This is a genomic window from Streptomyces sp. NPDC051243 (genome assembly GCF_044455405.1).
In the GTDB taxonomy this organism is placed as follows: domain Bacteria; phylum Actinomycetota; class Actinomycetes; order Streptomycetales; family Streptomycetaceae; genus Streptomyces.
On record NZ_JBITES010000002.1, the window covers coordinates 499,798 to 555,300 of the forward strand.

Sequence of the window (55,503 nt, forward strand, 5' to 3'; positions counted from 1 at the left end):
CACGGCGCGCTGACCGTAGCGGTCGGCGAGACGGCCGCTGTAGGGGGCGAACAGGGCCATGGAGACACCGGTGACGGCCGCGGCGGCTCCCGCCGCGCCGTAGGAGCCGGTGGTGTGCTGCACCAGCAGCACGATGGAGATGGTCAGCATCGCGAACGGCTGGCGTGCCGCGAAGCCGGGCAGCAGGAACGTCCAGGCGCCGCGGGTGCGCAGCAGCTGTCCGTATCCCGGGCGGGAGGAGGCCGGCGAGTCCTTCGACGGCTCGGTGGTGACCGTGGATGCCACGGCCCGTGCCTTTCTGCCGCCTGGTAGCGCGGCCCCTTCGGGTGGGAGGCGGCGCCGAGAGCTGTCCTCGTGCGCGGAACTGCGGTAGATACCGGCGTCACTGCAAGGACGTCCCGGCCGCCATACGGTCGCGCCAGCTCTGCGTCAGGCAGAGTTGGTTTGATCTGGGTGACGCCTGCATAGTACAGGGGTCGACGGGTGCCTCGCCTGTGAAAATGAGCACCGTGACGGGCTCCACCTGCGATTAGTTCGCCCCGTTCGTCCCCAGCCAACCGGCCAGCTTGCCCCCGGCCGCCACGGCGCGCAGCCGGTTCTCGGCGGCGTCCCGTACCGGATCCGTGGCGACCACGAGAAGTTCGTCCCCGCGCCGCAGCACCGTCGTCGGCAGCGGCACGAACGATTTTCCGTCGCGGACGACGAGGGTGACGGCGGCTCCCGCGGGCAGCCGCAGTTCGTTGATCTCGACGCCGTGCATCTTCGATTCCTCGGGGATCCCGAAGGACAGCAGATGCCCGCGCAGCCGCTCCAGGGGCGCCGACTCGATGCCGAGGTCGGCGGCCTCCTGGCCGCCGCCGATGTTCAGCTTGCGGGCGAGCCAGGGCAGCGTCGGGCCCTGGAGCAGGGTGTAGACGACGACCAGGACGAAGACGATGTTGAAGATGGTGCGGCTGTCCCGGACGCCGCTCACCATGGGGATCGTCGCCAGGATGATGGGCACGGCGCCGCGCAGCCCCGCCCAGGACATCAGCGCCTGCTCGCGCCAGGGGACGCGGAACGGCACCAGGCACGCGAGGACGCCCAGCGGGCGCGCCACCATGGTCAGCACCAGTCCGATGACGAGTGCGGGCAGGATGTCGTCGCCCAGTTCGCTCGGGGTGACCAGGAGACCGAGCAGGACGAACATGCCGATCTGGGCGATCCAGCCGACCCCGTCGGCGAACCCGCGCGTGGCGGGCCAGTGCGGCAGCTTGGCGTTGCCCATCACCATCGCGGCGAGGTACACGGCCAGGAAGCCGCTGCCGTGCGCCATCGCGCCCGCCGCGTACGCGGTGACGGCGATGGCCATCACGGCGATCGGGTAGAGGCCGGAGGCGGGCAGCGCCACGTGCCGAAGGCCCCAGGAGCCGAGGAAGCCCACCGCGATGCCGATGGCCGCGCCGATGGCCAGCTCCAGGGCTATCTCGCCCACCAGCACATACCAGTGCTCCATCGGGCCGGAGTGGGAGAAGGCGACCACCAGGATGACCACGGGGGCGTCGTTGAAGCCGGACTCGGCCTCCAAGGTGCCCGTCACGCGCGCGGGGAGAGGGATCTTGCGCAGCACGGAGAAGACGGCGGCGGCGTCGGTGGAGGAGACGACCGCCCCGATGATGAGCGCCTGCCGCCAGTCAAGCCCGACCAGATAGTGCGCGCCCGCCGCGGTGACCCCGACGCTGATCCCGATGCCGACCAGTGCCAGCGCGGTCGCGGCCGGAAGGGCCGGCTTGATCTCCTTCCACTTCGTGCCGAGACCGCCCTCGGCCAGGATCACGACCAGCGCCGCATAGCCGATGACCTGCGTCAGCTCGGCGTCGTCGAAGCGGATGCCGCCGATGCCGTCCTGGCCCATGAGCATGCCGATGCCCAGGTACACGAGCAGGCTGGGGAGCCCGCTGCGCGAGGAGATCCGGACCGCTGCGACGGCGACGAGGAGGACGAGCGAGCAGACGAGCAGGAGCTGGTTGAGGTCGTGGACAGTCAGCGGCCGTTCCCTTTCCCTGGCCCGCGCACACGCGCGCGCGTGTGTGCACAGGTACATAGGACACGAAGTGGCGGTTCTCCGCACCCAACTACTTCGTTACCTTACCTAACTCTTGACGATTTCTTGACGCTCGGAGAGGCATGATCGAACGTCCGTCCGCGCTGGTTCACCACTCCGCGTCAAGGTGGACTTGGCCCTGCGCCTATGGTTGCTCCAGCGCTCATTCAAAAGGACAGCCCGCCCTGCCGCTCGCGTAAGGACAGCAAGGACAGCGATGCCCCCGAATACCACCGCCTCCACGGGTCAGCAGCCCGGCAAGTCCGGCAGGAAGAAAGGGCGCAGAGCCCGTCTGATCGTCCTCGTGCTGGTACTGGGCCTGATCGCAGGCGTCACCGGCGGTGCCTACTGGTCCATCAGCACCGTCCGTGCCTCGTTCCCGCAGACCAAGGGCTCGATCTCGCTGGACGGCCTGTCCGGGCCCGTCGACGTGAAGCGCGACGACTACGGCATCCCGCAGATCTACGCCTCCTCGGACGAGGACCTGTTCCTGGCGCAGGGCTACGTCCAGGCGCAGGACCGGTTCTACGAGATGGACGTGCGGCGGCACATGACCTCCGGGCGGCTGTCGGAGATGTTCGGCAAGAGCCAGGTCGACAACGACGAGTTCCTGCGCACCCTGGGCTGGGACCGGGTAGCGCAGCAGGAGTACGACAAGACGCTGTCGGCCTCCACCAAGAAGTACCTCCAGGCCTACGCCAAGGGCGTCAACGCCTACCTGGACGGCAAGGACGGCAAGGACATCTCCCTGGAGTACGCGGCTCTGGGGTTCGCCAACGACTACAAGCCGGCGAAGTGGACCCCGGTCGACTCGATCTCCTGGCTCAAGGCGATGGCCTGGGACCTGCGCGGCAACATGCAGGACGAGATCGACCGCGCCCTGATGACCAGCCGCCTCGGCCCCAAGGAGATCGCGGACCTGTACCCGGATTACCCGTACAGCCGCAACAAGACGATCGTCCAGACCGGCCAGTACGACGAGCTCACCAAGACGTTCCAGCCGAGCGGCTCCGCGTCCACCGCGGGCTCGTCCACCGCGGGCTCGCCCACCGGCGGCTCCACGAGCGGCGCGACGGGCACGGGCTCCTCCTCGGGCACCAGCGGCCTGCAGAGCCAGCTGGGGGGCCTGCAGGACGTCCTGGACGACCTTCCGACGGCCGTCGGCGTGAACGGCAACGGCATCGGCTCCAACTCCTGGGTGGTCGCCGGGAAGCACACGATCACCGGCAAGCCGCTGCTGGCCAACGACCCGCACCTGTCGCCCGCGCTGCCCTCGGTCTGGTACCAGATGGGCCTGCACTGCCGCTCGGTCTCCGCCAAGTGCCAGTTCGACGTCACCGGCTACACCTTCGCGGGCCTGCCCGGCGTGATCATCGGCCACAACCAGAACATCTCCTGGGGCATGACCAACTCCGGCGTCGACGTCACCGACCTCTACCTGGAGAAGCTCTCCGGCGACGGCTACCTGTACAACGGCAAGACGGTGCCCTTCATCACGCGCGAGGAGACGATCAACGTCGCCGGCGGCGCGGCCAAGAAGATCATCGTCCGGCAGACCAAGGACGGCATGCCCCTGCTGTCCGACCGCAGCTCCGAGCTGGTGAAGGTCGGCAAGAAGGCCTCCGTCGACACCGCCGCCCCCGACCGCGGCGACGGCTACGGCATCGCGCTGCGCTGGACCGCGCTGGACCCGGGCACCTCCATGGACGCCGTGTTCGCCATGAACAAGGCGGCGGACTGGAACGACTTCCGCGGCGCGGCGGCCCTGTTCGACGTGCCCTCGCAGAACCTGATCTACGCCGACACCAAGAACCACATCGGCTACACACTGCCCGGAAAGATCCCCACGCGCGCGGCGGGCTACGACGGTTCCGTCCCGGCGCCGGGCTGGGACCCGAAGTCCCGCTGGACCGGCTACGTCGACGAGGACGAGCTGCCGTACGAGTACGACCCGGCGCGCGGCTACATCGTCACCGCCAACCAGGCCGTGGTCGGCAAGAAGTACCCGTACACCCTCACCACGGACTGGGGCTACGGCACCCGCAGCCAGCGCATCACGGACCTGATCCAGTCGAAGGTCGACGACGGCGGCAAGATCTCCACCGAGGACATGCGCCAGATGCAGCTCGACAACAGCAGCGAGATCGCGAAGCTGCTGGTGCCCAAGCTGCTGAAGATCGACATCTCCGACAAGGACATCCGCCACGCGCAGGACGTCCGTGACGCACAGGAGCTCCTGGAGGGCTGGGACTACACCCAGGACGCGGACTCGGCGGCGGCCGCGTACTTCAACTCGGTCTGGCGCAACATCCTCAAGCTCGCCTTCGGCAACAAGCTGCCCAAGGAGCTGCGGGTCAAGGGCCAGTGCCTGTGGGTCGACCCGGTCAACACGACCGGCCCCGCGGACCAGACGGACAAGGTGCGCGAGTGCGGCGAGCGCGACGCCGACCAGGCGCAGCCGGACGGCGGTGACCGCTGGTTCGAGGTCGTGCGCAGCCTCATGGACGACGAGGACAGCGACTGGTGGACGACGCCGAGCTCGGGCAACCGCCCCGGCGCCACCAACCGCGACGAGCTGTTCAAGCGCGCCATGATCGACGCTCGCTGGGAGCTGACCGCCAAGCTCGGCAAGGACATCGACACCTGGAGCTGGGGCCGGCTGCACCGCCTGTTCCTGAAGAACCAGACGCTCGGCACCGAGGGCCCCGGCTTCCTGCAGTACGCCCTCAACCGCGGCCCCTGGAAGCTCAGCGGCGGCGAGGCCACGGTCAACGCCACCGGCTGGAACGCCGCGGGCGGCTACGGCGTCGTCTGGGTGCCGTCGATGCGGATGGTGGTCAACCTCGGCGACCTCGACAAGTCGAAGTGGATCAACCTCACAGGCGCCTCCGGGCACGCCTACAACGCCCACTACACCGACCAGACGGACAAGTGGGCCGACGGCGAACTGCTCGACTGGTCCTTCTCGGACGGCGCGGTGGACGAGAGCACGGAGGACACCCTGGTGCTCAGGCCGTGACCCGCTGACGGCGACGAACGGCCGAAGGGGCCCTCCACGCGCGCGTGGAGGGCCCCTTGGCATCAGGGCGACGGCTCCCGGAAGCGGCGCACACCCGACGGTGTCACCACCGCGTGCACCGGACGGTCGTGCGGCTCCTCGGGGACGCGCTCGACGACCTCGGAGTCGTACAGCAGCACCACGAGCGAGGGCCGGGCACCCGCGCGTTCCAGACGGGCGAGAACGCGGTCGTACGACCCCCCGCCGCGCCCCAGCCGCATCCCGCGCGCGTCGACCGCGAGACCCGGCAGCAGCACCACGTCGGCGTCGGTCACGGCGTCCGGGCCGAGGTGTTCGCCGCGCGGCTCGAAGAGGGCCATCTTCCCGCCGTGTTGGACACGGGCGAGGGACTCCTCCCCGGTGTACGTGCCCCAGTCGAGGTCGTTGTCGGGCAGCAGCGCGGGGAGCAGGACGCGCACGCCCCGCGCGCGCAGTGTGTCCAGCAGCGCGAGCGTGCCGGGTTCGGTGCCCACGGAGACGTACGCCGCCACCACGCGCGCGTGCGCCAGCTCCGGCAGGTCCAGGGCCCGTTCGGCCAGCGCGGCCGCCGATGCCCGCACGTCATCCGGCGTCAACCTGCTTCTCACCGTGAGGAACTCTCGCCGCAACATTCGCTTGTCAGTCTCGCCCGGACGTCCGATGTGACTCACCAGTCGCTCCCGTACCCTTCCCAATGTGCTCATATGAGAGCCAAATAACCGGAGCCTCAGATTCCCTACAAAGGCACCGGATATGGTGTCGGGCATGACTCAGTCGCACCCTCGGATCAGCAAGGCTGTCATCCCCGCAGCGGGCCTCGGTACCCGCTTCCTGCCGGCAACAAAGGCCACTCCCAAGGAGATGCTGCCGGTCGTCGACAAGCCGGCGATCCAGTACGTGGTCGAAGAGGCCGTGTCCGCCGGCCTCGACGACGTCCTCATGATCACGGGCCGCAACAAGCGCCCCCTGGAGGACCACTTCGACCGCAACTACGAACTCGAGTCCGCCCTGGAGAAGAAGGGCGACGCCGAACGGCTCTCCAAGGTCCAGGAGTCCAGCGACCTCGCGACCATGCACTACGTCCGCCAGGGCGACCCCAAGGGCCTCGGTCACGCCGTCCTGTGCGCCGCCCCGCACGTCGGCAACGAGCCCTTCGCGGTCCTCCTCGGCGACGACCTGATCGACCCGCGCGACCCGCTGCTCAAGCGGATGGTCGAGGTCCAGGAGCAGCACGGCGGCAGCGTCATCGCGCTCATGGAGGTCGCGCCCGAGCAGATCCACCTCTACGGGTGCGCCGCCGTCGACCCCACCGAGGACGGCGACGTGGTCAAGGTCCACGACCTGGTCGAGAAGCCGGCCGTGGCCGACGCGCCGTCCAACTACGCCATCATCGGCCGTTACGTCCTCGACCCGCACATCTTCGACATACTGCGCAAGACCGAGCCGGGCCGCGGCGGCGAGATCCAGCTCACCGACGCGCTCCAGCAGCTCTCCCAGGACGAGAAGGTCGGCGGTCCGGTGCACGGCGTCGTCTTCAAGGGCCGCCGCTATGACACCGGCGACCGCGGCGACTACCTGCGTGCCATTGTCAGACTCGCGTGCGAACGTGAAGACCTGGGCCCGGACTTCCGGACCTGGCTTCGCAGTTACGTAGCCGAGGAGATGTAGCGATTTGAGCACCGCCGCGACCCGCCCGGCCGACCAGGATCACCTCTGGTCGGTGGACGAACACCTGGAGGACATCCTCACGACCGTCCGCCCCCTCGAACCCATCGAGCTGCAACTTCTCGACGCCCAGGGCTGTGTCCTGGTCGAGGACGTCACGGTGCCGGTCTCCCTGCCGCCGTTCGACAACAGCTCCATGGACGGGTACGCGGTGCGGGTCGCGGATGTCGCGGGCGCGAGCGAGGAGTTCCCCGCCGCGCTGGAGGTCATCGGGGACGTCGCGGCGGGCCAGGCCGAACCACTCCATGTGGGCCCCGGCCAGGCCGCCCGCATCATGACCGGCGCCCCCCTGCCGCCCGGCGCCGAGACGGTCGTCCCGGTGGAGTGGACCGACGGAGGGCTCGGCGAGGGCCCGGTGACCGGCATGCGCGCCCGCAGCCTGGCCCCCGAGGGCGCCCACGGCGAGGTCCACATCTACCGGCCGGCCGAGGAACGCGCGCACGTGCGCGCGAAGGGCAGCGACGTGAAGGCCGGCGACCGGGCGCTCGAGGCCGGCACGGTCCTCGGCCCCTCGCAGATCGCCCTGCTCGCCGCGATCGGCCGCGGCACCGTACGCGTGCGCCCGCGCCCGCGCGTGGTCGTGCTGTCCACCGGCAGCGAACTCGTCCAGCCCGGCGAGGCCCTGGGCAGCGGCCAGATCTACGACTCCAACAGCTTCTCCCTGACCGCGGCCGCCCGCGACGCCGGCGCCATCGCCTACCGGGTGGGCGCCGTCGCCGACGACGCCGAGACGCTCCGGTCCACCATCGAGGACCAGCTCGTGCGCGCCGACCTCATGGTCACCACCGGCGGCGTGAGCGTCGGGGCGTACGACGTCGTCAAGGAGGCGCTGGCGCACGTCGGCGACGAGGACGAGCCCGGCAGCGGCGTCGAGTTCCGCAAGCTCGCCATGCAGCCCGGCAAGCCGCAGGGCTTCGGCTCCATCGGCCCCGACCACACCCCGCTGCTCGCGCTCCCGGGCAACCCGGTGTCGTCGTACGTCTCCTTCGAACTATTCGTGCGGCCCGCGATCCGCACGCTGATGGGCCTGGAGGACGTGCACCGGCCGCGCACGACCGCCACCCTGGCCTCCGACAAGGCGCTGACCTCGCCCAAGGGACGCAGACAGTTCCTGCGCGGAACCTACGCGGACGGCGAGGTGCGGCCGGTCGGCGGTGCCGGCTCCCACCTGATCGCGGCCCTGGCGCGCGCGGACGCGCTGATCGTGGTCCCCGAGGACGTGGAGAGTGTCGAGCCCGGCTCCGAGGTCGAGGTGGTCCTGCTCGGCTGAGCGGCTCCGGTTGGGGGTACCGTGTCGCGCACAGCAGGCCCGTGCGCCGCACCGCGGCGGGCCCGGACCGGGAGCGCCACACCAGCATGACTGAGCCTTCCCGGGGGGAGACCCCCGGACCCCCTGCGCAGGACCGACCCACCCAGGACCGCCTCACGCACATCGATGACGCGGGCGCGGCCCGCATGGTCGACGTCTCAGAGAAGGACGTGACCGCGCGCACGGCCCGCGCCAGCGGACGCGTCCTCGTCTCACCCCGCGTGGTCGAGCTGCTGCGCGGCGAAGGCGTCCCCAAGGGCGACGCCCTGGCCACCGCGCGCATCGCGGGCATCATGGGCGCCAAGCGCACCCCGGACCTGATCCCGCTGTGCCACCCGCTCGCGGTCTCCGGTGTGAAACTGGACCTGTCGGTCGCGGACGACGCCGTGGAGATCCAGGCCACCGTGAAGACCACGGACCGTACGGGCGTCGAGATGGAGGCCCTCACCGCGGTCTCCGTCGCCGCGCTCACCGTGATCGACATGGTGAAGGCGGTCGACAAGGGAGCGGTGATCACGGACGTGCGGGTGGAGCAGAAGACGGGCGGCAAGTCGGGCGACTGGAGCCGGGCATGACTCTCGACGCTTCGGTGGGCGGCGCCCTGGTCGCGCCGTACGCCGCGCTGGTCATCACCGCCTCCAACCGGGCTGCCGCCGGGGTCTATGAGGACAAGGGCGGCCCGTTGATCGCCGAGGGCCTCAAGGGCTTCGGCTTCGCGGTCGACGGCCCGCAGGTCGTGCCCGACGGCGACCCCGTGGAGGCCGCCCTGCGCGCGGGCGTCGACGCCGGGTACGACGTCATCGTGACCACCGGCGGCACCGGCATCTCGCCCACGGACCGCACCCCCGAGGCGACCCGCGCGGTGATCGACCACGAGGTACCGGGCATCGCGGAGGCCATCCGGGCGTTCGGCAGGGAGAAGGTGCCGACCGCCGCGCTCTCCCGGGGCCTGGCCGGAGTGGCGCGGGGCACCCTGATCGTGAACCTGCCCGGTTCCAGCGGCGGGGTCAAGGACGGACTGGCCGTCCTGGAGCCCCTGCTCATCCACGCCGTCGACCAGATCCGCGGCGGCGACCACCCCAGACCCAGCAGCGGGGGTGCGAGCTGAACAGCCCATCCTGGCCCGTCGTGCTGGGGGACGGCGATGTCGTCCTCCGGCCGATAAAGATGCGCGACCAACGGGCCTGGCGCGAGGTCAACCGACGCAACCGGGACTGGCTGCGCCCCTGGGAGGCGACCATTCCGCCGCCCACGCCCAGCGGGCCGATCGCGCACCGGCCGACCTACCGGCAGATGGTCCGGCATCTGCGGTCCGAGGCGAACGCGGGCCGGATGCTGCCGTTCGTCATCGAGTACCAGGGGCGGCTGGTCGGGCAGTTGACGGTCGCCGGGATCACCTGGGGATCGATGTGCTCGGGGCACGTCGGTTACTGGGTGGACGAGGCGGTGGCGGGCCGCGGGGTGATGCCGACCGCCGTGGCCCTCGTCGTGGACCACTGTTTCCGTACCGTCGGTCTGCACCGCATCGAGGTCTGCATTCGCCCCGAGAACGGGCCCAGCCGCCGGGTCGTGGAGAAACTCGGATTCCGCGAGGAGGGGCTGCGTCCGCGATATCTTCACATCGACGGAGCCTGGCGGGACCATCTCGTCTTCGCGCTCACGGCGGAAGAGGCCCCGGAAGGGTTGCTGAACCGCTGGCACCGGGCACGCTCACAGAAGACACCGCACTCCGAGCCGCGGAACACCCGGCAGAACCCCCAGGGGAATCCCGCCTAGACCGAGCAGCCCGGAAATTGAATAAGTGTTCGAAATTGATCGCCCGATGACCGGCTCAGGGCAATAAATTCGCGCCTCGGCGGGCTGCTGATCGCATCGCTCACAAAAAAAGTTCGAAATATCAGCCAGATCGTGCGACACACCGGCTCAATTGGCGGATGGCCTCGCGCAAACCCCTCTACCGTGTGAGGCGTGAGCAGCAGCGGCCTCATCTACGCAGTCATTGTCGGGGCCTGGGCCGCCTACTTGGTGCCGATGTGGCTCCGTAGGCAGGACGAGCTGAACGAGGCCCGTCCGACGGAACGCTTCAGCACAGCCATCCGGTTGCTGTCCGGACGGGCGGGGATGGAGCGCCGGTACGCCAAGGACCTGCGCGCGCGCTCCACCGAGGAGGGGGAGCCCAGCGCCGATGACCCGGGCGATGTCACCGAGTCGGTGGACGTCCGGGCCTTCGCCGTACCTCCGACCCGTCCGCAGACCCAGGCGACGGTCCAGGCGCAGTCGCCGGGACGCCCTGAGCCGGCATCGGAACAGGCGTCCAGGCCGGCACCCGAGCGCGGCAACGCGCCCGCCTCCGAACCGGGCTCCGGCCCGGCCGGCAAGGCGCGCAAGCGGGTGCCCGCCGCCCGCCGCCCGCCCGCGGAGGAGGCGGCCGCGGCACGTGCCCGGCGCTCCAAGGTGCTCGCGCGGCGCAGGCGCACCACCGTCGTCCTCTTCCTCGCCTTCACGCTCGGCGCGGTCGTCGCCGCGGTCGGCGGGCTCGCCTTCCTGTGGGCGCCCGGCATTCCGGCCGTGCTGCTCAGCGGGTACATCGCCTACCTGCGCTCCCAGGAGCGCCGCCGCTTCGCCTACCAGATGGACCGGCGGCAGGCCGAGGCCGCCGCGCAGCGCCTGCGCGAGCACGCCCGCCAGTCCCGCAGGCGAGGCGCCGCCGACGCGGGTGACGGTATCGACGAGCCCGACGAGAGGCCTGAACCAGGCACCGACACCGGGCTGTCCGCGCTCGCCGCGGACCGGCGTGCCCTCGTCGAGCAGACCGATCACGCCGAGTGGGTCGACCAGCAGCGCGAGCGGCAGCGGCGGCCCGGGCACGGGGACAGCTGGGACCCGGTCCCGGTGCCGTTGCCGACGTACGTGACCGCGCCGGTCGCTCCCCGCGCCACCTCCAACGTGGATCTCGGGGCGCCGGACGCGTGGAGCTCGGCACGGTCGAGCGCGGTCGGCCGGGACCGGGACGCGGGAGTCGACGCCGGGGACGGTGCCGGGCGCGGCGCGGCGCCGGGGGACTCGGCCCGCGGCGAGGAGAAGGACGAGGGGGACGGCCGCAGCGACGCCCTCCCCCGCGCTCGAACCCGCTCACGCGGGGGCAACCCCACGGCCGCCTCCGCCCGCCGGGCACGCGAGCGGGGTCGTACGCCACTGTTCGACCAGTACGAGGACGGCGACCGGCCGCGCGCGGCCAACGAGTAACCGAGGGCCCCGGCCGCCGACCAGGAACGGATTTCCAAGCAGGCCGATCGGGGTGCTAAAGTTTCACTCGTTGCAAGGGCCTGTGGCGCAGTCCGGTAGCGCACCTCGTTCGCATCGAGGGGGCCAGGGGTTCAAATCCCCTCAGGTCCACCGCAACGACTTTCCAAGGGAACTTGGGGAGTTGTGAGATCCCGCCCGATCGGTTGATCGGGCGGGATCTTTGTTTTGCCCAAGAGGCCGTGGCTTGAGGGGGAACGTGGGGAACGGTGTCGCGGAGTTACCGGCGAAGCGGGCGACACCGCTGCGGAACGCGGCCTTCCGGCGGTTTGTGACCGCCAGTCTGATCTCCGCCGCCGGATCCGCGATGGCGCCCCTCGCGCTCGCCTACTCCGTGATCGAACAGGGCGGAGGCGCCGGCGCCCTCGGTGTGGTGCTCGCCACCAACACCGTTCCCACCGTCCTGTTCCTTCTGGTGGGCGGGGTGCTCGCGGACCGTGTGTCCCGCAGTCGGCTCCTCTTCCTCGGCAATCTGCTGGCCGCCGCCGCCCAGGGTGCCCTGGCGGTCGTCGTCGCCACCGGGCACGCGACCACCACCTCCATCGCCGTCTGCGGCTTCGTCTCGGGCACCGCCGTGGCCTTCGCCGTGCCGGCCGCCCAGGGCGCCGTGGCCCAGATCGTGCCCGCCGAAGAGTTGCCGCAGGCCAACGCCCTGCTCAGGCTGCCGGGCAACGCGGTCAAGGTCCTCGGACCGGCCGTCGGCGGCGGCGCCGTCGCGGTCAGCGGTCCGGCCTGGGCGCTGGCCTGGGACGCGCTCACCTTCGCCGTCGCCGCACTGCTGCTGCGCGGGCTGCGCCTGGACGCGCCCGTCCCCGTCACCAGTGCGCTGAGCGATCTGCGGCAGGGGTGGACCGGCTTCTGGTCGCGGACCTGGCTGTGGACGTACACGGTCTCGGGGACCGTCCTGGTCGCCGCGTGGCTGGCGGGGTTCCAGCTGCTGGGGCCGGTCGTCGCGGCGGAGCGGTACGCGGGGGCGCGGGACTGGGGGCTGGTGCAGGGGGCGTTCGCGGCGGGGCTGCTGGCCGGGACGGTGGTGTGTCTGCGGTGGCGGCCCTACCGGCTGATGGTCGTCGCGGTCGCGGCCGGGGCGCCCCTCGCCGTGCCCCTGCTCGTCATGGGCTGGGGACTGCCGTTGCCCTGGCTGCTGTTGGCCACGTTCCTCGCGGGCGTCGGGCTGGACGTGGCGATCGTCGCGTGGACGACCGCCTTCCAGCAGCATGTTCCGCAGGGGGAGTTGGGGCGCATGGGCGCGTTCAACAGCGTCGGGGAGCGGCTGGCGATTCCGGTCGGCTATCTGCTCACCGCACTCGCGGCCGGTACGTGGGACAACCGGACGGTGCTGGTGGCGTGCGCCGCTCTCGTCGTGGCCGCCGCCGTCCTCAACCTCTGTGTGAGGGACGTCCACCGCATCAACGCCACCCGCGACTGACCGCTCACAGCGCCTTCGCGTAACACAGGCTCAGCTCGTGGTGGCGGTAGTAGCCGAACTTCTCGCACGGCTCGTACCCGCTGGACGTGTACAGCGCCACCGCCTCCGGCTGCTTGGAGCCGGTCTCCAGCACCATGCGGATGCGCCCCGCGGCCCGCGCGTCCTCCTCCAGCGCGGCCAGGATGCGTCGCGCGAGGCCCCGTCCGCGCATCGACTCCACGACGTACATCCGCTTGAGCTCGGCGTCCCCGTCCCGGTTGCCCTCGCCGTTCTCGTCCTGGGCCCGCCAGCCGCCGGAGGCGACGGGGGTGCCGAGCTCGTCGTACGCGAGCAGGTACAGGCCGTTCGGCGGTTCGAAGTCCGCCGTGTCCATGGACGTGGCGTCGCCGTCGTCGCCGTAGCGGACGGCGTACTCGGCCTGCACCTGGTCGTTGAGCTTGACGGCGTCGGGGTGGTCGAAGGAGACGCGGCGTATATGCATGCTGGATACCGTATATCAATTCAAGATCGAGAACTTCAAGATCAAAGAGTTCCAGAATCGGACTCTGTCCAGTGTGCCGGTAGGGTGCCGGAGTGCTCACTGTGACCTCTGTGAATGTGAACGGGCTGCGGGCGGCCGCGAAGAAGGGCTTCGTGGAATGGCTCGCCGCTACGGAAGCCGATGTGCTGTGCCTTCAGGAGGTGCGCGCGGAGCCGCAGCAGTTGCCCGAGCACGTCCGCACGCCCGACGGCTGGCACGTCGTGCACGCGCCCGCCGCCGCCAAGGGCCGCGCCGGTGTCTCCCTCTACACCCGCCGTGAGCCCGACCGTATCCAGGTCGGCTTCGGATCGAGTGAGTTCGACGACAGCGGCCGCTACGTCGAGGCGGACCTCCCCGGTGTGACGGTCGCCTCCCTCTACCTCCCCTCCGGCGAGGTCGGCACCGAGCGGCAGGACGAGAAGATCCGCTTCATGGGCGAGTTCCTGGCCTACCTGAAGTCCCTGCGCGAGCGCGCCGCCGCCGACGGCCGCGAGGTCGTCGTCTGCGGCGACTGGAACATCGCCCACGAGAAGGCCGACCTGAAGAACTGGCGCGGCAACACCAAGAACTCGGGCTTCCTGCCGGAGGAGCGGGAGTGGCTCAGCCAGGTGTTCGACCCGGCCGCCGGTGGCTATGTCGACGTCGTACGGTCGCTGCACCCGGACGTCGAGGGGCCGTACTCGTGGTGGTCGTACCGCGGGCGCGCCTTCGACAACGACACCGGATGGCGCATCGATTACCAGGTCTCGACGCCGGGACTCGCCGCGAAGGCGCTCAAGGGGTATGTCGAGCGCGCGGCGACGCACGCGGAGCGGTGGTCGGACCATGCGCCGGTGACGGTGGTCTACGACCGTTAGGACCTGTCGTTTGGATCATGCCGGCGTCGCGGGCCCTGGCGCGCTCGGGTCGGCTGAAAAGCGCAGTACCTCTCAGCCGACCCGATCCAAACGACACGGCCTAGTCCCGCCCGTCCGGTTCCGCGTCCCCGCCCGTTCCGTCCCGTTCCCTCTGCTTCCGCAACCGTCGGTCCAGTGCCAGCGACAGTTCCGCCTCCACCACGCTGCGGGCGAGCGGGCGCAGGCGCTGGAGGTCGTCTTCCTGGGCGTGGCGCAGGACCAGGTCGGCGAAGAGTTCGGCCAGGTCGTCGACGTGTTCGCGGACCCGTTTGGCCGCCGTCAGGACCTCCGCGAGCGGGATGCCCTCGCGGACCAGGGCCGAGGAGACGTCCAGCAGGCGGCGGCTGATGTGGACGATCCCGTCGCCGTCGGTGCCGAGGTAGCCGAGTTCCAGGGAGGCCGCGAGGTTCTCGGGGGTGACCTGGCCCTCGAAGCGGGCGGCGAGTTCCTCGGGGGTGAGGCGGACCGGCTCCTCCTCGGTGGGGGCCGAGATGCCGAGGAGGTCGGCCACGTCCCGGCCGTGGTCGAGGGCCTCGGCCAGTTCCGCGATGCCGGTGAGGGTGTGGCCGCGTTCCAGCAGGGCCGCGATCGTGCGCAGGCGGGCCAGGTGGTGGTCGTCGTACCAGGCGATACGGCCCTCGCGGCGGGGTGGTGGTATCAGCTTGCGTTCCCGGTAGAAGCGCAGGGTGCGCACCGTGATGCCGGCCAGGCGGGCCAGTTCCTCCATGCGGTACTCACGCTTCTCGGTCACCCCGGAACCTTAATTCGTACCGGGGGTAACTTTCGTCGGTGCCTTCTCGGCACTTTCGTCGACCGACCCCTACCGGTCGGTACGGACCTCCTCTACTCTCCCATTGCGCCAGTGTTCACTGGCAGGGTTCCGGTTCAAGTGTGTTCAAGTGTGGAGGCACAGGCATGGCCGAACGCGAACATGTGCGGGTCGCGGTGGTCGGGTCCGGGTTCGGCGGGCTGGGGGCCGCCGTCCGGCTGCGCCGCGAGGGCGTCACCGACTTCGTCGTCCTGGAGCGGGCCGACAGCGTCGGCGGCACCTGGCGGGACAACAGTTATCCGGGGTGTGCGTGCGATGTGCCGTCGCATCTGTACTCCTTCTCCTTCGCGCCCAATCCCGACTGGCCGCGCACCTTCTCCGGGCAGGAGCACATCCGCGCCTACCTGGAGCACGTGACCGACGTCTTCCGGCTGCGCCCGCACATCCGCTTCAACTCGGAGGTGAAGCGGATGACCTGGAACGGTGAGCGGCTGTGCTGGGACATCGAGACCAGCAGCGGTGGCCTTTCGGCCGACGTCGTCGTGTCCGCCACCGGGCCGCTGTCCGACCCGAAGATCCCGGACATCCCGGGGCTCGACTCCTTCCCGGGCAAGGTCTTCCACTCCGCCCGCTGGGACCACGACTACGACCTGCACGGCAAGCGCGTCGCCATGGTCGGCACCGGCGCCTCCGCCATTCAGATCGTGCCGTCCATCCAGCCCGAGGTCGAGCGGCTGACCCTCTTCCAGCGCACCCCGCCCTGGGTCATGCCCCGCATCGACCGCGCCATCAGCGGCGCCGAGCGCTCCCTGCACCGCGCCCTGCCCTTCACCAGCCGGCTGCGCCGCGGACTGCTGTGGGGGATCCGGGAGTTGCAGGTCCAGGCGTTCACCAAGCACCCGGGCGAACTCGGGCTCGTCGAGCAGTTGGCCAAGCGGAACATGGGCCGCGCCATCAAGGACCCCGCCCTGCGCGCCAAGCTCACCCCCGACTACCGCATCGGCTGCAAGCGGATCCTGCTGAGCAGCGAGTACTACCCGGCGCTCGCCCGGCCCAATGTGGAGGTGGTCGCGAGTGGGCTCAGTGAGGTCCGCGGCTCGACCGTCGTCGCCGCCGACGGGTCCAAGGCCGAGGTCGACGCGATCGTCTTCGGTACGGGGTTCCATGTCACCGACATGCCCATCGCCGAGCGGGTGGTGGGCGCGGACGGCCGTACGCTCGCCGAGGCGTGGAAGGGCGGGATGGAGGCCCTGCGGGGTGCGTCCGCCGCCGGGTTCCCGAACTGGATGACCATCATCGGGCCCAACACCGGCCTCGGGAACTCCTCCATGATCCTCATGATCGAGTCCCAGCTGAACTACATGGCCGACTTCGTACGGCAGTTGAACGTCCTGGGCGGCCGAGTCGCCCTCGACGCGCGGCCCAGCGCCGTGCACGCCTGGAACCGGCGGGTTCAGGAGCGCATGAAGCGGACGGTGTGGAACACGGGCGGCTGCACGAGCTGGTACCTCGACGCGAGCGGGCGCAACACGACCATCTGGCCCGGTACGACCACCGAGTTCCGGCGGGCGACGCGGCGGGTGGATCTCGCCGAGTACGCCGTCGTCCGCTCGTCCGTCAAGGAAGACAAGGAAAGCGCCGAGGTGACCGCGTGAGCCGTCTCATGTACGTGAAGTCCGGGCCGTACGCCCCACCCGTCCCCGTCCGTGAGCTGACGGCCGTGTCCGCCGACGGCGCCCGGCTGCACATAGAGGTGCACGGTCCCGAGAACGCGCCCCCCGTCGTCCTCGCGCACGGCTGGACCTGCTCGACCGCCTTCTGGGCCGCGCAGATACGCGACCTCGCCGTCGACCACCGTGTCATCGCCTACGACCAGCGCGGCCACGGACGCAGCCCGGCGAGCCCGGCCTGCAGCGCCGACGCGCTCGCCGACGACCTCGAAGCCGTACTGAAGGCGACCCTCGCACCCGGCGAGCAGGCCGTGATCGCCGGGCACTCCATGGGCGGCATGACGGTGATGGCCGCCGCCACCCGAGCGGGGTTCCGGGAGCACGCGGCGGCCGTCCTGCTGTGCAGCACGGGCTCGTCGCGGCTGGTCGCCGAGTCCACGGTCGTACCCATACGTCCCGGGCGGCTGCGGACCTGGCTGACCAAGCACATCCTCGGCTCGCGGGCGCCCCTCGGGCCGGTCACGCCGGTCGCCCGGGCGATCCTCAAGTACGCCACGATGGGCCCCGGTTCGGCCCCGCACATGGTCGAGGCGTGCGCGCGTATCGTGCACGCCTGCCCGCGCAAGGTGCGGTACGCCTGGTCGCATGTGCTCGACCTGCTCGATCTCGACCATGGCGTACGGGAGTTGGCGGCACCGACCGCGGTCGTCGTCGGCACGGCCGACCGGCTGACCCCGCCGGTGCACGCCCGCTCGCTGGCGGCCGCGCTGCCGAACTGCCTCGGCGTCACCGAACTGCCCGGCCTCGGGCACATGACGCCGGTCGAGGCGCCCGAGCTGGTGACCGGGAAGATACGGGAACTCGTCACGACGTACGTTCACACGCAGTCCGGCACGTACACGCGGGTCAAGGAGGGCGCATGAGCAGGGTGAGCCTGGAGGGGCAGGTCGCCGTCGTCACCGGGGCGGCGCGGGGTGTCGGTGAGCTGCTCGCCCGCAAGCTCTCGGCGCGCGGGGCGAAGGTGGCGCTGGTCGGGCTGGAGCCGGACGAACTCAAGCAGGTCTCCGAGCGGCTGCACAGCGACAGCGACCACTGGTACGCCGATGTGACGGACCATGAGGCGATGGCCCGGGTGGCGCGGGAGGTCAAGGAGCGGTTCGGGAAGGTCGACATCGTGGTCGCCAACGCGGGGGTCGCGTCCGGTGGGCCGTTCGTCGACTCCGACCCCGCGGCGTGGCGGCGGGTCATCGAGGTCAACCTCATCGGGTCGGCGGTGACGGCCCGGGCGTTTCTGCCGGTGCTGATGGAGAGCCGGGGGTATCTGCTGCAGATCGCGTCACTCGCCGCTATGACTCCGGCGCCGATGATGACCGCGTACTGCGCGTCCAAGTCCGGTGTGGAGGCGTACGCGCACAGTCTGCGGGCCGAAGTCGGGTACAAGGGCGTGCGGGTGGGCGTCGGGTATCTGTCCTGGACCGACACCGACATGGTGCGCGGGGCCGATCAGGACGACGTCATGCGGGAGTTGAGGAAGCGGCTGCCGTGGCCGTCCAACAAGACGTATCCGCTGGGGCCGGCGGTGGACCGGATCGTGGCCGGGATCGAGCGGCGGTCCAGCCATGTGTACGGGCAGTGGTGGCTGCGCGGGATGCAGGGGGTGCGCGGGTATCTGCCGGGGGTCATCGGGACCGTGGGGCAGCGGGAGATGCGGCGGTTCGCGGACCGGCTGGAGGGGATGCGGACGGGGCTGGTCGGGGCGGGCGGCTCCGCCGACGAGCGGGAGCGAGCTGCGCGTACTACGCGCCGTGACTGATCGACATGCGTAGGGTTATCGCCCGTGTGAATCTGGTCGAGGCCCCGCTGGCTCAGCGAGAGGCCGATCCCCAACCCACTACGGGAGTGAACCCACATGGGCATGAAGGACCAGTTCCAGGAGAAGTCCGAGCAGCTGAAGCAGCGGGCGCAGCAGCAGGGTCAGCGCGGCCAGCAGGGTAAGCAGGGTCAGCCGGGCCAGCCGGAGCGGGGTCGTCAGCGGCCGCAGCGGGACGAGGAGTCCGAGCGGATGCGTGAGGACGAGGAGCGGTTCGATCAGGACTACGACCGGTAAGTCCTGACACTGAGCGCGGGGCGCCCCCTGGATTGGGGCGCCCCGCGTTCGCGTTTCGGGTGCGGGCCGGTGGGGGCTTGTCGCGCCCACGCGGCGGAGCCGCAAATCGATACAGCCCCGCGCCCCTGGGTCGGATGCCCAGCCGCCCCTCAAGGGCGTGGCGGCAATTTCGGTCTTGACCGGTCCGGTACGTGTGCGTAGTCCGGGGGAGTTGCCGGAGGATTCGTCTCCAACAGTTCCAGGGCCAACTCCACCGCATCCTTCAGTTGGGCGTGGCGTCCCTCTGCCCAGTCCAGGGGTGTGCGGAGGACCTCCACGTCCGGGGTCACGCCCTTGTTCTCGACGCCCCAGCCGTAGGCGTCGAACCAGGCCGCGTTCATCGGGACCGTGATCACCGTGCCGTCGCCGAGGCGGTGGCGGCCGGTCATGCCGACGACTCCGCCCCAGGTGCGCTGGCCGACCACCGGGCCGAGCTTCAGGAGTCTGAAGGCCGCCGTGATCATGTCGCCGTCCGATGAGGTCGCCTCGTCGGCGAGGGCGACGATCGGGCCGCGCGGGGCGTTCGAGGTGTACGACACCGGCTGGGCGTTGCGCGTGAGGTCCCAGCCCAGGATCACGCGGGTCAGCTTCTCCACGACCAGCTCGCTGATGTGGCCGCCCGCGTTGCCGCGTACGTCGACGATCAGTGCGGGTCGGGACATCTCCATCCGCAGGTCCCGGTTGAACTGGGCCCAGCCGGAGCCGCCCATGTCGGGGATGTGCAGGTAGCCGCAGCGGCCGCCGCTCAACTCCCGTACGACCGCACGCCGTTTGGCCACCCAGTCCTGGTAGCGCAGCGGCCGCTCGTCGATCAGGGGGACCACCGCCACGCGCCGTGCCCTGCCCGCCTCGCCTTCCGAGGGGGTGAAGGTGAGCTCCACGGTCGTACCGCCGGAGCCGGCCAGCAACGGGTACGGGCCAGAGACCGGGTCCACGGGACGGCCGTCGACGTGGGTGAGCACCGCGCCCTCCCGGATGCCCGTGCCCGCCAGCGGGGAGCGGGCCTTGGAGTCGGAGGACTCGCCGGGGAGGATGCGCTTGACCATCCAGCCCTCGTCCCTGCGGACGAAGTTGGCGCCCAGCAGGCCCTGCCAGCGCTGGTAGTGGGGCGGGCCCTCGTTGCGGCGGGCGGCCGTCACGTAGGCGTGGGAGGTGCCCAGTTCGCCGAGCAGCTCGCGCAGCAGGTCCGCGAACTCGTCGGGGGAGGCCACGCGGTCGACCAGCGGGCGGTACTGGGCGAGCACCCCGTCCCAGTCGATGCCGCACATCTCCGGTTCCCAGAAGTACGCCCGGATCAGGCGGCCCGCCTCCTCGTACGCCTGTCGCCACTCCGCCGTCGGGTCCACCTCGTGCAGGATGCGCCGTGAGTCGATCCAGACCGTGGTGTCGCTGTCGCCGGACTCGGTGGCGGGCACCGCCCGCAGGTCGCCCTCGTCGAGCAGGACCAGCCGGGTGCCGTCGCCGCTCACCGCGAACCAGTCGAGGTGCTCGATGAGTTCGGACTTCTTCGACTTGCTGATGTTGAAGTGCTCGAGGGTGGGTCGGCCGCTGATGTCGTCCGGGTTGGCGAACGTCTCGCCGAGCGCGCCCGAGATCGGCCAGCGCAGCCAGACCAGTCCGCCGCCCGCGACCGGGTACAGCGCGGAGTACTTGGAGGCGGTGACCGGGAAGGGGGTGACCCGGCTCTCCAGGCCCTCGACCTCGACGGTCGTGGTTCCGGCGTCCGCGCCCTCCTCGTCCTCCACCGGGTCCAGGCCGCCGGCCGCCGGGCGGCCCTCGGGGTTGAGGGCGAAGGGGGAGGGGGTCGCGGAGGACAGGGGGACCAGGTAGGGGCGGCAGCCCAGCGGGAAGGAGAGGTCCCCGGTGTGGACGTCGTACACCGGGTCGAAGCCGCGCCAGGAGAGGAAGGCGAGGTAGCGGCCGTCCCGGGTGAACACCGGGTTCTCGTCCTCGAAACGGCCGTTGGTGACGTCGACGATCAAACGGTCCTTTATGCGGGCCAGTTTGATCTGGCGCAGGGAACGGCCGATCCCGGGGTGCGACCAGGTCAGCCAGGTGCCGTCCGGGGAGAACGCCAGGTCCCGTACCGGGCCGTTGATCGACTGGATCAGCTCCGTGACCTCGCCGTTCGAGTCCTCGGTCACGTCGAGGAGCAGGAGCCGTCCGTCGTGCGAGGCGAGCGCGAGGCGTTCTCCGTTCGGGTCGGCGACCATCTCCAGGACCCGGCCCACTTCGCCGGAGGCCAGTCGGCGCGGTTCGCGGTCGCCCGTCGCGCGTGGCAGGTAGGCGATCTCGATCGCGTCCTCGCCCTCCGCGTCCGTCACATAGGCGACCTGGCCGACCGAGCCGAGCATCTCCGGAAGCCGGACGCGTACGCCCGGGGTGTCGGTGATCGTGCGGGCCGGGCCGTCCCGGTGGGTGAGCCAGTACAGGCTGCCGCGTACGACGACGGCGCTCGCGCGGCCCGTCTCGTCCACGGAGATGCCGTCGACGTGCTGGGCGGCGGGTACCTGATACGTACGGCGGCCGGCGCGCGGCCCGCTCAGCCGTACCTCCAGCTTGCGCGGCTTGCTGTCCGCGGCGAGGTCGTCCACGATCCACAGGTCGCCCGCGCACTGGTACACCACCCGGGTGCCGTCACTGGAGGCGTGCCGGGCGTAGAAGGCGTCGTGGTCGGTGTGGCGGCGCAGGTCGGAGCCGTCGTACGCGCACGAGTAGAGGTTGCCGACGCCCTCGTGGTCGGAGAGGAAGGCGATGCGGCCGCCGACGAACATGGGGGAGTGCAGATGGCCGCCGATGTCGGCGAGCAGGCGTTCGCCGTGCAGCCAGAGGCGGCCCGTGGCCCCGCCCCGGTAGCGCTTCCAGGCGGCCGGTTCGTGTGGCGGGGTGCCGGTGAGGAGGAGGGTCTTGCGTTCGCCCTCGATGTCGGCGACCTGGATGTCGGAGCACGGGCCCCAGGGGAGTTTGCGGCCGGGGTCGCCGCCGAGGCTGAGCTTGTAGGCCCAGGTGAAGTGGGAGAAGGGCTCGCCGTGGGAGGCGACGGCGAGGATCACGCCGTCGGGGGTGAAGCCGCACACCTGGGTGTCCGGCGAGCCCCAGTGGGTGAGCTGGCGCGCCGGTCCGCCGTCCACCGGGACCAGGTGGATCTCGGGGACCAGGCTGCGCCAGCTCGTGTACGCGATCCGCTCCCCGTCGGGGGAGAAGCGGGGGTGGCCGATCTTGGTCCGGTCCACGGTGAGCCGCCAGGCGCGGCCGGGGCCGTCGAGGGGGGCGAGCCACAGGTCGTCCTCGGCCACGAAGCAAAGCAGGTCGTCATGGAGGTGCGGCAGGCGCAGATAGCTCACGTCCCCATGCTTTTCCTGTGGAGTTATCTGAGCAAGTCGGGACAGAAGGGTCGGCGTGAACCACAACGCGAACGAAACCGTTTCGTTTCGCTGGAGGATTGCGCTACATTCGTCGTGTACGAAACCGTGTCGTTCGGAGTGGGAAGGAAGGTGAGGACCGTGACCGAGGCGGCAACAGCGCGGCGCAGTCGTATCACCCCCGAGCGCGAGGCCGAGTTGTACGGCGCCGTGCTCGACCTGCTCCGGGAGGTCGGCTACGACGCCCTCACCATGGACGCCGTGGCGGCCCGCACCCGGTCCAGCAAGGCGACGCTCTACCGCCAGTGGGGCGGCAAGCCGGAGCTGGTCGCGAAGGCGATCCGGCACAACAAGCCGGGCAGTATCTCCGACATCGACACCGGGACCCTGCGGGGCGACCTGCACGCCCTCACCGCGCGTGAGGACGACTGCACCATGCAGCAGAACGCCGCGCTGATGCGCGGTCTGTTCATGGCGGTGCACGGCAACCCGGACCTCCTCGCCGCGTTCAAGGAACTGCTGGTCGAACCGGAGATGGAGGAGTTCCACTGCGTGGTCCAACGGGCCGTCGACCGCGGCGAGGTCCGCGCCGACTGCCCGGCGCTGGACTACGTGGTGCACATGGTCGTCGGCGCGTTCGCCACGCGCACGCTGATCGACGACCAGCCGCCGACGCAGGCCTTCCTCACCTCGTACATCGACGCCGTGGTCCTCCCCGCCCTCGGCGCTCCGACCGACTGACCCTTCCCCAGCACGCCCTCCACCTGACGTATCCGCTCACGTCGTCGGGCTGATCACCCCTGCCCAAGTACCCGACCCCACGACCTGACCGGGAGACGCCTCCGTGGCCACGTTCCTCTACAAACTCGGCCGGCTTTCCTTCCGGCGACGACACTTCGTCGCCCTGATATGGGTGGCCCTGCTCACCCTCGCCGGCGTCGGCGCGGCCGGCGCCCCCTCGCCCGGCACCACCTCCTTCTCGATCCCCGGCACCGAGGCCCAGAAGGCCTTCGACCTGCTGGACGAACGCTTCCCCGGCATGACCGCCGACGGAGGGACCGCCCGCGTCGTCTTCAAGGCACCCGCCGGAGAGAAGATGACCGACTCCGGCAACAAGGCGACCGTCGAGAAGACCGTGCGGGAGCTGAAGGACGGCTCCGAGGTCGCCTCCGTCGCCGACCCGTACACCGCGAACGCCGTCAGCAAGGACGGCACGGTCGCGTACGCGTCGGTGTCGTACCAGGTCCCCGGCATGGAGCTGGCGGAATCCACCAGGGACGCCCTGGAGGAGGCCGCGCAGCACGCCCGGGACGCCGGGCTGACCGTCGAGGTCGGCGGTGACGCGCTGCAGGCCCCGGCCGAGAGCGCCGCCTCGGAGATCATCGGCATCGCGGTCGCCGCGGTGGTCCTGGTCATCACCTTCGGTTCGCTGCTCGCGGCGGGTCTGCCACTGCTGACCGCGATCATCGGCGTGGGCATCGGGGTGGCGACGATCACCGCCCTGGCGAGCACGTTCGACCTCGGCGACACGACGTCCACCCTGGCGTTGATGATCGGCCTGGCGGTCGGCATCGACTACGCGCTGTTCATCGTCTCCCGCTACCGCGGCGAGCTGGCCGAGGGCCGCGAGCGCGAGGAGGCGGCGGGACGGGCCGTCGGCACGGCGGGCTCGGCGGTGGTCTTCGCCGGCCTCACGGTCGTCATCGCCCTGGCCGGTCTGTCGGTCGTCAACGTCCCGATGCTGACGAAGATGGGCCTCGCGGCGGCGGGCACGGTCGCCATCGCGGTCCTGATCGCGCTGACCATGGTCCCGGCGCTGCTCGGCTACTCGGGCCGCAGGGTGCGCCCGGCGGGCGAGAAGAGCAGGCTGCTCGGCGGCGGGCGCGCGGCCAAGAAGGCGGCCAAGCAGGGGGCCGGGGAGGCGGGCCGCCCGAACATGGGCACACGCTGGGCGAGCTTCGTCGTACGCCGTCCCGTGGCCGTCCTCCTGACGGGCGTGATCGGTCTGGGCGCCGCGGCCATCCCGGCGGCCTCGCTCGAACTGGGCCTCCCGGACGACGGCTCCCAGCCCACCTCCACGACCCAGCGCCGCGCCTACGACCTGCTCTCGGAGGGCTTCGGCCCCGGCTTCAACGGTCCGCTGATGGTCGTGGTCGACGCCAAGGACAGCGACAACCCGCAGGCGGCCTTCATCGACGTCGGCGACGAGATCAAGGGCCTGGACAACGTCGTGACGGTGTCCCCGGCGGCGCCCAACAAGGCCGGCGACACCGCGGTGATCACCGTGGTCCCCGACTCCAAGCCGTCCTCGACGACCACTGAGGGCCTGGTGCACACCATTCGCGACACGGGCGCGGAGACCAAGGCGGACAGCGGCGCGAACGTCTACGTCACCGGTACGACCGCGATGAACATCGACGTCTCGCAGAAGATGAACGACGCGTTGATCCCGTACCTGATCCTGGTCGTGGGCCTGGCCTTCCTGCTCCTGATCGTGGTCTTCCGCTCGATCCTGGTCCCGCTGAAGGCGGCCCTGGGCTTCCTGCTGAGCGTGATGGCCGCCCTGGGAGCCGTGGTCGCGGTCTTCCAGTGGGGCTGGCTCGCCGACCTGATCGGCGTCGAGGAGACCGGCCCGATCATGTCGATGACGCCGATCTTCATGGTGGGCATCGTCTTCGGTCTGGCGATGGACTACGAGGTGTTCCTCGTGACCCGGATGCGCGAGGCCTACGTCCACGGCGAGCGGCCGACCCAGGCGGTCGTGACGGGCTTCAAGCACGGCGCGAGGGTCGTCACAGCGGCGGCGATCATCATGATGGCGGTCTTCGGGGGCTTCATCGGCGCCGGCGAGTCGATGGTGAAGATGATCGGCTTCGGCCTCGCGATCGCCGTCTTCTTCGACGCGTTCGTCGTCCGCATGGCCATCGTCCCGGCCGTCCTGGCCCTGCTCGGCAAGAAGGCCTGGTGGCTGCCGAAGTGGCTGGACCGGGTGCTGCCGAATGTGGACGTGGAGGGCGAGGGGCTGCGTACGGAGGCCGAGTCCGGCGAGCAGGACGGGGACCGCGAGCTGGTACGCGTCTGACCGGCCACGATTGAAGTAGGCCAGCCGGTGAGGGCTCCGTGGGGACGGGGTGCCCTCACCGGCTTACTCCGGCAGCGTCAGCTGTCGTAGACCGTGGAGCGGTATCCGACGTGAACGACCCGGACCACCAGCTCTCCGTTGTCGATCGTGTAGATGACGCGGTAATCACCGACGCGGAGTCGGCGACGGTCCGGCTGTGAGGCAAGCGCGGTGGTGTTGAACCCGAGCGGGTCGGTTTCCAGTTCCGTGAGCTTGACCAGGATGCGGAGTGCCATGTCCCGGGGGATCTTGCGAAGCTCCGCCTGAGCCTCCGGCCGGAAGACGGTGCGGCAGCTGCTACTCACCGCGCTCCAGCGTTTCCCTCATGACGTCCTCGATCGGGATACCGACGGCCGGATTCGCCATGCGCTCGTCGATGATCCGGTTGATCTCGCGCTCTTCCCATTCCTGGTACTTGCGAAGGACCTCTATCGACACGACCACGGCTACCTGCTTGCCGCGCCGGGTGATGACCGTAGGCGTGTCATCGCGGTCGGCCCGCTCGACCACCTCGGCCAAGTGCGCGCGTACGTCACGGATGGACTCTATGAGCAGCTGGGTCATGTACCAAATGTACGTTGTGTTCCATGTGTACACAATGGCTGGCTGCGATGATGAGCCATGGCCAAAGCACGTGTCACCGTCTGTGTGCCACCCTGCGACCCGGAGGCCCCCGAGTCGCTGCGCCGGGCGATCGGGCGGGCCATGGCGCCGTACGACTACAACCGTGAGGACATCCCTCACCCGGACTGGGTGGGGGAGTGGGACTACTGGTTCATCTCCGGCGGCAGGTGGACGTTCGCCGTCCTGCCGGGGCACGAGGACGACCCCCGTCTCGTCCGGCACGACGAGTGGACGGAGCCGCCCGAGGAACTGCCCCGATCGCGGTGCCACGGGGGGCCGCGCGGACTGCTCGACCTCGACATCGACCGGGCGGAGGCGGCCCGTGAGGCCGCAGACCGGTGGGACGACTGGCGGCGGTTCGCCGACCGCCACAGCGGTCGGGAGTCGGTGCTGCGGGCCCTCGCCGAAGACCCGGAGCTGAGGGACCGGTTCCCCCACGACCCGTACGCCTCGTTCGGCACGGACCTGGAGGCGTACATCGCGGAACACGTCGCCGAGGCGCTCCCCACCCCGGCCACGCTCACCCTGGACGGCCGCTGGGTCGAGTACGGCGGCCCCGGCTACCGGCAGTGGTCCAACGCCTACCTGCAGGACCTGCCGGCGGACACGATGGTCGTGCGAGTGCTGTACCACTCCTGACGCACACCTCGGCCCACACCGTCTTGCGCGGATACGGCCCCGGCGCCGCACCCCACCGGTCGGCCAACGCCTCCACCAGGAGCAGGCCCCGACCGGACTCGGCGTCCGGGGCCGTCGGCGTGCGCCGGGGCAGGAGGTCGGCGCGGGTGTCCGTGACCTCGATGCGGAGGGTGTCGGCGACGACGTAGAGGGTCAGGCGGAAGTCGCGGCCGGGGACGCGGCCGTGGGTCGACGCGTTGTCGGCCAGCTCGGCGACGATCTGCTCCGCCGGGTCCAGCGGGAGTCCCCAGCTGCGGAGCTGTTCCCTGGCGAGGAGGCGGGCGAGGCGGGCGCCGCGGGGAGTTGGGGACAGGAGAACGCTGAAGTTGCGGATGGTGTGGGTGAGTTCGTTTTCAGGGGCAGTCATCTCGCGGTTCATGTCACTCAGAGTGGCGTGATCGGTTTCCCTGGGTGAGTGATCGCGGCTGTGCGTAGCGGGACTGTCCCCAGTTTGTCTCGTGCTGTCTCGGCTGTCTCACGGGTTGTACGGGTACGTGTGCGCGTCGGAGGTGGGTGACTGTGAACGACCAGGTGGATGAGGCCGGTTGGGATGTCGAGCCGGGGGACGAGATCGAGCCCGTGGTCCAGGCGGTGGGGCGGCTGCTCAAGGTGTGCCGGGAAGCGGCAGGGCTGCGGGTCGCCGAATTCGGGGAGATCATGGGCTACGGCGAGGACATGATCCGCAAGATGGAGCGGGGGCAGCGGATTCCCCGGCCGGAGTTCCTGGACAAGGCGGACGGCGTCCTGAAGGCGCAGGGCCATCTCAAGGCGTTCAAGTGGGACATGGAGCAGGCTCGGTATCCGAAGAAGGTGCGGCGGCTGAAGGAGATGGAGGACCGGGCGGTCGAGGTGCTGCTCTATAGCAACCACAACATCCATGGCCTGTTGCAGACGCCGGAGTATGCGCGGGCGCTGTTCGAGACGCGGCAGCCCGCGTACTCGCCGGACGTGGTGGAGCGTGAAACCGCCGCACGCATGGGCCGAAAGTCGGTCTTCGAGCGGGACCCCGCTCCGACGCTCGGATTCGTCCAGGAACAGGTGACGCTGGAGCGCCCCATCGGAGGCAAGATGGTGCTGCGCCGACAACTCGAACACCTGCTGGAGGTAGCGCAGTTGCGGACCGTCACGCTTCAGATCATGCCGACCGACCGCGAGGACCACGCCGGGATGACGGGCCTGATCGAGATGCTGAAATTCGCCGACGGCACGGCGATCGGACGTTCCGACGGGGCGTTCAACGGCCGCCCGGTCTCAAACCCCAGGGATCTTCGTATCCTTGAATTGCGCTATGGCATGATCCGGGCGCAGGCTCTCACGCCGAGGGAGTCGCAGGCCTTCATCGAGCAAGCGCTGGGGAGACTATGAGCACCTCGCAACTCCACTGGTTCAAGAGCAGCTACAGCAGCAGCAGCGAGGCCGGCGACTGCGTCGAGGTCGCTCTGGGCTGGTTCAAGAGCAGCTACAGCAGCGGACCGGAACCCGGCGACTGCGTCGAGGTCGCCACCACCCCCGCCACCATCCACATCCGCGACTCCAAGACCCCGGAGGCCCCCCACCTCACGGTCGCCCCGTCCACCTGGACTACCTTCCTCGGCGCCTTCCCCGCGCGCTGATCAAGGGCGGCGAGTTGACCACGAACGCCGGGTCTCGCAGCAGCGCGTAGAACCGCTGCAGCTCGGCCTCCGTCACGCCGTCCGCCAGTAGCCCCGCCTCCGTCTGCTGGGCGTTCACCCGGTGCAGGTCGATGCCCGGACTGCCGCCCTGCCAGGACTCGGCGTAGGTCGTCGCCGTGACGTCCTCCAGGCCCGCCCGCCGCATGGCGCCCAGTACGCGCCGGCCCCAGAGGGTGTCCGCGCCCGCCTTCTCCAGTTGGGCGAGCAGGGCCGCCTGGACGTGGTCGAAGAGGGCCGTGGACGCCTCGTCCGGAGACGCGAGCACCGGCGACCAGTGGCAGTCGAACTCCTCCAGGACCAAGGTGCCCCCTGGGCGCAGTGCTGTGACCAGCCGGTCGAGGACCTGGTGCCGTTCCGGCAGGTGGATGAGGACCAGTCGGGCGTGGATGAGGTCGTAGCCGTCGCCGGGCAGCGGGTCGTTGACGATGTCGTGGTGGAGCAGGCGGACCTGGGGCGGGTGCCGGCGGGACTCGGCCCAGCGGGGGTCGATGTCGGTGATGACGACCTCGCCGTCGGGGCCGACTCTCTCGGCCAGCCAGTCGCCCAACGAGCCGCCACCACCGCCGACTTCCAGACACCGCCATCCGGGCGCCAGGCCGGTCAGTTCGAGTTGGCGGCGGGAGGCCTGGTCGTAGCAGGACTCCAGGACGGCGAAGCGGTCCGGGGTGCGGGCGTCCGTGTTGTCGAACAGGTATCGGGACATATGGCCATCATCAGGGCAGTGTTTGGGGGTGCGCGAGCAGAGGGCGCCGGGGCGTACTGGACGAGAATCATTTGAACGTGTTCAAATTGCGGTGCGCGGAGGACCGCGCAGAGGGTGCCGCCTTGTCGCGGCGGGTACCGCGGGGAGGAAGCCTTGGGGTCGGGTGCGGGTGTCTTCGTCTTGGCGGTGTTCTTCTTCTATGTGCTCCTCATGGGGCCGTTCTGCGTCCTCATCGGATCGCGAACGTCTTCGGGGATGGGCTGGCTGATGTCGGTTCCCTTGGTCTTCCTGCCCCTCGCCTGGTTGGTCGCCCTGGCGATTCCGTGAGCGGGGCCGCGCCGTTCCGCTTCGAACGGTTGGGGCACTGAACTCGTCCGACCGGCCGGGCGCTGAACTCGGTCGCGTGTCCCGTACACGCACCGCTAGCGTGCCCTGCATGACGACGACAGCCGCCACTGACGCCGAAGAGTCCGGAGCCCACCCCCGGTTCGCCGAGGCCCTGCGAGAGCTGGGCCTGGAGGAACTGCACGCCCGTGTCCGCCGGTTCCCGGACGCGACCCGTACGGCAGTCGAGGCCGCCGCCGCGATCGGGTGCGGGCTCAGCCAGATCTGCAAGTCGCTGATCTTCTCGGTGGACGGGGAGCCGGTGCTGGTGCTCATGGACGGGGCCTCGCGGGTCGACGTCGAGCTCGTGCGGAAGGAGCTCGGCGCCGACAAGGTCACGCGGGCCAAGGCCGACGTCGTACGGGAGACCACCGGGTACGCCATCGGCGGCGTACCGCCCTTCGGGCACCGGACGAGGACGCGCGTGCTCGCCGATCGGGCGCTGCTGGAGCACGAGGTCGTATGGGCCGCCGCCGGCAATCCGCACGCCGTCTTTCCCATGGCGCCCAAGGAGCTTGTCGCTCACGCCGGTGCCGCACTCGTGGACGTGCGCGAGCAGACACCGACTTCGTGACCCCGCTCGTCACCGCCGCCGTCCTGCTGGCGGCCGTCACCCACGCCAGTTGGAACGCCATCGCGCACAAAATCACCGACAAGCTGGTGGGGTTCACGCTCATCGCCGGCGGCGGGGTGCTGATCGGGCTGGCTCTGATGCCCTTCGGGGTGTTCCCGGCGACGCGGGCGTGGCCGTATCTGATCGCCTCCGCGATTGTTCATATCGTCTACTTCGCGCTGCTCATGAAGTCTTTCCGGCTTGGTGACTTCGGGCAGGCCTACCCCATCGCGCGTGGAACGGCACCGCTCGTGGTCGCCCTGCTCGCCGCCGTCGTCGCGCACGAGGTGCCGGACGGCTGGGCGGCGGCCGGGATCGCCGTGTCCTGTGCGGGGCTCACGGGGGTGGCGCTCTGGGGGCTGCGCGGGCACCGGCCCAACTGGGCGGCGATCGGGGCGGCGTTGGCGACCGGGCTGAGCATCGCGGCGTACACCGTGCTGGACGGGCTGGGCGTACGCGCCTCCGGATCGTCGCTCGGCTACATCGCCTGGCTGATGGTGGTCGAGGGGCTCGCGATTCCCGCGTACGCGCTCTGGCGCTGGCGGTCTCGAACCGTCTCCGTGCTACGGCCGTTCGCCGCGCTGGGGCTGCTGGGCGCCGCGCTGTCCGTCGCCGCGTACGCGCTGGTCCTGTGGGCGCAGACCAAGGCGGAGCTGGCGCCGATCGCGGCGCTGCGGGAGTCCTCGATCATCGTGGGGGCCGCCATCGGGGCCGTCTTCTTCAAGGAGCGGTTCGGCAGGGCCCGGATCGCGGCGGCGGCGCTGCTGGTGGTGGGCATCGGGATGATGCTGCACGCCAGTTAGGAAGCCCCGGCCGTTCGGGCCGGGGCTTCCCCGCCGATCAGGCGGTCGGACGGTCAGGCTGTCAGCCGCTGAAGGCGCTGTTGTTGCAGCCCATCGTCGAGCCGAGGTGGTTGCTCTGGCTGCCCGAGAGGCCCTCGCCGTTGACCCCGTTGCCCAGCAGGCCGTTGAGCACGCCGACGATGCCGAGGATGTCGATGTTCAGGTCGTGGGACTTGCAGCTGGTGCTCTGCTGGACCTTGACCTTGTTGCCGCCGCCCCGGTGTCCGTCGCCCCAGCCGCGGCCGTCGGCGTGGGCGGTGCCGGCGCCCACGAGCCCGATGGTGCTGAGGGCGGCGACCAGAACGGCAGCCTTGCGAAGCTTGTGCATGTCATCTCCGGTGGAGTGAGGTGGATGCGATGCGGGCAAGGTCGACCCCTTACGCCTGCCGACCCCTTGCGCGTAAGGGAGATTAAGTAGGAAATGCCCCAAATCATCCTGCGGCGCGCCGAGTTTCGCGATCTTGCACCGGGATGACGCCGTTCGAGGAGCGGCTCAGGAGAGCGCCGGCTTGGCCACGCGGAACGCGAACTGGCCGCAGTACGTGAGCTTGCGCAGGTTCACCAGGGCCGCCCTGCGGCGGCCGTTCTCTGTCGCCCACTGGTCGATCTCGGTGTTCAGCGGGGACTGCTCGTCCCAGTACCGGCTGTACTCGGGCGGCCGGCCGAGGTAGCTGCGCATGATCAGCGCGACCCCGTCGAGCGAGGGCCGGATCTCCTGCAGTGCCAGGCCCGCCTCCTCGACCAGGACCCGGAAGCCGTACGGCGTGTAGTTCCACAGGCTGAAGGAGTGGTACGGCTCGAATTGGGACGTCGATCCGATGAACCGGCCGCCCGGCTCCAGCACTCGGGCGATCTCGGCCAGCAGTTCGCGCGGGCGGGCGACGTGTTCGAAGACCTGGTGGGAGTAGATCAGGGGAAGGGAGTCGGAGCCCAGGGGAAGGTGGACGCCGTCGTAGTGGACGACGGGGTCGCCGCCCGGCGTGCGCTGTCCGGCCTCCGGTGAATCCCGGATGTCGACGCCGACCCACCGCACCCCCGGGACGTGCCTGCGGAACAGCCTGGCGGACGTGCCCCGGCCGCACCCCAGGTCGACGACCAGCCCGGGTGCGCCGGGGGCGCTCATCACCTCGTCGACGTAGTAGCGCGAGGTGACCTGACGGGCGTGGTCGTCGGGGATGCAGTCCCGCATGAGCTCCCAGAGGGTCGCCATGCTTTGATCCTACGAACACATGGTGTTACGCGCTATTTACGCTGTGCTGTCAGTGCTGCTGGGGTGATGCCTGACATGTCGTGCGCCGTCACGCTGTTGCGGTCCGCGACCGAGCGGCCCAGGGCGTGGTGCGGCCACAGCCCTGCGGCGACGCGGCGGCTGCGCTCGTTCCACTGGCGGGCCGCCGGGGCGTCGGCCTTGTAGTGGTTGAGGGCGTAACCGCCGGAGTGGATACGCAGAAGCGTGAAGCCGCCCGGGTACTCCTTGGCGGCGGCGACCTCCTGCTGCGTGACGTGCGGGGCCCGCACCAGCGGGGTGCGCTTGTTGCGGTGGGTGTGGCCCGCGTGATGGAGGAAGACGCCGGGCGCGGCCGCGTAGGCGTCGACGATCGTGCGGGCCTGGCGGCGCTCAAGGCAATGGCCGCGGGTCACCGGGAACACGGAGTCCCGCACGGTCAGCGGATGGTGGCCGAACACCAGCGTCGGCTGGTCCGGCTGCTCCCTCAACCGGGCCCGGAACCACGCCAGTTGATCGGGGCCGAGCCCGCCCGCGTCGGCGCCGTTGCCCGACTTGGCGTAGGTGTCGAGGCCGATGACGCGCAGCCCGCCGAGGTCGTGGGCGAAGAACCCGGTGCCGTCTTCGCCGCCCGGGAACGTGGCGTGGAAGGCGTCGTCCGGGGAGCGGTCGTGGTTGCCGCGTACGACGAAGTAGTCCCGCCCGTGCGTGCCGAAGCCGTCCAGGATGCGGCGGGCCTCGCGCAGGTCGACGGCCGCGCCGCCCGCCGAGATGTCGCCGCCGGCCAGCAGCACGTCGGCCCCGCGTCGCCGGGCCTCCTCGACCAGGGCCCGGCTCATCAGCTCCGGATAGGGCGCGCGCCCCGGCTGCTGGACCACCCCGCGCGGCAGCGGCAGACCACCGATCAGGCCGGCGGTGGTCTCGCCGAGGTGCAGGTCGTTGCAGAGCGCGATCGACAGCAGAAGGCGGCCGGGCGGGGGCTGCGGGGTGGTGAAGGAGTACGGGCCGCCGCTGGAGCCCAGCCCGAACGTCGACGTGCCCACCGCGTTGCCGCGCACCAGGTGCAGCGGGGTGGGCGTGGCGGCCACGCCGCGTGAACGGGCCTGGTAGTAGTACGTCTGCCCGGGCTCCAGGTCGGTGAGTTCGACCTGGTGGTGGGCGGTCGGCCGGCCCTCGGAGGCGGTGCGGTCGAGCCGCGACGGGTGGGTGCCGTAGACGACCTCGCCCTCGGTGATCGCGGGCAGGGGGTGGCCCAGGCCGTCGTTGGTGCCGGGGATGCCGGTGTACCAGGTGATGACGGCACGGTCCTCGGTGAGGGTGACCAGTTCCAGGTTGACGGCGGTCAGGTCGTCGGGGTGATGGGAGCGCGCCCGCTGCATGGCGGCGGACGCCGACCGCAGCAGGGCGGGGGCGAGGCGCGCGCCGGAGCGCAGCACCTCGCAGGGGCCGGGGAGGGCCGACAGGGCCGCGAGGGCGGGGAGGTGAGCGGAGAAACAGCAGCGCATGTCCTCGATGTGGCCCAGAGCGGTGAACGGGGGAGGTGGCGGTGGCGGCGGGGCCAGGTCCGGCGCGCGACATCTCCGTGGAACGCGACATCTCCATGGAAGCAGGACGAAGGCGGTCACCGAAGGGACTGTGCCGAGTCTCACTGATCCCGAGTTGTGGTCTTTGCTCCGGGACTACGATCGGCCCAGCGATCCGGCGAGGTTCACCGAGGGGGCGGGGCGGATGACTGCGCTGAGCGAGGGGGCGGAAGGCGCGGAGGGGGCGGTCGTCGGCGACCGCGCGCCCTTGGGCGCGGACCGGATCAAGCACCTGGAGTTCATCCAGGCGACGATCACCCGGCTCGGCACCAACTCCTTCCTGGTGAAGGGCTGGGTGCTGACCCTGGCCGCGGGCCTGTTCGCGCTCTCCGCGACCCGGCTGAGCTGGCAGATCGCCGGTGTCGGCATCGTGCCGCTGCTCTGCTTCTGGTACCTGGACTGCTTCTTCCTGCGTCAGGAGCGGGCCTTTCGCCGGCTCTACGACGACGCCCGCAGCCCCGACAGCACGGTCGAGATGCTCTCCATGAACGTGGCGCCGTACCTGACCCGGATGCCCTGGCCGGAGGTGTGGCTGACGCCGACGCTGCTGTTGTTCTACGCGCCGTTGCTGCTGGCCGACGTAGCGCTGCTCGTGTTCGCGCTGTGAGCCAGGGCGGCCGAGAGGCGGGCGGCGAGCGCGTCCGTCGCGGTGTCGTCCGCGTAGCGGAAGCCGGATCCCTTCGGCGGCCAGATGGGACCCATGGTGTCGCCGGGGGTGCGTGGCACGAGGTGCACATGGGTGTGGAAGACACTCTGAGTGGCCACCGCGCCCGCGGAGTTGACCACGTTCATGCCGTCCGGTTCGAGGACCTCACGGAGCGCCCTGCCCACCAGCATCACGGTGTGGAACAGGTGCTCAGCCGCGATGTCGTCCATCGCCCACAGGTCCTCGGCGTGCGCCTTCGGTACGACCAGGGTGTGCCCTCGCGTCGCGGGTGTCAGCGGGAAGAAGGCGAGGGTGTGCTCGTCCTCGTGCACGACGCGCGCCTCGGCGGTGCCGGTGACGATCTCGCAGAAGACGCACACCTGTTCACGGTCAGCCATGCGTAAAAGTGTGCCCGGCCCGACTGGTCCTCGGTGCCCTCTCGGGCGCACCCTGGAAGCAGGTCTTCCGGAGGTGATCGTCATGATGCACACCGCAGTGGGATGGCATGTCGAGCTGGAGTTCCAGGAGGACGACCAGCACACCCGGGCGGTCGCGATGGTGCGTCTGCCCGACGGCTCGGAGGTACGGGCCCACGGGAACGCCACACGGCACCACACCGACTCCAATCAGCCACGGGTGGGTGAGGAGATCGCCGGGGCGCGGGCGCTGAACGAGCTCGCCATGCAGTTGCTCACCAAGGCGCATGGGGAGATCGATCAGGCGTCTGGGCGGACCTCGCATCCGATCCACGTTTGACGCCGTCGGTTGGGCGGCCGGACTACTGGGGTGCCTCGATGGGGCGTATGGCGGGTGCGGCGCCGTCGTGGCTGGTCGCGCAGTTCCCCGCGCCCCTTTTAGGGCGTTGTCGTGCCGGCGTTCACCCCAGCGCCGTCCTCACCGCCCGCACCAACCCCTGCGCCCTCGGATCCGCCGTCACCGTCTTGCGGAAGCCGTTCGTCACATAGCCGAACGCGATGCCCGTCTCGGGGTCGGCGAAGCCGAGGGCGCCGCCGCGGCCCGGGTGGCCGAAGGAGCCGGGGCCCAGCAGCGGGGACGCGGTGCCGTGGAGCATGTAGCCGAGGCCGAAGCGGGTGTTCACGATCAGGACGCGGTCCGGGCCGGCCGACTCCTCGGAGCGAGCCAGTTCCACCGTCGCCGGGTCGAAGAGCCGTACGCCGTCGACCTCGCCGATCAGCGCCGCGTAGACACGGGCCAGACCGTCGGCCGTGGCGATGCCGTTCGTCGCGGGCAGGGCGGCGGCGCGGTAGGCGGGGTCGTTCTGGTCCGGGAAGGGGGTGATCGCGGCGAACGCGCGGCGCGTCAGGGAGTCCGGGTCGTCGTAGGCCTCGGTGACCGAGCGCTTGGGGCGGGCGCGCAGGGCGCCCGTCGGCTCCGGGCCCTCGACCCGGCCGGTACGGCCCACCCGGCCCGCCTCCGCCTCCGGCAGCCCCAGCCACAGCTCGGCGCCCAGCGGGCCGGTGACCTCCGCGGCGAGCCACTCGCCGGCCCACCGGCCGGTCACGCGCCGGACCAGTTCGTCGAGCATCCAGCCGTACGTCAGCGCGTGGTACCCGTGATCGGTGCCCGGCTCCCACGCGGGCGCCTGCGCGGCCACCGCCTCGGGACCGCGATGCGGATCCAGCGCCTCCGCCGGTGTGAGCGGGCGGTCCAGGACCGGGAGCCCGGCGCGATGGTTCAGCACCTTGCGCCCGTCCCGGTACACGGCGACGGCCGCGCCCCGCTCCCCGAGCATGGCGAAGTTCCGTGCGAACGCCTCCCTGACCGGCTCGAAGCCCTCGGCCACTGTGCCGTTCACGTCCACGCCCGTGCTCCCTCACCAACTGTCCCGTGCCTGCGACAGTCAGTCCAACATGGGTCCGCGGCCTTGGATTCCGTTGTGTGGCCGACGTCTCGCTACCCGAGCAGGATCGTGACGTCGATGTTGCCGCGGGTCGCGTTGGAGTACGGGCAGACGTCGTGCGCCGCGTCCACCAGCTTGGCGGCGATGTCCGCGTCCAGTACCGGCAGCGAGACGCTGAGGGCGACCGCGAGACCGTAGCCGCGGTGCTTGTTGGGGCCGATGCCGACCTTCGCCGCGACCGTGGATCCGGTGAGGTCGTAGCCCTCGCGGTTGCCGACCAGGATCAGGGCGTTGTGGAAGCAGGAGCTGTATCCGGCGGCGAACAGCTGCTCGGGGTTGGTGCCGTTGCCGTCGCCGCCCAGCTGCGGGGGCATCGCGACCTTGAGGTCGATCTCGCCGTCCTGGCTGGTGACATAGCCGTCCCGGCCGCCGTGTGCGGTGGCCTCGGCGACGTACATGATCTTCGTCGGACGGGTGTCGACGGCGGTGCCCTCGTCGGTCATGGTTGGCCCTCCCCCAGATGCAGTGCACACAAGTACATCGTGCACAAGATACTGGCCGGTAGGGTGCTTGGTGTTGTCAGGGGGGAGCGACCGCGGGTAACCGCAGATCAGCGGTTGCGGTCCGCCGCGGCCTGGGCTTTCGCAGCCAACTGCCACAACTCCTCGCGCAGCCGGGCGACCTCCGAATCGCCGAGCCCGGTCTCCGTGAGCAGCGCGCCCGGCACGCGAGCCGCTCGCTCCCGCAGCGCCTCACCGTGCCCCGTGCACGCGACCAGCACCGAGCGCTCGTCGCGCGCCGCGCGCTCCCGGCGTACCAGCCCTGCCGCCTCCAGCCGCTTGAGCAACGGCGACACCGTGCCGTAGTCGAGCCGCAGCGCGCCGGCCAGCTCCTTCACCGTCGTCTCACCGCGCTCCCACAGGACCAGCAGCACGAGGTACTGGGGATAGGTGAGGCCGAGTTCGTCGAGAAGCGGGCGGTACGCGGCCGTCACCGCGCGCTGGGCGGCGTACAGCGCGAAGCACAGCTGCTGGTCGAGCAGGAGTGAGGCGCCGTCGTCCGCGGGCTTCTCGGTCGTCACGCGCCCTCCCCCACGCTCGAACCGGCTTCGCTCGGCTTGCGCGGGGGCACCCCCGTCACGGAGCGCGGATCGAAGCCGAACGGCAGCTCCAGGCGGTGGGCTCGCATCAGCTCGTCGTCGGAGAGCAGCTCGCCGGTCGGACCGTCCGCGGCGATCGTGCCCTCGCTCAGGATCAGGGAGCGCGGGCACAGTTCGAGGGCGTACGGGAGGTCGTGCGTGACCATCAGGACGGTGACATCCAACGAGCGCAGGATGTCGGCCAGTTCGCGGCGGGAGGCGGGGTCGAGATTGGAGGAGGGCTCGTCGAGGACGAGGATCTCCGGTTCCATCGCGAGCACCGTCGCGACCGCGACCCGGCGCCGCTGGCCGAAGGAGAGGTGGTGCGGGGGCCGGTCCTTGAACTCCGCCATGCCGACCCGGGCGAGGGCCTGGTCGACGCGCTCCTCCAGCTCGGGTCCCTTCAGTCCGGCCGCCGCCGGTCCGAACGCCACGTCCTCGCGCACGGTCGGCATGAAGAGCTGGTCGTCCGGGTCCTGGAAGACGATGCCGACCCTGCGCCGGATCTCCGCCATGTTCTTCTTGCCCACGGGCAGCCCGGCCACCCGCACCGTGCCCACCCCGCCGCTCAGGATGCCGTTGAGGTGCAGTACGAGGGTCGTCTTGCCGGCGCCGTTCGGACCGAGCAGGGCGACCCGCTCGCCGCGCGCGACGCGGAAGTCCACGCCGAACAGGGCCTGATGCCCGTCGGGGTAGGCGAAGGCGAGGCCGGACACCTCGAGGGAAGCGGTGCTCACCGGGTCGCTCGCAAGGTCGCTGACAAGGTCGCTCATAGGGTCCATCCCACCACGCAGACGAGGAGGGCGACGAAGGGCAGCGCGAGGGCGTACGACCACTGCGCCCGGGACGCGGTCACCTCGTCGATCACCGGCATCGAACCGGCGTACCCGCGGCTGACCATGGCCAGATGCACGCGCTCGCCGCGCTCGTAGGACCGGATGAAGAGGGCCCCCGCCGTCTTCGCGAGCACGCCCCAGTGCCGCACGCCCCTCGCCTCGAAGCCGCGCGACTCGCGGGCGATGCGCATCCGCCGCATCTCGTCCGTGATGACATCGCCGTACCGGATCATGAAGGAGGCGATCTGCACGAGGAGCGGCGGGAGCCTCAACCGCTGCAGGCCCAGGAGCAGTTCGCGCAGCTCGGTCGTGGAGGCGAGCAGGACGGAGGCGGCGACCCCGAGCGTGCCCTTCGCCAGCACGTTCCAGGCCCCCCACAGCCCGCTGACGCTCAGCGACATGCCCAGCACCTCGACCCGTTCGCCCTCCGCCACGAACGGCATCAGCACCGCGAACGCGACGAACGGCACCTCGATCAGCAGCCGCTTGAGCAGGAACCCGGCGGGCACACGGGCGGCGTACGCGACGAGCGCGAGCAATACGGCGTACCCGCCGAACGCCCACATCGCCTCCCGCGGCGTGGACACGACCACGACCACGAAGGCGAAGACCGCCGCGAGCTTGGTGTGCGGCGGCAGGGCGTGCACGGGCGAGTGCCCGTGCCGGTAGAGCTTGTGCGCGTGCCCTGCGCCCATGTCAGACGCTCGTGGTCGTGCTCGCCGGAGAGACGTCGTCCGTACGGCGCCTGCGCACCGCCCAGAAGACGCCGGTGCCGGCGACCACGGTCACGCCGACGCCGATGACACCCGCGAGACCGCCGGAGAGGCGGGCGTCGGTGATGTCCTTGACGCCGTAGTCCGCGAGCGGGGAGTCGGCCGCCGCGTGCTCCTCGGCCTTCTTGTCGATGCCGTTGTCGGCGGCGACCTTCTCCAGGCCGTCGGGGCTGGCGGAGGCGTAGAAGCTGACGAACCCGGCGAGGACCAGGGAGGCGACGAGGCCGGCGGCCCACACCTTGCGGGCCGAGCGGGCGGCGACCGGGGCGGCCGCCGGGCCGCTGGCGGGGGCGTCGACCAGCTCGCCGTTGACCCGCAGTCGCAGGCGCCGGCGCAGGTCGCGGGCGCCGTGGACGAGATCGGGCCGTACGGCGACGACGGCGCCGACGGTCAGCGCGGTGATCGCGGCCTCGCCGATGCCGATCAGGAGGTGCACGCCGACCATGGCGGTGGCGACCTTGCCGATCGAGACGTCGGTGGTGCCGCCGACGGCGTACAGCGCCGTGAACGCGAGGGCCGAGGCCGGGACCGAGACGAGCGCGGCGACGAAGGAGGCGGCGGTCACCGAGCGGCGTGTGCGGGGCAGGACCTTGACCAGGCCGCGGAACAGGGCGTACGCCACGACCACCGTGACGATGCCCATGCATGTGATGTTCACGCCGAGCGCGGTCAGGCCGCCGTCCGCGAAGAGGATGCCCTGCATGAGCAGGACGACGGAGATGCACAGGACGCCGGTGCAGGGGCCGACGAGGATGGCGGCGAGGGCGCCGCCGAGCAGGTGTCCGCTGGTTCCGGCCGCCACCGGGAAGTTCAGCATCTGTACCGCGAAGATGAACGCGGCCACCAGGCCGGCCAGCGGTGCGGTCCGCTCGTCGAGCTCACGCCGGGCGCCGCGCAGGCTCACGGCGACCGCGGCGGCGGCGACCACCCCGGTCGCTACCGAGGTGGGGGCGTCTATGAATCCGTCAGGTACGTGCACCGTTCGATGATAGTGGCTTAATGCGAACTACTTGCAAGAGCGAGAGGCTTGTTTATCGCGCATGTGATATATGCCTGCTCGGCAGGGCGCATTCGGGAAGATATGCGACATTGGAGGGGGAGCGAAGGCACAGCTTTCGCACAGGTCACCCAGCGTAAGGGGCCGTCCGATGTCTGTAGTCGAGCAGTATGCGAGAGCCCATATCGTCACGGACGCGGACATCCTGGCGGAAGAGCAGGACGCGGTCCCGGTCGTTCTGAGATACGACCCCGAGGTCGATCCGCGGTCTGTGCGGGTGCGGCTGCCCGGGCGCGAGGCGCATGAGTGGACGTTCTCGCGCTCTCTGCTGGAGCAGGGGTTGCGGGCGCCGGCCGAGAGCGGCGAGATACGGGTGTGGCCGTGTGGGCGGGTGCAGGCGGTTGTGGAGTTCCACTCGGCGCATGGGGTTTCTGTGGTGCAGTTCGAGTCGAAGGCCTTGATGCGGTTTCTGCGGCGTACGTATCTGGCCGGCGCGCCGGTGGGGGCTGAGGCGGGGGTGGGGCGCGCGGCCCGGCGCTGACGGGTTGTTCGGGCGAGGGGTTGGGCGGCGCGAATGCCCGCAGCCGAGGCCGGCCGTGCCCGCAGCTACGGGCTTGCCCCGCCGGCCCTTTAGCTCCCCATCTTCAGCAGTGCCGCCACGATCGGGCCCGCCGTTTCGCCGCCGTGGCCGGCTGCCTGGACCACTCCCGCTGCCGCCAGGTCGCCCCGGTACGCGGTGAACCAGCCGTTCGGCTTCTTCTGGCCGTCCACCTCCGCCGAGCCGGTCTTCGCACCGACGTCGCCGGTGACGCCGGACATCGCCTCGGCCGCCGTGCCGTAGGCCGCCGTGTAGGCCATCAGCTCGCGCAGTTGGGAGAGCGTGGACGCCGACATGGTGCGGGAGGCGGTGGCGAGGGTGCGGTTGTCGACCGTCGGGGAGACCAGGTAGGGCTGCTTGAAGGTGCCGGTCCTGATCGTCGCCGAGACCGACGCCATGTTCAGGGGGTTCATCCGCACGCCGCCCTGGCCGATGAGCGAGGCCGCCATCTGGGCCTGGGACTGGACGGGGACGGCGCCGTCGAAGGTCGGGACGCCGACGGACCAGTTGTTGAGGGCGAGGCCGAAGACCTGCTGGGCCTGCTTGGTGAGGCTGTCGTTGTCCAGCTCGGGGGCCTGGCTGATGAAGGCCGTGTTGCAGGAGCGGGCGAAGCTCGCCTTGAAGGTGCCGTTCTTGATCTCGAACTTGTCGTCGTTCTGGAACTTCCAGTGGCCGTACGTGAAGTACTTCGGGCAGGGGTGCTGCTTGTCCGTCGACGCGAGGCCCTTCTCGATCAGCAGCGACGACGTGATGACCTTCATCGTGGAGCCCGGGGCGAGGGAGCCCTGGAAGGCCGTGTTGAAGCCGTGCGAGGAGTTGGCGACCGCGAGGATCTCGCCGGTCGACGGACGCAGGACGACGACCGAGGCCTTCGTCTTGGCGGCGACCTGCTCCTCCGCGGCGGCCTGCAGGGTCGGACTCAGCGTCGTCTTCACGGTGCCCGGCGTGCCCTTGCTCAGCTCCAGCAGGGTCTTGTCGGACAGTTCGGCCTTCTTGGACTCCTTGCCCCGGATGACCTGGAGCTCGACGCCCGCCTTGCCGCCGGCCTTCTCGCCGTACTTCTCGCGCAGTCCGTCCAGGACGGAGCCCAGCGACGGGTACTCCTTCTCCGTCAGCTCGCCGCCGTCCCGGTCGAGCGCCTTGACCGGCGGGGTGCCGGACTCGCCGGTGACGAGAGTGTCGCCGTCCTTCAGGTCCGGGTGGACGACCGCCGAGTGCCACTCGACGAGCGGCTTGCCGTCCTCGGCGCGGCGGACGACGGTCAGTGAACTGCCGTACGTCAGCGGCTTGGTGGTGCCCTTGTACGACACCGTCCCCTTCACGGTGAAGGGGACCTTGGCGCCGCTGCGGGTGCCCTCGGTGAGGGTGACGCCGGTGATGTGGGCGTCCTTGGTGTAGCCGGTCAGCAGGGACCGGGCGGCCTTGGCGTCGTCGGTGGCGGCGGCCGCCTCGGTCACCTTGCCCTGCTGCCAGGCGCTGAGGAAGGTCTTGGCCGCGGTGGTGACCTCCTCGGCCGACAGCGGGCCGGTCTTGACCTTCTTCTCCTCCTGGTCGGAGGAGGACGACGTCGACTGCGTACGGCTGTCCGCCGCCGCGCCGCCGCCGTACAGGGCGTAGACGCCGAACCCGGCGCCACCGACGACCACGGCGATCATGCCGCCGAGCACGGCGGGGTTGGTCTTCCGTCGCTCGGCGACGCGCCTTCTGTTACCCACTGCTTCCAGTTCCCTCGCGTATCCCAGGGGCCCCCGCCACCCCGCCGACCTCACGCATACCAACGACGACGACCACACTAGAGTCCCGTGCCGCGGGGGATAAGTTCAGCCGGACGCTCGTAGCACGGCTGCGACAATCGGCCCCGCCGCGTCGCCGCCGTGGCCGCCCTGCTGGGACATGGCCGCGGCCGCCACATCATCGCGGAAGCCGGTGAACCAGCTGTCGGAGGTGGCCTTTCCGTCGACCTCGGCGGAACCGGTCTTGGCGCCGATGTCGCCACTGATCCCCGACATGGCTTTCACGGCGGTGCCCTCGGCCGAGGTCGCGGTCAGCCGCATCATCTGCTTCAGCTGGGCGGCGGTGCTCGACGGCAGCCCCCTGGCGGTGGCGAACCGCCGGTCGTCGAGCTCGCGCGGGACCAGATACGGCTGCCGGAACTCGCCGGTGATCGCGGTGGCCGTCACGGAGGCCATGTTCAGCGGGTTCATCTGGACCTGGCCCTGGCCGATCGCGTTGGCCGCGCGGTCCGGGCCGGCGGAGGCGGGGACGCTGCCGTCGAAGGACGTGATGCCGGTCTTCCAGTCGCCGCGGCCGAGCCCGAACCGCTCCTCGGCCTCGGCCGTCAACGAGGCGTCGGTGAGCGGATCCTCGTCGACGAGCTTGATGAAGGCCGTGTTGCACGAGCGCATGAAGCCGGCCGCGAGCGTGGCGTTCGCGCTCTCGTCGGGCCGCAGACCGGTGAGGTTCTTGAAGGTCTGGCTCTGCCACATCGCGCTGGACGGGCAGGGAGCCGGGCCGTTCATCGTCGTCACGCCGTTGTCGATGAGCATCGCCGCGGTGATGATCTTCATGGTGGAGCCGGGCGCCACGCGTCCTTCGAAGGCCGCGTTGAAGGCGTCCTCCCGGTGGTTCGCCACGGCCAGCACCTCGCCGGTGCCCGTCTTGAGGGCCACCACCGAGGACTGGGCGTACTGCTTGACGGCCTTCTCGGCGGCCGCCTGCACGCTCGCGCTGAGCGTGGTCTCCAGCTTGCCGGGTCTGCCCTCGGCGAGGGTCAGCAGCGAGGTGTCCGGCGACTCGTCGGCGTGCCGTATCGACAGCTCGATGCCGGGTTCGCCGCCGGCCTTGTCGCCGTACTTGTCGCGCAGGGTGTCCAGGACGGGGCCGAGGGAGGGGTACTTCTCCTTCGTCAGCACGGTGCCGTTGCGGTCGACGGCCTCGATGGGCGGGGTCGCGGCCTCGCCGGTGACGAGGGTGTCGTCCCGCTCCAACTCCGGGTGGATCACGGTGGGTTGCCAGTCGACGAGGGCCTTGCCGGTGGTGCGCCCGCGGACGACGGTGAGTTCGCTCTTGTAGTCGAGCGCCTTGGACTTCCCGCCGTAGGACACCTTGGCGCTCACGCTGAAGGGCACGGTGGCGCCGCTGCCCTTCCCCGGCGTGATCCGCACGCCGGTGATGTGCGCGTCCTCGCCGTAGGAGGTCAGCACCCGCTCGGCTGCCGCGTCGTTGTTCGTGTACGCCGCCGCCTGCGCCGCCTGCCCCTTCTCCCAGGCCGCGAAGAACTTCGCCGTGGTCTCCTCGACCTCCTCCGCGCTCGGCGGCCCGGACGCGACCGGCGCCGGCCCCGCGGCTCCCGTCGCCCCGCCACCGTTCAGCGCGGACATGATGTTGTACGCGCCGTATCCGGCACCGCCCACCATCACGGCGAACACGCCGCCTATGACGGCGACTTTGACCCCCTTGGACATGGTCCCCTCCCCGTTTCGGTCTCCCGCACTGTAAGTGGCGTGAGGGAAGCCCGGGTGTGGATTTTCTCTTGTTGGCCACTTCGGCTGTCGGTGATTCAGCGGTCACGGCCCGACGCGACTGAGCGCCGCAGCCGGCCCGACCGGCCGACCGCAGCGCTCAGCGGGAGGTGATCCTCAGAGGACGCCGAGGGGGGCGACACCGAGGAGGGCGACCGCGGGAGCGGCCGCGAGGGGGAGGATGCCCGGCGGGTAGGCGGCCGAGTACGGGTACACCAGGGACATGTGCGTGGGCGGCGAGGTGGGGGCCTTGGAGTCGGCGATGGTGGAGACATCGGCGCTGGCGAGGGCGGAGGTCGACATGACCGCCGCCCCGGCGAGAGCGACGACGGCAATTGTCCGTTTGGTTACGTTCATGACCTGGTGAACGATCATCGCCTCCTCCTGTTACGCCGGCTGGACCCACGTATCGAGCCACAGCCGCGACCGGAGTGCGTGTCGGGCCTTATGAACTGAGGCACGACCGGGGCGGCAGCCGCGTTCGCGCCATCGGCCCGCTCGAGATCTTCTACGACCAACTCGGCGAGTCGTCCCCTTCGCGTGCGGCTGCACGACGAGGGCGAGTCACTGTCCGACGACCTGCTCCTGGCGCTCCACCTCCAGACGGGTGCCGAACCTGCTGCATTCACAGTTCCACCGACCGACGCTGCGCGGCAGGGCGGACCTCGCCGATGCTGCGCAGCAACCCTTTCTCGCCACGCATGCGCGCCAGGCACCGGAGCAGACGCGGCACACCGCCGCGCCCTCACTGTGTGTCCACCCGGCTAGACCCAGGTATCCAGCCACATCCGCGACCGCCAGTCGTCGACCGGGATCGCCGTGCCCGTGAAGATCGGCCAGAAATAGATGAAGTTCCAGGCGATCAGCAGCACCAGGACGCCCGCGCCCGTCGCGCCCGCCACCCGTCGGGTGTCGCTCGAGCCCGGTGGGCCGATGATCGCGCCGAGGAGCATGGCCACGGCCAGGCAGAGGAAGGGGAGGAAGACGACGGCGTAGAAGAAGAAGATCGTGCGTTCCTGGTAGAGGAACCAGGGGAGGTAACCCGCCGCCACGCCGCAGGCGATCGCGCCGGCGCGCCAGTCACGGCGGAAGGCCCAGCGCCACAGGACGTACAGGAGCGCGAACGCGGCCACCCACCACAGCAGCGGGGTGCCGATGGCCAGGACCTCGCGTGCGCACTTCTCGCCCGCGTCGACGGGGCAGCCGTCCTTGCCGGGGAGAGGGGACTCGTAGAAGTACGAGACCGGGCGGCCGTCGACGATCCAGCTCCACGGGTTGGACTGGTAGGTGTGCGGCGACGACAGGCCGACGTGGAACTCGTACACCTGGTGCTCGTAGTGCCACAGGCTGAGCCACCAGTCGGGGAACAGCCACGACCAGCTGCTGGAACGGCCGTTGGCGGTCGCCCAGTCGCGGTAGTAGCCGCCGGTGCCGTCCGTCGGGGAGAGGATCCAGCCGGTCCAGGACGCGATGTAGGTGACGATCGCCACCGGCACCGTCGCCAGGAAGGCGAGGCCCAGGTCGTGCTTGAGGACCGCCGTGTACGGGTGGTACGCACCGGCGACCTTGCGGGCGCCGACGTCCCAGAGCACCGTCATCAGGCCGAACGCGACCAGGAAGTACAAGCCGTTCCACTTGGTGCCGATGGCCAGGCCCAGCATCAGGCCCGCCAGCCAGCGCCAGGGGCGCCATCCGAGGAACAGGGTCTCGGCGATGTGCGCGTCGGGGCGGACCCGGCCGTCGGCGTCGGCCGGCAGCGCGGCGGCGAGTCTCGCGCGCGCCCGGTCCCGGTCGATGACCAGGCAGCCGAACGCCGCCAGCACGAAGAACATCAGCACCCCGTCGAGCAGCGAGGTGCGCGCCATCACGAACGCCAGCCCGTCCACCGCCATCAGCGCGCCCGCGAGACAGCCGAGGAAGGTCGAGCGGAAGATACGGCGGCCGATGCGGCACAGCATCAGCACGGCGAGCGTGCCGAGCAGCGCCGTCATGAAGCGCCAGCCGAACGGGTTGAACCCGAACATCAGCTCGCCGAGCCCGATGACGTACTTGCCGACCGGCGGATGCACGACGTACGCCGCGTCCGTCGGGACGGGCACGTCGCCGTTGGTCGAGATGATCAGGTCGTTGACCTTCTTGTCCCAGCTGACCTCGAAGCCGCGGTGGACGAGCGCCCACGCGTCCTTCGCGTAGTACGTCTCGTCGAATATCACCTTCTTCGGGCTGCCCAGGTTCCAGAACCGCATCACCCCGGCCAGCAGCGTGACCAGCAGCGGACCGCCCCAGCCCGACCACCGCGCGATCCTCTCGGCGAGCGGGCGCGAGACGCCGAGGAACTGCCACATCCGCGGGCTGGGCCGGACATACGGCGGCACGAGCCGGTCGCGTACGTCGCTTCGCGGCGCAGCCGAGTAGCCGAATCGGCGCAGCCGCTGCTGCCACGACGGCCGCTGCTCGTGCGGTGCCTGGCCCTGCCGGGCGTCCATGGAGGAGGCGGTACTGGTCACCGCGCCATCGTAGGGAACACGTCTGTGGGAGTCCCGTGGATGGGCCCTGCGAGGATGGAAACGTGACAGGAACCCTTGTTTTGGCAGGCACCCCCATCGGCGACGTCAAGGACGCCCCGCCCCGGCTCGTCGTGGAGCTGGCCGGCGCGGACGTGATCGCCGCGGAGGACACCCGGCGGCTCAAGCGCCTCACCCAGGCGCTGGGGGTGCAGCCGGCCGGGCGGGTCGTGTCGTACTTCGAGGGCAACGAGTCGGCCCGCACGCCCGAGCTGGTCGAGGCGCTCCTGGAGGGCTCGCGGGTGCTGCTGGTGACCGACGCGGGGATGCCGTCGGTGTCCGACCCCGGGTACCGGCTGGTCGCGGCGGCCGTGGAGAAGGACATCCGCGTCACCGCCGTCCCGGGGCCGTCCGCCGTGCTCACCGCGCTCGCGCTGTCCGGGCTGCCCGTCGACCGGTTCTGCTTCGAGGGGTTCCTGCCGCGCAAGGCGGGGGAGCGGCTCTCGCGGCTGCGGGAGGTCGCCGAGGAGCGGCGCACGCTCGTCTACTTCGAGGCGCCGCACCGGCTCGACGACACGCTCGCCGCGATGGCCGAGGTGTTCGGCGCCGAGCGGCGGGCCGCCGTGTGCCGGGAACTGACCAAGACGTACGAGGAGGTCAGGCGGGGCGGGCTCGGGGAACTCGCGGCCTGGGCCGCCGAAGGGGTGCGCGGGGAGATCACCGTCGTGGTCGAGGGTGCGCCGGAGAAGGGGGCCGAGGAGGTCGGTGCCGAGGAGCTGGTGCGGCGGGTTCGCGTGCGCGAAGAGGCGGGGGAGCGGCGCAAGGAGGCCATCGCGGCGGTGGCGGCGGAGGCCGGGGTGCCCAAGAGGGAGGTCTTCGACGCCGTCGTGGCGGCGAAGAACGCGGGGGCGTGACACGCCGTGTGAGCAGGGCGTATCTCGGCTGAGCACGCGCCCCATGCGGGGGTAAAGGAGGACGGGCCTTACGGCAAGGAACGCCCAAGTCGCCCCCAACACTGGACAGATGGCGTGCGTTCACTCCTGCCGAGGAGTCCACTGGGTCGTGGGACGCGACCCGTCCCACCCAGCGGACCACAGGAGCTGGCATGAGTGAGATCGCACAGCAGACCACGGGCCTTCGCAGCGCCGCGACCGCCGTCGTCCACGAGTCGTATTCGTTCGCCTGCATGCGCTGCGGGCACGGCTGGGAGCAGTCGTACGAGATAGAGCACCACATAGACGGTGACGGCCACGAGTTCGTGATGTACGTCGCGGACGGACAGGTGGTGCCGTCGCCGCTGAGCCGGCCCACGTGCCAGAACTGCGACGGCCATGTCGTACGGATCATGCGGCCCGGCCAGGTGTCCTCCGTGCAGAACTCCCTGCACCGCCCCCGCCCTATCCCCCGGCAGGCGGGGCACAAGGAGGAGCGGGCGGCGGGCGAGCCGCACCACCACTGGCATCTGTCCGATCTCCTGCACGTCTTCCACCGCAAGGCCGGCTGAGGCGAGCGCCGAACTGATCACTGACCGAGAGGGCATGCCCCTTTCGTAGGATCGGGGCATGCCTTCGAACGCCGCCGACAAGCACGCCGCCCCGCCCCTCCCGGAACCCCTCCGGGTGCCGGTCGCGGACTCCCACACCCACCTCGACATGCAGTCCGGCACGGTGGAGGAGGGCCTGGCGAAGGCGGCGTCGGTCGGGGTGACGACGGTCGTGCAGGTGGGCTGTGACGTACGCGGCTCGCAGTGGGCGGCCGAGACGGCGGCGCGGTACGACGCCGTGCACGCGACCGTCGCCCTGCACCCCAACGAGGCGCCGCGCATCGTGCACGGCGATCCGGACGGCTGGTCGCGGCAGGGGGCGCGTGAGCCGGGTGGTGCGCGGGCGCTCGACGAGGCGCTCGCGGAGATCGACCGCCTGGCCGCGCTCCCGCAGGTCAAGGGCGTCGGCGAGACCGGCCTCGACTACTTCCGCACCGGGCCCGAGGGCAAGGAAGCGCAGGAGGCGTCCTTCCGCGCCCACATCGAGATCGCCAAGCGGCACGGCAAGGCCCTGGTCATCCACGACCGCGAGGCTCACGCGGACGTGCTGCGGGTGCTGAAGGAGGAGGGCGCCCCCGAGCGGACCGTCTTCCACTGCTACTCAGGGGACGCCGAGATGGCCGAGGTGTGCGCCCGCGCGGGCTACTTCATGTCCTTCGCGGGCAACGTCACCTTCAAGAACGCCCAGAACCTGCGGGACGCGGTGGCGGTGGCCCCGCTGGAGCTGCTCCTCGTGGAGACCGACGCGCCCTTCCTCACGCCTGCCCCGTACCGCGGACGGCCCAACGCGCCGTATCTCATTCCGGTCACGGTGCGCGCCATGGCCGCCGTTCGGGGGATCGACGAGGACGCGCTGGCGGCGGCCCTGGGCGCGAACACGGCACGCGCTTTCGGCTACTGACCGTTACCGTCTGACGGTCGCCGGGTCATGCTCGTACGGATTTGCGCCGGGTCCCGTCGCCACTGTGCGTAGCCGAGTCGCTTTGGAGAGTCACGACCCCTCCGCTAGGTTCTGGGGGCCCTATCCGGAGTCCCTCCGCTGGAGCGTGTCGTCGTGAGCAACGCGCAGTTCGAGACGTATGGCCCGAGCCCGGCCCACGAGCCCCCGGCGTTCGGCGGCTTCGACCCGTACAGCGCTCAGACGCTGGCGTACGGGGTGCAAGGGGTTCAAGCGGTTCAGGGGGTGCATGGGTCCTACGGGGCGCGTACGGACAGTTACAGACCGGCGTACGAGATGTACGGAATGCACGCAGTCAATGGGACTCACGGGACTCACGGGACTCAGGGGTCCCATGGGACCCATAGTGCCCACGGAACACCCGGGGCTGCCGCGCCTCATGGCGTCCAGGGGGCCCATCGCGGGGCGCACGAGGCATACGGAATCCACGATGCCTACGCGAAGCACGCCGCCTACGACGCCGACGAGACCTACGAGGACACCTACCAGCCCGCGTACGAGGACCCCGAACCCGAGCCCGCGCCGGTTGTGCGCCAGGGGCGCGGGCGGCGGGCCGCGCATCGGCGCCGGGGGCGGCCCGCCGAGCGAGGGGAGGGGTCCATGCGCCGGCTCGTGCCGCAGGCGCTGGTCGTCGCTTTCCTCGCGGGCGGGACGTCCGCCTTCGTCGCCAAGGACAAGGCGGTCGAGCTGAGCGTCGACGGCAAGCAGCGCACCCTGCACACTTTCGCCGACGACGTCACGGAGCTGCTCGCCGAGGAGGGCGTGGAGGTGGGGGAGCACGATGTGGTGGCCCCCGCTCCCGACGCGGCGCTCGCCAGCGGAGACGAGGTCGCGGTGCGCTACGGGCGCCCCGTGCGGCTCACGCTCGACGGTCAGCGGCGTGAGGTGTGGACGACGGCGCACACCGTGGAGGCGGCGCTCAAGCAGCTGGGGGTGCGTGCGGAGGGGGCGTATGTGTCGACCTCGCGCTCCCGGCGCATCGGACGCGAGGGGCTCGCGCTGGATGTGCGCACCGAGCGCGCGGTGACGGTCATGGCCGACGGCCTGGCGCGCACCATCCGTACGAACGCGGCGACCGTGGGCGAGGTCGTGGACCAGGCCGGCATCACGCTGCGCGGGCAGGACACCACGTCCGTCCCGCTCGACACCTTCCCGCGCGACGGACAGACGGTCACGGTCCTGCGGATCACCGGCCGGAAGGAGATCCGCGACGAGGCGATCGCGTTCGCCGTCGAGCGGGTCGAGGATCCCTCGGTCTTCCGGGGCACGGAGGTCGTCGAGCGGGCGGGGGTACCGGGGCTGCGGCGGATCACCTACTCGCTGCGCGTGGTCAACGGTGTCCGGCAGAAGCCGCGGCGGATCCGGACCGAGGTGGTGCGCGAGCCGCAGACGCAGATCGTGAAGGTGGGCACCAAGCCGCTGCCGACGTCCGTGCGCGGTGCGGACGGGCTGAACTGGCAGGGGCTGGCGGCGTGCGAATCCGGGGGGCGGGCGGACGCGGTGGACTCGTCGGGGACGTACGGCGGGCTGTACCAGTTCGACACGCAGACCTGGCGGAGTCTCGGAGGGAAGGGGCGGCCGCAGGACGCGCCGGCGGCGGAGCAGACGCAGCGGGCGAAGAAGCTGTATGTGAGGCAGGGCACCAGTCCTTGGCCGCATTGTGGGGGGCGGTTGCATGGGTGAGGGCCGGCCGGGCCCTACCGGACGGGCCCCCTCCCCGACCCCCGTACCCTTGTCGGGTGAGCAGCCCCACCCCCGACGCCCTCCTGAGCCCCGCCGACATCCGTGAGCTGGCGGCCGCCCTAGGCGTGCGCCCCACCAAACAGCGCGGCCAGAACTTCGTGATCGACGCGAACACGGTCCGCCGTATCGTCCGTACCGCGGAGGTCCGCCCCGACGACGTGGTGGTGGAGGTCGGCCCGGGACTCGGCTCCCTCACGCTCGCCCTGCTGGAGGTCGCCGACCGCGTCACCGCCGTCGAGATCGACGACGTACTGGCCGCCGCGCTCCCCGCCACCATCGCGGCCCGCATGCCGGAGCGCGCCGACCGTTTCGCGCTGGTGCACTCCGACGCGATGCACGTCGCCGAGCTGCCCGGCCCGCCGCCCACCGCGCTGGTCGCCAACCTCCCCTACAACGTGGCCGTCCCGGTCCTCCTCCACATGCTCGACACGTTCCCGAGCATCGAACGCACCCTCGTCATGGTGCAGTCGGAGGTCGCCGACCGGCTGGCCGCCGCGCCCGGCTCCAAGGTGTACGGCGTGCCGTCCGTGAAGGCCAACTGGTACGCCGAGGTCAAGCGGGCCGGCGCCATCGGGCGCAACGTCTTCTGGCCCGCGCCGAACGTCGACAGCGGGCTGGTGGCGCTGACCCGGCGCGCCGAGCCGCTCAAGACCACCGCCTCCAGGCGCGAGGTCTTCGCCGTCATCGACGCCGCCTTCGCCCAGCGCCGCAAGACGCTGCGCGCCGCGCTCGCCGGCTGGGCGGGTTCGGCGGCGGCGGCCGAGGCGGCCCTGGTCGCGGCCGGTGTCTCGCCGCAGGCGCGCGGAGAGGCGCTGACGGTCGAGGAGTTCGCGCGTATCGCCGAGCACAAGGAAGCCGGCGTTCGGCCGCAGGAGCCCGCCCCGCACAAGGAGTCCGAGTAAGTGAGCGCGAGCGTTACCGTCCGCGTCCCCGCCAAGGTCAACGTCCAGCTCGCGGTGGGCGCCGCCCGCCCCGACGGCTTCCATGACCTGGCCAACGTCTTCCTCGCCGTCGGCCTGTACGACGAGGTCACCGTGACCCCCTCGCCGGACGGTCTGCGCGTCACCTGCGACGGCCCGGACGCCGACCAGGTCCCCCTCGACCGGACGAACCTCGCCGCCCGCGCGGCCGAGGCGCTCGCCGCGCGGTACGGCCGTACCCCCGACGTGCACCTGCACATCGCCAAGGACATCCCCGTCGCCGGCGGCATGGCGGGCGGCAGCGCGGACGGCGCGGGCGCGCTGCTCGCGTGCGACGCGCTGTGGGGGACCGGCGCGTCCCGCGAGGAACTCCTCGACATCTGCGCCGAGTTGGGCAGCGACGTGCCGTTCAGCCTGGTCGGCGGCGCGGCCCTCGGCACCGGGCGGGGCGAGAAGCTCCGTACGCTCGACGTCGGCGGCACCTTCCACTGGGTGTTCGCGATGGCCGGGCGCGGGTTGTCCACGCCCGCCGTGTTCCGGGAGTTCGACCGGCTCGGCGAGGGCACCGACATCCCCGAGCCCGTCGCGTCCGAGCCGCTGCTCGACGCCCTCGCGAAGGGCGACCCGGACGCGCTCGCCGCGACCGTCTCCAACGACCTCCAGCCCGCCGCTCTCTCCCTCTTCCCGGAGCTCGCCGACACCCTCGCCGCGGGCCGGGCCGCGGGCGCGCTCGCGGCGCTGGTCTCCGGGTCGGGTCCGACGACGGCGTTCCTCGCGCGCGACCCCGAGTCGGCGGTGAAGGTGGCTGAAACTCTACGGTCGTCGGGGACCTGTCGGGCGGTGCGTACGGCCTCCGGCCCTGCTCAGGGCGCCACCGTGCTGTCTGCGCAAAACCGCCACGGAATCTCCACATAAGTCATTGCGACCCCTTGATCTGCATACATGTGGGGATCAAGTGTTGGCTAATTCAAGGTAGTTGATTGTTTGACAATCATCTTCATGCTCCTTTTCGCGCCACTGTGCGTCATGGGAACGGCTGGCATGATCAGGCATCCCCGGTCCTCCATTACCGGCGGTACTCCCGAGGAGCTCCCATGGGGCACATGGATCACTTCAGCGCGGGATGGGTCACCCCCGTCCTGTCCTACGCGATGGCCTGCGTCGGCTCGGCCCTCGGACTGCGCTGCACCGTCAGGGCACTTGAGGCGGACGGCGCCTCCAAGCGGAACTGGCTGCTGCTCGCCTCGCTCGCCATCGGCTCCGGCATCTGGACCATGCACTTCATCGCGATGATGGGCTTCAGCGTCGACGGCACCCCGATCCGCTTCGACGTCCCGATCACCGTGCTGAGCCTGCTGATGGCCGTCGCCGTGGTCGCGGCCGGCGTCTTCACCGCCGGATACGGCCGCTCGCGCGTGATGTCGGTCCTCCTCGGCGGCCTCGGCGCCGGCCTCGGCGTCGCCGCCATGCACTACACCGGCATGGCCGCCCTGAACCTGCACGGCGAGGTCGACTACGACCCGATGCTCGTCATCGCCTCCGTCGCGATCGCCGTCGTCGCCGCGACCGCGGCGCTGACGCTCACGCTCATCGTGCGCGGCCCCGTGCTCGCCGCCGTCGCCGCCCTCGTCATGGGGCTCGCCGTCAGCAGCATGCACTACACGGCGATGTACGCCGTGAACATCTCCCTCGCGCCCAGCAGTGCGTCCCTGCCCGGCGCCACCGCCACGGAGTTCATCTTCCCGCTGGCCGTACTGCTCGGCTCGTTCCTGTTCCTGGCCGCCGCGTACGTAGCCCTGTCCCCGACCGGCAAGCGCCACGAGTCGGCGGCCGCGGCGGAACTGCTGCGCGAGGTCGAACTCACCACGGCCTGACGGCCCCCCATTTGCCCCTGACTCAGGTCGAACGAGGTCACCTCATGCGCGTCCCCCGCCGTAACTCCGCCCGGCTGCGCCCCAGATCGGTGCGCGCGAAGATCGTCTCCCTGCTGATGCTGCCCATCGTGTCCCTCATGGCGCTGTGGGGCTTCGCCGCCGTGACGACCGCCTCCAGCATCGGCGACACCGAGCGCGCCAAGGACGTCAACGCCGAACTCCTCACCCCCGTCGGCGACTTCGTCACCGCGCTGCAGAACGAGCGGACCGCGGTGATGCGGTACGCCGCCGCCCCGGACGCCTTCACCGAGGCCCGCAAGGCCACCGACAAGGCCGCCACCGCCCTGCGGAACGGCATCAACGCCTCCAGCTCGGACGCCGCCCTCCTCGACGCGAGCCTGCCCGGACGTATCGAGCGCCTTGAAGGCGACGCCGGAAGGCTCAGGACCCTTCGCACCGAGGCCACCGCGAAGAAGGCGGGAGCGCCCTCGGCCGCGTACACCGCCTACTCGGCGATCGTCGAGCACGCCTTCGCGGTCACCGGCGCGCTCACCGACGACCGTGGCGCCGAAGCCGCCTCGGAGGCGCGCGTGGTGCTCGAACTCGCCCGCGCGCGGGAGGCACTGGCGCGCGAGCAGGCGCTGCTGGGTGCCGCCGACGCGCGCCGGACGCTGAGCCGGGGCGAGTTCGCGCTGTTCGTCGGCGCCGTCGCCACGCAGCGCGAGCTGCTGGAGTCCGCGGTCGCCGACCTGAAGGCCGGTCACCGGGCGGCGTACGAGGACATCCTGGACGGCGAGGAGTACGCGCGCGTGCGGGCCGTCGAGAACAAGGTGCGCGGTGCCGGTGTCGTGACGGCCGACTCGCTCAAGGGCTGGGACGCGGCGGCGACCGGCGTTCTGAAGGAGCTGGCCGAGGCCGAGACGGCGGCCGGTACGGGTGCCACCGCGCAGGCCGACCCCTTCGGCTGGAACACCCTGGGCGCGTCCGGCGTGGCGGTCGTGCTCGGCCTGGTGGGCGTACTGCTGTCGCTGCTGGTCTCCGTGCTGGTCGGGCGCGGCCTCATCGTCGAGCTGCTCGACCTGCGCAACGACGCCCTCGAGGTGGCCGGGCGACGCCTCCCCCAGGCCATGCGCAAACTGCATGCCGGGCAGGGCGTCGACATCGACGCCGAGGCGCCCATGCGCCGCCTGGTCGGCGACGAGCTGGCCCAGGTCGGCACGGCGCTCACCGCGGTGCAGCGGGCGGCACTCAAGGCCGCGAGCGAGCGGGCCGAGCTGCTGAGCGGGATCTCCGGGGTGTACGTCAGCCTGGCGCGCCGCAGCCAGGTGCTGCTGCACCGTCAGCTGGACCTGTTGGAGGGCATGCAGCGGCGTCAGCAGGACCCGGCGGAGCTGCAGGACCTGTATCGCGTCGACTACCTGGCGACGCGGATGCGCCGGCACTCCGAGAGCCTGCTGATCCTGTCCGGCATCGCGCCCGGCCGTGGCTGGCGGGACCCGATTCCGCTGGCGGACGTGCTGCGAGCGGCCGTCGCCGAGATCGAGAGCGCGCGGCGGGTGCAGATCTGGGCGGTGCCGAGGGTGTCGCTGGTGGGCGGCTCGGTCGCCGACGTCATCCATCTCCTCGCCGAACTGGTCGAGAACGCCGCGGCGTTCTCCCCGCCGAGCGCCAAGGTGCAGCTGCGCGCCGCCCGGATGCGCGAGGGGCTGCTCGTCGAGGTCGAGGACAGCGGTTTCGGCATGAACGAGGACGCCCTCGCCGAGGCCAACCGCAAGATCCAGTCCGAGAAGGTCGACCTCCTCGACGCCAAGCAGATCGGCCTGTTCGTGGTGAACCGGCTGCGCGAGCGGCAGGGGCTGCGCGTCGAGCTGCGCGCGTCGCCGAACGGCGGTGTCA

Annotated in this window: 56 protein-coding genes and 1 tRNA gene (2 of these 57 cut by a window edge); 33 read left to right on the plus strand and 24 right to left on the minus strand. The window is 70.8% G+C overall.

Features of this window, described 5'->3' with window-relative positions; genetic code table 11:
* Both ACIBAG_RS06165 and ACIBAG_RS06170 read right to left on the minus strand, forming a co-directional pair.
* Positions 1-285 carry the 5' end (the start) of an MFS transporter gene (locus ACIBAG_RS06165; RefSeq protein ID WP_399101497.1) on the minus strand. It extends 1,008 nt beyond the left edge of the window, so 285 of the gene's 1,293 nt are visible here — the first part of the coding sequence; the start codon lies at positions 283-285; the stop codon falls past the left edge of the window.
* 244 nt (positions 286-529) lie between these two features.
* Entirely contained in the window at positions 530-2,083 is a 1,554-nt protein-coding gene (locus ACIBAG_RS06170) for a potassium/proton antiporter (protein ID WP_399101499.1), read from the minus strand.
* Positions 2,084-2,300: 217 nt separating this feature from the next.
* Here ACIBAG_RS06170 and ACIBAG_RS06175 point away from each other — a divergent pair, with 217 nt between their 5' ends.
* The gene (locus tag ACIBAG_RS06175) at positions 2,301-5,102 is read left to right on the plus strand and encodes a penicillin acylase family protein (protein ID WP_399101501.1); all 2,802 of its coding nucleotides are present in this window, start codon (positions 2,301-2,303) and stop codon (positions 5,100-5,102) included.
* Between the two features lie 62 nt (positions 5,103-5,164).
* Here ACIBAG_RS06175 and ACIBAG_RS06180 read toward each other — a convergent pair whose 3' ends face one another.
* On the minus strand, positions 5,165-5,752 hold the full coding sequence (locus ACIBAG_RS06180; RefSeq protein ID WP_399101503.1) for a 5-formyltetrahydrofolate cyclo-ligase: 588 nt from the start codon (positions 5,750-5,752) through the stop codon (positions 5,165-5,167).
* A gap of 133 nt (positions 5,753-5,885) precedes the next feature.
* Between ACIBAG_RS06180 and galU the strand changes: the two genes are divergently transcribed.
* From galU to ACIBAG_RS06220, 8 genes are all read left to right on the plus strand, one after another.
* The gene (galU, locus tag ACIBAG_RS06185; protein WP_399101505.1) at positions 5,886-6,788 is read left to right on the plus strand and encodes a UTP--glucose-1-phosphate uridylyltransferase GalU; all 903 of its coding nucleotides are present in this window, start codon (positions 5,886-5,888) and stop codon (positions 6,786-6,788) included.
* A gap of 4 nt (positions 6,789-6,792) precedes the next feature.
* On the plus strand, positions 6,793-8,115 hold the full coding sequence (gene glp / locus ACIBAG_RS06190) for a gephyrin-like molybdotransferase Glp (RefSeq protein WP_399101507.1): 1,323 nt from the start codon (positions 6,793-6,795) through the stop codon (positions 8,113-8,115).
* Between the two features lie 86 nt (positions 8,116-8,201).
* Positions 8,202-8,729: a cyclic pyranopterin monophosphate synthase MoaC gene (moaC, locus tag ACIBAG_RS06195; RefSeq protein WP_399101509.1), complete on the plus strand. Its 528-nt coding sequence runs from the start codon at positions 8,202-8,204 to the stop codon at positions 8,727-8,729.
* Positions 8,726-9,262, plus strand: coding sequence for a molybdenum cofactor biosynthesis protein B (locus ACIBAG_RS06200; protein WP_399101511.1), 537 nt, complete (start codon positions 8,726-8,728; stop codon positions 9,260-9,262). Before moaC ends, ACIBAG_RS06200 begins: the two co-directional genes overlap by 4 nt.
* A gap of 20 nt (positions 9,263-9,282) precedes the next feature.
* Complete coding sequence (locus tag ACIBAG_RS06205) at positions 9,283-9,930, plus strand: GNAT family N-acetyltransferase (RefSeq protein WP_399101513.1); 648 nt, start codon at positions 9,283-9,285, stop codon at positions 9,928-9,930.
* 192 nt (positions 9,931-10,122) lie between these two features.
* On the plus strand, positions 10,123-11,400 hold the full coding sequence (gene glpR / locus ACIBAG_RS06210) for a gephyrin-like molybdotransferase receptor GlpR (RefSeq protein WP_399101515.1): 1,278 nt from the start codon (positions 10,123-10,125) through the stop codon (positions 11,398-11,400).
* Between the two features lie 76 nt (positions 11,401-11,476).
* Positions 11,477-11,550, plus strand: a tRNA-Ala gene (locus tag ACIBAG_RS06215).
* A 151-nt stretch (positions 11,551-11,701) separates the two neighbouring features.
* Positions 11,702-12,886, plus strand: coding sequence for an MFS transporter (locus ACIBAG_RS06220; RefSeq protein WP_399101959.1), 1,185 nt, complete (start codon positions 11,702-11,704; stop codon positions 12,884-12,886).
* Between the two features lie 4 nt (positions 12,887-12,890).
* Here the strand turns inward: ACIBAG_RS06220 and ACIBAG_RS06225 are convergent, their stop codons facing one another.
* The gene (locus tag ACIBAG_RS06225) at positions 12,891-13,367 is read right to left on the minus strand and encodes a GNAT family N-acetyltransferase (RefSeq protein WP_399101517.1); all 477 of its coding nucleotides are present in this window, start codon (positions 13,365-13,367) and stop codon (positions 12,891-12,893) included.
* A 92-nt stretch (positions 13,368-13,459) separates the two neighbouring features.
* On the opposite strand from ACIBAG_RS06225, the gene ACIBAG_RS06230 reads away from it, so the two are divergent.
* Positions 13,460-14,263, plus strand: coding sequence for an exodeoxyribonuclease III (locus ACIBAG_RS06230; RefSeq protein WP_399101519.1), 804 nt, complete (start codon positions 13,460-13,462; stop codon positions 14,261-14,263).
* Positions 14,264-14,363: 100 nt separating this feature from the next.
* Here ACIBAG_RS06230 and ACIBAG_RS06235 read toward each other — a convergent pair whose 3' ends face one another.
* Entirely contained in the window at positions 14,364-15,053 is a 690-nt protein-coding gene (locus ACIBAG_RS06235; protein WP_399101521.1) for a MerR family transcriptional regulator, read from the minus strand.
* Positions 15,054-15,217: 164 nt separating this feature from the next.
* Between ACIBAG_RS06235 and ACIBAG_RS06240 the strand changes: the two genes are divergently transcribed.
* The 4 genes from ACIBAG_RS06240 (at position 15,218) to ACIBAG_RS06255 (ending at position 18,848) form a co-directional block, all read left to right on the plus strand.
* Complete coding sequence (locus ACIBAG_RS06240) at positions 15,218-16,726, plus strand: flavin-containing monooxygenase (RefSeq protein WP_399101523.1); 1,509 nt, start codon at positions 15,218-15,220, stop codon at positions 16,724-16,726.
* Positions 16,723-17,664 (plus strand): alpha/beta fold hydrolase, encoded by a 942-nt coding sequence (locus ACIBAG_RS06245; RefSeq protein ID WP_399101525.1) that lies wholly within the window; start codon positions 16,723-16,725, stop codon positions 17,662-17,664. Before ACIBAG_RS06240 ends, ACIBAG_RS06245 begins: the two co-directional genes overlap by 4 nt.
* The gene (locus ACIBAG_RS06250) at positions 17,661-18,554 is read left to right on the plus strand and encodes an SDR family oxidoreductase (protein ID WP_399101527.1); all 894 of its coding nucleotides are present in this window, start codon (positions 17,661-17,663) and stop codon (positions 18,552-18,554) included. Before ACIBAG_RS06245 ends, ACIBAG_RS06250 begins: the two co-directional genes overlap by 4 nt.
* A gap of 96 nt (positions 18,555-18,650) precedes the next feature.
* Positions 18,651-18,848 carry a hypothetical protein gene (locus tag ACIBAG_RS06255; protein ID WP_399101529.1) on the plus strand — a complete coding sequence of 66 codons (198 nt, stop codon included), beginning with the start codon at positions 18,651-18,653 and terminating at the stop codon, positions 18,846-18,848.
* Between the two features lie 149 nt (positions 18,849-18,997).
* Here ACIBAG_RS06255 and ACIBAG_RS06260 read toward each other — a convergent pair whose 3' ends face one another.
* Positions 18,998-22,231: a S41 family peptidase gene (locus tag ACIBAG_RS06260; protein ID WP_399101531.1), complete on the minus strand. Its 3,234-nt coding sequence runs from the start codon at positions 22,229-22,231 to the stop codon at positions 18,998-19,000.
* Positions 22,232-22,390: 159 nt separating this feature from the next.
* Between ACIBAG_RS06260 and ACIBAG_RS06265 the strand changes: the two genes are divergently transcribed.
* Both ACIBAG_RS06265 and ACIBAG_RS06270 read left to right on the plus strand, forming a co-directional pair.
* Positions 22,391-22,990 carry a TetR/AcrR family transcriptional regulator gene (locus tag ACIBAG_RS06265; protein ID WP_399101533.1) on the plus strand — a complete coding sequence of 200 codons (600 nt, stop codon included), beginning with the start codon at positions 22,391-22,393 and terminating at the stop codon, positions 22,988-22,990.
* Between the two features lie 103 nt (positions 22,991-23,093).
* Positions 23,094-25,331, plus strand: coding sequence for an MMPL family transporter (locus ACIBAG_RS06270; RefSeq protein WP_399101535.1), 2,238 nt, complete (start codon positions 23,094-23,096; stop codon positions 25,329-25,331).
* A gap of 77 nt (positions 25,332-25,408) precedes the next feature.
* Here the strand turns inward: ACIBAG_RS06270 and ACIBAG_RS06275 are convergent, their stop codons facing one another.
* Positions 25,409-25,675 carry a type II toxin-antitoxin system RelE/ParE family toxin gene (locus tag ACIBAG_RS06275; protein ID WP_399101537.1) on the minus strand — a complete coding sequence of 89 codons (267 nt, stop codon included), beginning with the start codon at positions 25,673-25,675 and terminating at the stop codon, positions 25,409-25,411.
* Positions 25,668-25,934: a type II toxin-antitoxin system Phd/YefM family antitoxin gene (locus tag ACIBAG_RS06280; RefSeq protein WP_399101539.1), complete on the minus strand. Its 267-nt coding sequence runs from the start codon at positions 25,932-25,934 to the stop codon at positions 25,668-25,670. The genes ACIBAG_RS06275 and ACIBAG_RS06280 overlap by 8 nt, the downstream gene beginning before the upstream one ends.
* A gap of 57 nt (positions 25,935-25,991) precedes the next feature.
* On the opposite strand from ACIBAG_RS06280, the gene ACIBAG_RS06285 reads away from it, so the two are divergent.
* Entirely contained in the window at positions 25,992-26,633 is a 642-nt protein-coding gene (locus ACIBAG_RS06285; RefSeq protein ID WP_399101541.1) for a hypothetical protein, read from the plus strand.
* Here ACIBAG_RS06285 and ACIBAG_RS06290 read toward each other — a convergent pair.
* On the minus strand, positions 26,515-27,051 hold the full coding sequence (locus ACIBAG_RS06290) for an ATP-binding protein (RefSeq protein WP_399101543.1): 537 nt from the start codon (positions 27,049-27,051) through the stop codon (positions 26,515-26,517). The two genes, ACIBAG_RS06285 and ACIBAG_RS06290, sit on opposite strands and share 119 nt — an antisense overlap.
* A gap of 140 nt (positions 27,052-27,191) precedes the next feature.
* On the opposite strand from ACIBAG_RS06290, the gene ACIBAG_RS06295 reads away from it, so the two are divergent.
* Both ACIBAG_RS06295 and ACIBAG_RS06300 read left to right on the plus strand, forming a co-directional pair.
* A complete protein-coding gene (locus tag ACIBAG_RS06295) occupies positions 27,192-28,037 on the plus strand; it encodes a helix-turn-helix transcriptional regulator (RefSeq protein WP_399101545.1) in 846 nt (281 codons plus the stop codon).
* Complete coding sequence (locus ACIBAG_RS06300) at positions 28,034-28,285, plus strand: DUF397 domain-containing protein (protein ID WP_399101547.1); 252 nt, start codon at positions 28,034-28,036, stop codon at positions 28,283-28,285. The genes ACIBAG_RS06295 and ACIBAG_RS06300 overlap by 4 nt, the downstream gene beginning before the upstream one ends.
* On the opposite strand, the gene ACIBAG_RS06305 is transcribed toward ACIBAG_RS06300, so the two are convergent.
* Positions 28,254-29,048 carry a methyltransferase gene (locus tag ACIBAG_RS06305; RefSeq protein WP_399101549.1) on the minus strand — a complete coding sequence of 265 codons (795 nt, stop codon included), beginning with the start codon at positions 29,046-29,048 and terminating at the stop codon, positions 28,254-28,256. The genes ACIBAG_RS06300 and ACIBAG_RS06305 overlap by 32 nt on opposite strands.
* Positions 29,049-29,201: 153 nt before the next feature.
* On the opposite strand from ACIBAG_RS06305, the gene ACIBAG_RS06310 reads away from it, so the two are divergent.
* The 3 genes from ACIBAG_RS06310 to ACIBAG_RS06320 all read left to right on the plus strand — a co-directional run bounded on the left by ACIBAG_RS06310 (position 29,202) and on the right by ACIBAG_RS06320 (position 30,848).
* Positions 29,202-29,375, plus strand: a complete 174-nt coding sequence (locus ACIBAG_RS06310) for a hypothetical protein (RefSeq protein WP_399101551.1) — start codon at positions 29,202-29,204, stop codon at positions 29,373-29,375.
* A gap of 109 nt (positions 29,376-29,484) precedes the next feature.
* Complete coding sequence (locus ACIBAG_RS06315; RefSeq protein ID WP_399101552.1) at positions 29,485-30,006, plus strand: YbaK/EbsC family protein; 522 nt, start codon at positions 29,485-29,487, stop codon at positions 30,004-30,006.
* On the plus strand, positions 30,003-30,848 hold the full coding sequence (locus ACIBAG_RS06320; protein WP_399101554.1) for an EamA family transporter: 846 nt from the start codon (positions 30,003-30,005) through the stop codon (positions 30,846-30,848). Before ACIBAG_RS06315 ends, ACIBAG_RS06320 begins: the two co-directional genes overlap by 4 nt.
* Positions 30,849-30,909: 61 nt before the next feature.
* Here the strand turns inward: ACIBAG_RS06320 and ACIBAG_RS06325 are convergent, their stop codons facing one another.
* The 3 genes from ACIBAG_RS06325 to ACIBAG_RS06335 form a co-directional block, all read right to left on the minus strand.
* The gene (locus tag ACIBAG_RS06325) at positions 30,910-31,215 is read right to left on the minus strand and encodes a hypothetical protein (RefSeq protein ID WP_399101556.1); all 306 of its coding nucleotides are present in this window, start codon (positions 31,213-31,215) and stop codon (positions 30,910-30,912) included.
* 165 nt (positions 31,216-31,380) lie between these two features.
* A complete protein-coding gene (locus ACIBAG_RS06330; protein ID WP_399101558.1) occupies positions 31,381-32,097 on the minus strand; it encodes a class I SAM-dependent methyltransferase in 717 nt (238 codons plus the stop codon).
* A 32-nt stretch (positions 32,098-32,129) separates the two neighbouring features.
* Positions 32,130-33,617, minus strand: coding sequence for a metallophosphoesterase (locus ACIBAG_RS06335; protein WP_399101560.1), 1,488 nt, complete (start codon positions 33,615-33,617; stop codon positions 32,130-32,132).
* 223 nt (positions 33,618-33,840) lie between these two features.
* Here ACIBAG_RS06335 and ACIBAG_RS06340 point away from each other — a divergent pair, with 223 nt between their 5' ends.
* Complete coding sequence (locus tag ACIBAG_RS06340) at positions 33,841-34,302, plus strand: hypothetical protein (protein ID WP_399101562.1); 462 nt, start codon at positions 33,841-33,843, stop codon at positions 34,300-34,302.
* Here the strand turns inward: ACIBAG_RS06340 and ACIBAG_RS06345 are convergent.
* Positions 34,251-34,739, minus strand: a complete 489-nt coding sequence (locus tag ACIBAG_RS06345) for an HIT family protein (protein WP_399101564.1) — start codon at positions 34,737-34,739, stop codon at positions 34,251-34,253. The two genes, ACIBAG_RS06340 and ACIBAG_RS06345, sit on opposite strands and share 52 nt — an antisense overlap.
* An 82-nt stretch (positions 34,740-34,821) precedes the next feature.
* On the opposite strand from ACIBAG_RS06345, the gene ACIBAG_RS06350 reads away from it, so the two are divergent.
* Positions 34,822-35,097 carry a DUF1876 domain-containing protein gene (locus ACIBAG_RS06350; RefSeq protein WP_031487574.1) on the plus strand — a complete coding sequence of 92 codons (276 nt, stop codon included), beginning with the start codon at positions 34,822-34,824 and terminating at the stop codon, positions 35,095-35,097.
* A gap of 121 nt (positions 35,098-35,218) precedes the next feature.
* Here ACIBAG_RS06350 and ACIBAG_RS06355 read toward each other — a convergent pair whose 3' ends face one another.
* The 6 genes from ACIBAG_RS06355 to ACIBAG_RS06380 form a co-directional block, all read right to left on the minus strand.
* On the minus strand, positions 35,219-36,163 hold the full coding sequence (locus ACIBAG_RS06355) for a serine hydrolase domain-containing protein (protein WP_399101567.1): 945 nt from the start codon (positions 36,161-36,163) through the stop codon (positions 35,219-35,221).
* Positions 36,164-36,255: 92 nt separating this feature from the next.
* The gene (locus tag ACIBAG_RS06360; protein WP_399101569.1) at positions 36,256-36,705 is read right to left on the minus strand and encodes an organic hydroperoxide resistance protein; all 450 of its coding nucleotides are present in this window, start codon (positions 36,703-36,705) and stop codon (positions 36,256-36,258) included.
* Positions 36,706-36,812: 107 nt separating this feature from the next.
* A complete protein-coding gene (locus ACIBAG_RS06365) occupies positions 36,813-37,283 on the minus strand; it encodes a MarR family winged helix-turn-helix transcriptional regulator (protein ID WP_399101571.1) in 471 nt (156 codons plus the stop codon).
* Positions 37,280-38,113, minus strand: a complete 834-nt coding sequence (locus ACIBAG_RS06370; RefSeq protein WP_399101573.1) for an energy-coupling factor ABC transporter ATP-binding protein — start codon at positions 38,111-38,113, stop codon at positions 37,280-37,282. The genes ACIBAG_RS06365 and ACIBAG_RS06370 overlap by 4 nt, the downstream gene beginning before the upstream one ends.
* Positions 38,110-38,871, minus strand: a complete 762-nt coding sequence (gene cbiQ / locus ACIBAG_RS06375; RefSeq protein WP_399101574.1) for a cobalt ECF transporter T component CbiQ — start codon at positions 38,869-38,871, stop codon at positions 38,110-38,112. Before cbiQ ends, ACIBAG_RS06370 begins: the two co-directional genes overlap by 4 nt.
* A 1-nt stretch (position 38,872) precedes the next feature.
* Positions 38,873-39,928: an energy-coupling factor ABC transporter permease gene (locus ACIBAG_RS06380; protein WP_399101576.1), complete on the minus strand. Its 1,056-nt coding sequence runs from the start codon at positions 39,926-39,928 to the stop codon at positions 38,873-38,875.
* 169 nt (positions 39,929-40,097) lie between these two features.
* On the opposite strand from ACIBAG_RS06380, the gene ACIBAG_RS06385 reads away from it, so the two are divergent.
* Positions 40,098-40,487, plus strand: a complete 390-nt coding sequence (locus ACIBAG_RS06385; protein WP_399101578.1) for an SsgA family sporulation/cell division regulator — start codon at positions 40,098-40,100, stop codon at positions 40,485-40,487.
* A gap of 89 nt (positions 40,488-40,576) precedes the next feature.
* Here ACIBAG_RS06385 and ACIBAG_RS06390 read toward each other — a convergent pair whose 3' ends face one another.
* The 4 genes from ACIBAG_RS06390 to ACIBAG_RS06405 all read right to left on the minus strand — a co-directional run bounded on the left by ACIBAG_RS06390 (position 40,577) and on the right by ACIBAG_RS06405 (position 46,572).
* Complete coding sequence (locus tag ACIBAG_RS06390; RefSeq protein WP_399101580.1) at positions 40,577-42,259, minus strand: penicillin-binding transpeptidase domain-containing protein; 1,683 nt, start codon at positions 42,257-42,259, stop codon at positions 40,577-40,579.
* 105 nt (positions 42,260-42,364) lie between these two features.
* The gene (locus tag ACIBAG_RS06395; RefSeq protein WP_399101582.1) at positions 42,365-44,008 is read right to left on the minus strand and encodes a penicillin-binding transpeptidase domain-containing protein; all 1,644 of its coding nucleotides are present in this window, start codon (positions 44,006-44,008) and stop codon (positions 42,365-42,367) included.
* Positions 44,009-44,182: 174 nt separating this feature from the next.
* Complete coding sequence (locus ACIBAG_RS06400) at positions 44,183-44,440, minus strand: hypothetical protein (RefSeq protein WP_399101584.1); 258 nt, start codon at positions 44,438-44,440, stop codon at positions 44,183-44,185.
* Positions 44,441-44,829: 389 nt separating this feature from the next.
* Positions 44,830-46,572, minus strand: coding sequence for a dolichyl-phosphate-mannose--protein mannosyltransferase (locus ACIBAG_RS06405; protein WP_399101586.1), 1,743 nt, complete (start codon positions 46,570-46,572; stop codon positions 44,830-44,832).
* A gap of 62 nt (positions 46,573-46,634) precedes the next feature.
* On the opposite strand from ACIBAG_RS06405, the gene rsmI reads away from it, so the two are divergent.
* The 8 genes from rsmI to ACIBAG_RS06445 all read left to right on the plus strand — a co-directional run.
* Positions 46,635-47,483, plus strand: coding sequence for a 16S rRNA (cytidine(1402)-2'-O)-methyltransferase (gene rsmI, locus ACIBAG_RS06410; RefSeq protein ID WP_399101588.1), 849 nt, complete (start codon positions 46,635-46,637; stop codon positions 47,481-47,483).
* Between the two features lie 191 nt (positions 47,484-47,674).
* On the plus strand, positions 47,675-48,073 hold the full coding sequence (locus ACIBAG_RS06415; protein WP_399101590.1) for a hypothetical protein: 399 nt from the start codon (positions 47,675-47,677) through the stop codon (positions 48,071-48,073).
* A 58-nt stretch (positions 48,074-48,131) separates the two neighbouring features.
* Entirely contained in the window at positions 48,132-49,013 is an 882-nt protein-coding gene (locus ACIBAG_RS06420) for a TatD family hydrolase (RefSeq protein ID WP_399101593.1), read from the plus strand.
* Positions 49,014-49,166: 153 nt separating this feature from the next.
* Positions 49,167-50,753 carry a ubiquitin-like domain-containing protein gene (locus ACIBAG_RS06425; protein ID WP_399101595.1) on the plus strand — a complete coding sequence of 529 codons (1,587 nt, stop codon included), beginning with the start codon at positions 49,167-49,169 and terminating at the stop codon, positions 50,751-50,753.
* Positions 50,754-50,809: 56 nt separating this feature from the next.
* Positions 50,810-51,715, plus strand: coding sequence for a 16S rRNA (adenine(1518)-N(6)/adenine(1519)-N(6))-dimethyltransferase RsmA (gene rsmA, locus ACIBAG_RS06430; RefSeq protein ID WP_399101597.1), 906 nt, complete (start codon positions 50,810-50,812; stop codon positions 51,713-51,715).
* Positions 51,716-52,648, plus strand: coding sequence for a 4-(cytidine 5'-diphospho)-2-C-methyl-D-erythritol kinase (locus ACIBAG_RS06435; RefSeq protein WP_399101599.1), 933 nt, complete (start codon positions 51,716-51,718; stop codon positions 52,646-52,648).
* A gap of 179 nt (positions 52,649-52,827) precedes the next feature.
* The gene (locus ACIBAG_RS06440; protein WP_399101601.1) at positions 52,828-53,607 is read left to right on the plus strand and encodes an MHYT domain-containing protein; all 780 of its coding nucleotides are present in this window, start codon (positions 52,828-52,830) and stop codon (positions 53,605-53,607) included.
* Positions 53,608-53,651: 44 nt separating this feature from the next.
* Positions 53,652-55,503, plus strand: the 5' portion of a protein-coding gene (locus tag ACIBAG_RS06445; protein WP_399101603.1) for a nitrate- and nitrite sensing domain-containing protein. It continues 134 nt past the right edge of the window; 1,852 of the gene's 1,986 nt are visible here — the first part of the coding sequence; it begins with the start codon at positions 53,652-53,654; its stop codon lies off the right edge, out of view.

Bases quoted from the DNA above. Each gene is read 5' to 3' on its own strand.
- ACIBAG_RS06170 (WP_399101499.1), bottom strand. From the start codon at position 2,083: ATGTACCTGTGCACACACGCGCGCGCGTGTGCGCGGGCCAGGGAAAGG.
- ACIBAG_RS06175 (WP_399101501.1), top strand. From the start codon at position 2,301: ATGCCCCCGAATACCACCGCCTCCACGGGTCAGCAGCCCGGCAAGTCC.
- ACIBAG_RS06180 (WP_399101503.1), bottom strand. From the start codon at position 5,752: ATGTTGCGGCGAGAGTTCCTCACGGTGAGAAGCAGGTTGACGCCGGAT.
- galU (WP_399101505.1), top strand. From the start codon at position 5,886: ATGACTCAGTCGCACCCTCGGATCAGCAAGGCTGTCATCCCCGCAGCG.
- moaC (WP_399101509.1), top strand. From the start codon at position 8,202: ATGACTGAGCCTTCCCGGGGGGAGACCCCCGGACCCCCTGCGCAGGAC.
- ACIBAG_RS06200 (WP_399101511.1), top strand. From the start codon at position 8,726: ATGACTCTCGACGCTTCGGTGGGCGGCGCCCTGGTCGCGCCGTACGCC.
- ACIBAG_RS06225 (WP_399101517.1), bottom strand. From the start codon at position 13,367: ATGCATATACGCCGCGTCTCCTTCGACCACCCCGACGCCGTCAAGCTC.
- ACIBAG_RS06240 (WP_399101523.1), top strand. From the start codon at position 15,218: ATGGCCGAACGCGAACATGTGCGGGTCGCGGTGGTCGGGTCCGGGTTC.
- ACIBAG_RS06250 (WP_399101527.1), top strand. From the start codon at position 17,661: ATGAGCAGGGTGAGCCTGGAGGGGCAGGTCGCCGTCGTCACCGGGGCG.
- ACIBAG_RS06255 (WP_399101529.1), top strand. From the start codon at position 18,651: ATGGGCATGAAGGACCAGTTCCAGGAGAAGTCCGAGCAGCTGAAGCAG.
- ACIBAG_RS06280 (WP_399101539.1), bottom strand. From the start codon at position 25,934: ATGACCCAGCTGCTCATAGAGTCCATCCGTGACGTACGCGCGCACTTG.
- ACIBAG_RS06285 (WP_399101541.1), top strand. From the start codon at position 25,992: ATGGCCAAAGCACGTGTCACCGTCTGTGTGCCACCCTGCGACCCGGAG.
- ACIBAG_RS06290 (WP_399101543.1), bottom strand. From the start codon at position 27,051: ATGAACCGCGAGATGACTGCCCCTGAAAACGAACTCACCCACACCATC.
- ACIBAG_RS06300 (WP_399101547.1), top strand. From the start codon at position 28,034: ATGAGCACCTCGCAACTCCACTGGTTCAAGAGCAGCTACAGCAGCAGC.
- ACIBAG_RS06305 (WP_399101549.1), bottom strand. From the start codon at position 29,048: ATGTCCCGATACCTGTTCGACAACACGGACGCCCGCACCCCGGACCGC.
- ACIBAG_RS06315 (WP_399101552.1), top strand. From the start codon at position 29,485: ATGACGACGACAGCCGCCACTGACGCCGAAGAGTCCGGAGCCCACCCC.
- ACIBAG_RS06325 (WP_399101556.1), bottom strand. From the start codon at position 31,215: ATGCACAAGCTTCGCAAGGCTGCCGTTCTGGTCGCCGCCCTCAGCACC.
- ACIBAG_RS06330 (WP_399101558.1), bottom strand. From the start codon at position 32,097: ATGGCGACCCTCTGGGAGCTCATGCGGGACTGCATCCCCGACGACCAC.
- ACIBAG_RS06335 (WP_399101560.1), bottom strand. From the start codon at position 33,617: ATGCGCTGCTGTTTCTCCGCTCACCTCCCCGCCCTCGCGGCCCTGTCG.
- ACIBAG_RS06340 (WP_399101562.1), top strand. From the start codon at position 33,841: ATGACTGCGCTGAGCGAGGGGGCGGAAGGCGCGGAGGGGGCGGTCGTC.
- ACIBAG_RS06345 (WP_399101564.1), bottom strand. From the start codon at position 34,739: ATGGCTGACCGTGAACAGGTGTGCGTCTTCTGCGAGATCGTCACCGGC.
- ACIBAG_RS06350 (WP_031487574.1), top strand. From the start codon at position 34,822: ATGATGCACACCGCAGTGGGATGGCATGTCGAGCTGGAGTTCCAGGAG.
- ACIBAG_RS06360 (WP_399101569.1), bottom strand. From the start codon at position 36,705: ATGACCGACGAGGGCACCGCCGTCGACACCCGTCCGACGAAGATCATG.
- ACIBAG_RS06370 (WP_399101573.1), bottom strand. From the start codon at position 38,113: ATGAGCGACCTTGTCAGCGACCTTGCGAGCGACCCGGTGAGCACCGCT.
- cbiQ (WP_399101574.1), bottom strand. From the start codon at position 38,871: ATGGGCGCAGGGCACGCGCACAAGCTCTACCGGCACGGGCACTCGCCC.
- ACIBAG_RS06385 (WP_399101578.1), top strand. From the start codon at position 40,098: ATGTCTGTAGTCGAGCAGTATGCGAGAGCCCATATCGTCACGGACGCG.
- ACIBAG_RS06395 (WP_399101582.1), bottom strand. From the start codon at position 44,008: ATGTCCAAGGGGGTCAAAGTCGCCGTCATAGGCGGCGTGTTCGCCGTG.
- ACIBAG_RS06400 (WP_399101584.1), bottom strand. From the start codon at position 44,440: ATGATCGTTCACCAGGTCATGAACGTAACCAAACGGACAATTGCCGTC.
- ACIBAG_RS06415 (WP_399101590.1), top strand. From the start codon at position 47,675: ATGAGTGAGATCGCACAGCAGACCACGGGCCTTCGCAGCGCCGCGACC.
- ACIBAG_RS06420 (WP_399101593.1), top strand. From the start codon at position 48,132: ATGCCTTCGAACGCCGCCGACAAGCACGCCGCCCCGCCCCTCCCGGAA.
- ACIBAG_RS06440 (WP_399101601.1), top strand. From the start codon at position 52,828: ATGGGGCACATGGATCACTTCAGCGCGGGATGGGTCACCCCCGTCCTG.